General features: G+C 41.2%; 41 protein-coding genes. 9 read left to right on the top strand and 32 right to left on the bottom strand.

The genetic code is table 11. The features are described 5' to 3' along the window. Positions 1-256 precede the first annotated feature (256 nt). Complete coding sequence (locus tag V7D18_RS27705; RefSeq protein ID WP_426159347.1) at positions 257-427, bottom strand: DUF5680 domain-containing protein; 171 nt, start codon at positions 425-427, stop codon at positions 257-259. 283 nt (positions 428-710) lie between these two features. Beyond that, complete coding sequence (locus V7D18_RS27700; RefSeq protein WP_426159343.1) at positions 711-833, bottom strand: helix-turn-helix transcriptional regulator; 123 nt, start codon at positions 831-833, stop codon at positions 711-713. 260 nt (positions 834-1,093) lie between these two features. Between V7D18_RS27700 and V7D18_RS27695 the strand changes: the two genes are divergently transcribed. Beyond that, positions 1,094-1,426 carry a hypothetical protein gene (locus tag V7D18_RS27695; protein ID WP_426159342.1) on the top strand — a complete coding sequence of 111 codons (333 nt, stop codon included), beginning with the start codon at positions 1,094-1,096 and terminating at the stop codon, positions 1,424-1,426. Positions 1,427-2,039: 613 nt separating this feature from the next. Here V7D18_RS27695 and V7D18_RS27690 read toward each other — a convergent pair. The 11 genes from V7D18_RS27690 to V7D18_RS27640 form a co-directional block, all read right to left on the bottom strand. Then, positions 2,040-3,080: a hypothetical protein gene (locus tag V7D18_RS27690; protein WP_426159340.1), complete on the bottom strand. Its 1,041-nt coding sequence runs from the start codon at positions 3,078-3,080 to the stop codon at positions 2,040-2,042. Between the two features lie 55 nt (positions 3,081-3,135). Continuing rightward, the gene (locus V7D18_RS27685) at positions 3,136-3,429 is read right to left on the bottom strand and encodes a hypothetical protein (protein WP_426159338.1); all 294 of its coding nucleotides are present in this window, start codon (positions 3,427-3,429) and stop codon (positions 3,136-3,138) included. A gap of 13 nt (positions 3,430-3,442) precedes the next feature. Further along, the gene (locus tag V7D18_RS27680) at positions 3,443-3,559 is read right to left on the bottom strand and encodes an RNA-binding domain-containing protein (RefSeq protein WP_426159345.1); all 117 of its coding nucleotides are present in this window, start codon (positions 3,557-3,559) and stop codon (positions 3,443-3,445) included. Between the two features lie 142 nt (positions 3,560-3,701). After that, on the bottom strand, positions 3,702-4,739 hold the full coding sequence (gene mcrC, locus V7D18_RS27675; RefSeq protein WP_426159337.1) for a 5-methylcytosine-specific restriction endonuclease system specificity protein McrC: 1,038 nt from the start codon (positions 4,737-4,739) through the stop codon (positions 3,702-3,704). Further along, entirely contained in the window at positions 4,732-7,200 is a 2,469-nt protein-coding gene (locus tag V7D18_RS27670; RefSeq protein WP_426159335.1) for an AAA family ATPase, read from the bottom strand. The genes mcrC and V7D18_RS27670 overlap by 8 nt, the downstream gene beginning before the upstream one ends. Positions 7,201-7,206: 6 nt before the next feature. Then, positions 7,207-10,374 (bottom strand): type I restriction endonuclease subunit R, encoded by a 3,168-nt coding sequence (locus V7D18_RS27665; protein ID WP_426159333.1) that lies wholly within the window; start codon positions 10,372-10,374, stop codon positions 7,207-7,209. A gap of 81 nt (positions 10,375-10,455) precedes the next feature. After that, positions 10,456-11,052 (bottom strand): hypothetical protein, encoded by a 597-nt coding sequence (locus V7D18_RS27660; RefSeq protein ID WP_426159330.1) that lies wholly within the window; start codon positions 11,050-11,052, stop codon positions 10,456-10,458. Between the two features lie 221 nt (positions 11,053-11,273). After that, a complete protein-coding gene (locus V7D18_RS27655) occupies positions 11,274-11,882 on the bottom strand; it encodes a hypothetical protein (protein WP_426159328.1) in 609 nt (202 codons plus the stop codon). 4 nt (positions 11,883-11,886) lie between these two features. Further along, positions 11,887-13,020 (bottom strand): restriction endonuclease subunit S, encoded by a 1,134-nt coding sequence (locus V7D18_RS27650; protein WP_426159326.1) that lies wholly within the window; start codon positions 13,018-13,020, stop codon positions 11,887-11,889. 47 nt (positions 13,021-13,067) lie between these two features. Further along, the gene (locus V7D18_RS27645; protein WP_426159324.1) at positions 13,068-14,573 is read right to left on the bottom strand and encodes an N-6 DNA methylase; all 1,506 of its coding nucleotides are present in this window, start codon (positions 14,571-14,573) and stop codon (positions 13,068-13,070) included. A 67-nt stretch (positions 14,574-14,640) separates the two neighbouring features. Next, positions 14,641-14,856 carry a helix-turn-helix domain-containing protein gene (locus V7D18_RS27640; protein WP_426159322.1) on the bottom strand — a complete coding sequence of 72 codons (216 nt, stop codon included), beginning with the start codon at positions 14,854-14,856 and terminating at the stop codon, positions 14,641-14,643. Between the two features lie 323 nt (positions 14,857-15,179). On the opposite strand from V7D18_RS27640, the gene V7D18_RS27635 reads away from it, so the two are divergent. Beyond that, positions 15,180-15,449 (top strand): hypothetical protein, encoded by a 270-nt coding sequence (locus tag V7D18_RS27635; protein ID WP_426159321.1) that lies wholly within the window; start codon positions 15,180-15,182, stop codon positions 15,447-15,449. A gap of 840 nt (positions 15,450-16,289) precedes the next feature. On the opposite strand, the gene guaA is transcribed toward V7D18_RS27635, so the two are convergent. The 3 genes from guaA to uvrA all read right to left on the bottom strand — a co-directional run bounded on the left by guaA (position 16,290) and on the right by uvrA (position 20,922). Continuing rightward, on the bottom strand, positions 16,290-17,831 hold the full coding sequence (gene guaA / locus V7D18_RS27630) for a glutamine-hydrolyzing GMP synthase (RefSeq protein ID WP_426159319.1): 1,542 nt from the start codon (positions 17,829-17,831) through the stop codon (positions 16,290-16,292). Positions 17,832-17,914: 83 nt separating this feature from the next. Next, positions 17,915-18,145, bottom strand: coding sequence for a hypothetical protein (locus V7D18_RS27625; RefSeq protein WP_426159317.1), 231 nt, complete (start codon positions 18,143-18,145; stop codon positions 17,915-17,917). Beyond that, entirely contained in the window at positions 18,094-20,922 is a 2,829-nt protein-coding gene (gene uvrA, locus V7D18_RS27620) for an excinuclease ABC subunit UvrA (RefSeq protein WP_426159314.1), read from the bottom strand. Before uvrA ends, V7D18_RS27625 begins: the two co-directional genes overlap by 52 nt. Positions 20,923-21,202: 280 nt before the next feature. Here uvrA and V7D18_RS27615 point away from each other — a divergent pair, with 280 nt between their 5' ends. Then, positions 21,203-23,176, top strand: a complete 1,974-nt coding sequence (locus V7D18_RS27615; RefSeq protein ID WP_426159312.1) for a YARHG domain-containing protein — start codon at positions 21,203-21,205, stop codon at positions 23,174-23,176. A 71-nt stretch (positions 23,177-23,247) separates the two neighbouring features. On the opposite strand, the gene V7D18_RS27610 is transcribed toward V7D18_RS27615, so the two are convergent. The 8 genes from V7D18_RS27610 to V7D18_RS27575 form a co-directional block, all read right to left on the bottom strand. Continuing rightward, positions 23,248-26,637: an ATP-binding protein gene (locus V7D18_RS27610; protein ID WP_426159309.1), complete on the bottom strand. Its 3,390-nt coding sequence runs from the start codon at positions 26,635-26,637 to the stop codon at positions 23,248-23,250. After that, entirely contained in the window at positions 26,618-27,268 is a 651-nt protein-coding gene (locus tag V7D18_RS27605) for a DUF4194 domain-containing protein (protein WP_426159307.1), read from the bottom strand. Before V7D18_RS27605 ends, V7D18_RS27610 begins: the two co-directional genes overlap by 20 nt. Continuing rightward, the gene (locus V7D18_RS27600) at positions 27,265-28,626 is read right to left on the bottom strand and encodes a Wadjet anti-phage system protein JetA family protein (RefSeq protein WP_426159305.1); all 1,362 of its coding nucleotides are present in this window, start codon (positions 28,624-28,626) and stop codon (positions 27,265-27,267) included. The genes V7D18_RS27605 and V7D18_RS27600 overlap by 4 nt, the downstream gene beginning before the upstream one ends. Before the next feature lie 185 nt (positions 28,627-28,811). Further along, the gene (gene ftsH, locus V7D18_RS27595; RefSeq protein ID WP_426159303.1) at positions 28,812-30,797 is read right to left on the bottom strand and encodes an ATP-dependent zinc metalloprotease FtsH; all 1,986 of its coding nucleotides are present in this window, start codon (positions 30,795-30,797) and stop codon (positions 28,812-28,814) included. Between the two features lie 132 nt (positions 30,798-30,929). Beyond that, a complete protein-coding gene (locus V7D18_RS27590; RefSeq protein WP_426159302.1) occupies positions 30,930-31,910 on the bottom strand; it encodes an ABC transporter permease in 981 nt (326 codons plus the stop codon). 15 nt (positions 31,911-31,925) lie between these two features. After that, positions 31,926-33,029 carry an ABC transporter permease gene (locus V7D18_RS27585; protein ID WP_426159301.1) on the bottom strand — a complete coding sequence of 368 codons (1,104 nt, stop codon included), beginning with the start codon at positions 33,027-33,029 and terminating at the stop codon, positions 31,926-31,928. Further along, on the bottom strand, positions 33,026-34,555 hold the full coding sequence (locus V7D18_RS27580) for an ABC transporter ATP-binding protein (RefSeq protein ID WP_426159299.1): 1,530 nt from the start codon (positions 34,553-34,555) through the stop codon (positions 33,026-33,028). Before V7D18_RS27580 ends, V7D18_RS27585 begins: the two co-directional genes overlap by 4 nt. Positions 34,556-34,663: 108 nt before the next feature. Then, on the bottom strand, positions 34,664-35,938 hold the full coding sequence (locus tag V7D18_RS27575) for a BMP family ABC transporter substrate-binding protein (protein WP_426159297.1): 1,275 nt from the start codon (positions 35,936-35,938) through the stop codon (positions 34,664-34,666). Between the two features lie 342 nt (positions 35,939-36,280). Between V7D18_RS27575 and V7D18_RS27570 the strand changes: the two genes are divergently transcribed. Then, a complete protein-coding gene (locus tag V7D18_RS27570) occupies positions 36,281-37,879 on the top strand; it encodes a CTP synthase (protein WP_426159296.1) in 1,599 nt (532 codons plus the stop codon). Between the two features lie 100 nt (positions 37,880-37,979). On the opposite strand, the gene V7D18_RS27565 is transcribed toward V7D18_RS27570, so the two are convergent. Together V7D18_RS27565 and V7D18_RS27560 are read right to left on the bottom strand one after the other, a co-directional pair. Then, positions 37,980-38,855: a TraX family protein gene (locus V7D18_RS27565; RefSeq protein ID WP_426159294.1), complete on the bottom strand. Its 876-nt coding sequence runs from the start codon at positions 38,853-38,855 to the stop codon at positions 37,980-37,982. 96 nt (positions 38,856-38,951) lie between these two features. Next, positions 38,952-39,422 (bottom strand): hypothetical protein, encoded by a 471-nt coding sequence (locus tag V7D18_RS27560; protein ID WP_426159291.1) that lies wholly within the window; start codon positions 39,420-39,422, stop codon positions 38,952-38,954. A 526-nt stretch (positions 39,423-39,948) separates the two neighbouring features. On the opposite strand from V7D18_RS27560, the gene V7D18_RS27555 reads away from it, so the two are divergent. From V7D18_RS27555 to V7D18_RS27535, 5 genes are all read left to right on the top strand, one after another. Continuing rightward, complete coding sequence (locus tag V7D18_RS27555; RefSeq protein ID WP_426159289.1) at positions 39,949-41,127, top strand: ABC transporter substrate-binding protein; 1,179 nt, start codon at positions 39,949-39,951, stop codon at positions 41,125-41,127. Positions 41,128-41,253: 126 nt separating this feature from the next. Continuing rightward, positions 41,254-42,135 (top strand): branched-chain amino acid ABC transporter permease, encoded by an 882-nt coding sequence (locus V7D18_RS27550; protein ID WP_117417363.1) that lies wholly within the window; start codon positions 41,254-41,256, stop codon positions 42,133-42,135. 10 nt (positions 42,136-42,145) lie between these two features. Then, entirely contained in the window at positions 42,146-43,249 is a 1,104-nt protein-coding gene (locus V7D18_RS27545; protein WP_426159288.1) for a branched-chain amino acid ABC transporter permease, read from the top strand. Further along, complete coding sequence (locus V7D18_RS27540; protein ID WP_117417361.1) at positions 43,249-44,115, top strand: ABC transporter ATP-binding protein; 867 nt, start codon at positions 43,249-43,251, stop codon at positions 44,113-44,115. The genes V7D18_RS27545 and V7D18_RS27540 overlap by 1 nt, the downstream gene beginning before the upstream one ends. After that, a complete protein-coding gene (locus V7D18_RS27535) occupies positions 44,102-44,812 on the top strand; it encodes an ABC transporter ATP-binding protein (RefSeq protein WP_117417360.1) in 711 nt (236 codons plus the stop codon). The genes V7D18_RS27540 and V7D18_RS27535 overlap by 14 nt, the downstream gene beginning before the upstream one ends. A gap of 55 nt (positions 44,813-44,867) precedes the next feature. Here the strand turns inward: V7D18_RS27535 and V7D18_RS27530 are convergent, their stop codons facing one another. From V7D18_RS27530 to infB, 6 genes are all read right to left on the bottom strand, one after another. Further along, the gene (locus V7D18_RS27530; RefSeq protein ID WP_426159285.1) at positions 44,868-45,911 is read right to left on the bottom strand and encodes an NlpC/P60 family protein; all 1,044 of its coding nucleotides are present in this window, start codon (positions 45,909-45,911) and stop codon (positions 44,868-44,870) included. A gap of 57 nt (positions 45,912-45,968) precedes the next feature. Further along, positions 45,969-46,925, bottom strand: coding sequence for a bifunctional riboflavin kinase/FAD synthetase (locus V7D18_RS27525; RefSeq protein WP_426159284.1), 957 nt, complete (start codon positions 46,923-46,925; stop codon positions 45,969-45,971). After that, a complete protein-coding gene (truB, locus tag V7D18_RS27520; RefSeq protein ID WP_426159282.1) occupies positions 46,925-47,830 on the bottom strand; it encodes a tRNA pseudouridine(55) synthase TruB in 906 nt (301 codons plus the stop codon). The genes V7D18_RS27525 and truB overlap by 1 nt, the downstream gene beginning before the upstream one ends. Before the next feature lie 12 nt (positions 47,831-47,842). Then, entirely contained in the window at positions 47,843-48,793 is a 951-nt protein-coding gene (locus V7D18_RS27515; protein WP_426159281.1) for a DHH family phosphoesterase, read from the bottom strand. 12 nt (positions 48,794-48,805) lie between these two features. Beyond that, positions 48,806-49,168 carry a 30S ribosome-binding factor RbfA gene (rbfA, locus tag V7D18_RS27510; RefSeq protein WP_097003092.1) on the bottom strand — a complete coding sequence of 121 codons (363 nt, stop codon included), beginning with the start codon at positions 49,166-49,168 and terminating at the stop codon, positions 48,806-48,808. Positions 49,169-49,255: 87 nt separating this feature from the next. Beyond that, positions 49,256-51,302 (bottom strand): translation initiation factor IF-2 (gene infB / locus V7D18_RS27505; protein ID WP_426159278.1); only part of this gene is annotated, 2,047 nt, incomplete at its 5' end.

Genomic DNA, 51,302 nt, shown 5'->3' with positions numbered 1-51,302 from the left:
GATTTTAACGTATTTGATGATTATTTTTGCCTTATTACTACTTAAAAAACACAAAAAAGAGAAGCTCAAATTGAACCTCTCTAATTGAATCATTAATCTAATCTAACACTATTGCAGGGGCCTTTACCTTATCTTTTTATCAATGGAATATCTGCTATTTCACTATACCAACACACCTCCATGATAAAAACATTCATAAACTTTAATATTCTGGCAGTAAATACTTCGTAGCCCTGGAACCAGTCCATATCTCCTATTACCTTATTTTGTACGTGTACTCTCCAGATTGATAGAATTCCGGACCTCTATAAGGTAATTCTCTCGGTGCTGATCCCAATACCTCTTTTAAAAAATCACTGCTAAATCTCTCGTCTAAGTTTCTTCCGAAATAGTTCATCGAGTAACTTGCTTTTCCCTTTTTCCAGATAGCTTCCTCCCCGGAAAACTTTTCTCCACCTAACCACGTATCATAATATTGGTAATCGCCTTTTGTTTAGGTATAATCATTTGAACCAGGCCTTGATGCGCCACAGGGTTCAGCATAACTTGCGTAAGTGTTTTTGATTGCCTCTAATTTGAAATCTATTAGTTCGTCCATGTCATTATCATAGGTAATCTCTATAAATTTACTGCATTGATTATCTTTAACAAGGTAATCAACCGTAATATGAACTAATTCACTTAATTGAATTAAATTCATTATGTCCGGGTTATACCATGCCGCTCTCCCATTTTGTGACCGCCTGACGGGATACATTTAATTTTTCGGCTAATTCTTCCTGGGTGATGCCTTTAGATTTTCGGATAATCTGTAATTTGTCTGAAAATGTCATTTTATTGCCCCTCCATATTTAAATTACTATCTTCTACAGAATACCATGGGTAGTGGGATTTAGAAAGCAATAAGTAGTTGCACGAAAGATACAATACGTTACTATTGTATTTTACAAAAGCAGATCTAATTAAATAAATATTTATTTCTTAGTTCTAATTTATATGTTACAATACTTTTATATCGTTTAGATACAAGAGTATATGAATTAGCTACAAATAAAACATGTTATGAAAAATAATACTTACAGAGGAGGAAATTATGTACATTTTAGTATTTATAGTATTAACATTTGTATTTAATTTATCATCTATTATAATGTTAATGCAAATACTGGATGAACTCAAAAAAATTTCTATTAGAAAAATTAAAAAATCAACAAAATGTAGCCAAAATGATATAAACAATATGATAAACAAATGTAAAGAGGAAATTTCTAATATGTGTCCTAACAGTAAAATACATTTTCTTTTTAATCGAAGTGTTGATTATAATGGTGGATATTTTCCTTTCACAAATTGTCTTACTACGACAACACTTTGGCTTAGGGATTTACTTATCGCACCTCCACATTCAACATGTTTTGATGAATGAAAAATTACTATCGCTCATGAAATTGCTCATTATAATCACAAAGACTTTAACCACTTTTTTTTATATCATCACTCTCCAAACTATTCAATGTTTGCAATACTCAAAGAAGTACGTGCCGATATTGAAGGCCGTAATATTGCTGGATTCGATAAAGAATATGCAAAAACACTATCCCAAAATAAATACAACCGATTCCAAGACATCAATTTCAAAATCTCTGAAGGTGAAGTTAGATTTTTTTCCCAGCCATACTGGTCAGATCGAATTGAATATATTGGAGATTATGATAACTTTACTAATAATGTTGTTGATAGAGTCATTACTGACTATAAACATAAGATTAAACACTGGGATAAAATAAATAAGCAAAAATTACTTAAATTGCTAAATATATCCTCCTAGCACCAAACGACATAAAGAGAGCCCACAAATCCTTATTTTACAAGATTTTATGGGCTCAAAATTTTTATTCAAACTCTTTTTCATAGTCTTTGCTTGAGCTAATTTATATTTGTTCCAGTTAATATTTCGTTTCATTTTGATATAGTTTTATATATCATTTAAATGGTGATATTTCTTATACCCAAAATATACCCAAAATTTCTTATAAAACTCATTTTATATTATAGACTACTATTCTCTCATATTTAACGATCTCATTCCTAATCTTATCTGAAATGAACTTTCTTTTTTCTTTATCAATTTCATGCGTATGAATTTCTGAAAATCTTGATTGAAGAATTGGATAATAAATTTCATCATAAAATTTATCCCATTCTTGTATATATTTTGAATCGATTGCAATTTCAAAATGATTGATAGGCGTTATCATATTGGATGTCATTACTGTTTGATAGGACATATTATGTTCTATATATTTCTGTAAATCTATATCCATAGTTGCAAACACTGCCTTCATAGGCATTTTCATTCTAACAGAATAATCAGCAATAAAACATGCCATTCTATATTGAAATATATCAATAACTGTGTTTAAAATATGATCCAATGGGGGATTAGCCATTGGTTTGAAAATACCTTGTGATATTTCACGTTCTTTCTGACTTCCAACAAATAACATAACCCCTAAATAAAATTCATATCCCATAAAAACATCAATATCTTCCGTCATAAACTTAAACAAGCTTCTAATCTTTGTCAGTGGTTCCTCATTCGATATTTTCAAGTCATAAATTTTCAAAAAATATAAATACGTTTGATAAAAAATACCAATCATACCAATGTTATTTGCTAAGAAAAACTTAGGAAGATTACATTCAAAAATGCTCTTATATGAATATTCTCTTTTGGAATTCCATTTTGCTTTTGGTTCTAAATATCCTTTATGATTCCGTATCTCATCGTCCGTTAAATTCATAAGCAAATTGTCATACGCTATCATGATTTTATTCATTTGCTCATTGTTCATCTGATTGCTTTTATAATCAAAGCAAACTTCTGTTATAGAAAATTGATTTTGTACACCATATTTTCTTGACTCAAGAATAAATATTTTAATTTCCTCTGTGATTTCCTCATCCTTACATTTTCCTTTGTAATAAAGTTGAGTCATCGCCAACAAGATATTTGTATCAATAAAATATATTTTATTTGCACTATCAATACCTATCTTATATTCTTTAATTTTTCCCATTAGCATATTCCACTTTCAAAGGTTTAATTTTTATATTTTCGACAAAAATCTATATCTATTTCTGATGAAATTTATTTAACCCTTCTGAAATATCAATAAAATCATTTGGTTTAATTCCATTAATTTTGTCTTTAGAAAGAAAAATTGTTTGTATTCCTATTTTTTCGGCCATCTCAATAATAACTGTATATACTTTTTCAAAACTATCAGTTCCCATTGGTTGATTTGCCGAATCAATTACAAGCAACGGCATACAAATAAAATCCGGAAAATTTTCCTTTAAATACTCAAACATCGTCAAATACACCAGCATTTGGATATGGGTCTGCCTTGCCATACTTCCAGGCATAAATCTTTCAACCCTATCCCAAGTCTACTCCTTCAACTCTACGAGTCTTATCTGATATTCCAATAGCAATCGTGTCCCCATCGGCATTAGCAAATGCCACAATGTGGATAGCTAATGTTTTCGATTCAATATTTATACTTTTACGATCAAAAATTTACTTTTCTTCAAATTGTAAGACCTCATTTATATTCAACGGGCAACACTTCCTTTCCACATCAAAAATTCTAAAACCATTCTGCTAATCATTTTTTCTACTACTAAAACCATTATTACTAACTCACCTTAAGATTTTCTGCTATCCCATCCAACGTCATAGCAATCTCTTCAAAATCAGACCCTAAATCCAACGATTTAACGCTAATTTTATTTCCACTCATTAAATAATTCTGATTTAGCAACTCTTCTTCGTCTGTTTTTGCATATAATAGAACTCCACTAACGCTTCCATCATGCTTTACATCCTTATTCTTTACATAGGTAAATATTTGATACATATTATTAGAATGTAATGTCTTAGAATTAAACAACTGATTATACTGAAGCATTCTGGAATAGTATTTTGCATCAATAATTGTTGTTCGCCCTTGATATTCTAATGTAATATCTGTTTTCATAGTAGGAAGCAATCCTAAGAACCCATCATCTACATTCCAGTCAACTTGCGATGGTTTCGCTTTAAATTCCGGATAATGTTTCCGATAATATTCCAAAATAAACTTCTCATAAAGGTTATGCATTTGCCTGTCATCAAGATATTTTGACATTTTCAAATCACCCTTTTCATCTGTTAAAAGAAGGCCTTTTGCTACCAAAAAGCAAATATTGATTAACATCTTGTATGTGGCATTATTTTTTGTGTATTGAAAACCTCTCCATTTTATGGTTCGAAGATCAATAATATCTACGTTATTGAAATAGAGCATTAATTTCTTAAGTGCCTTCTTACGTTCCATTTTCACATCATCAGTCTGAATTAGTCTTTGCGCAGTACTCTTCAATACCTGATTCATATAAGTATTTTCTTCAAAAGAGTCATAGACACATACCAATTTTCTTGAAAATATAGCCTGTTCCTTTACAGAGAGGGAAATATCTATTTTTCCTCGAGGTGTAGAAAGCATATCTGTCTTTTGAATATAATCTCTGCCGAGTCCTTTTTTTATCTGACTTGACAATCCTTTTTGAAGAATTGCTGCCATTAAATCTGCTGTATATTGAAACTCTTCCGCATTAATATCATGATATTTTTCCTCGGCTAAAATGCGAAAAGCATAGCTAAGCATGTAATAAACATTTTTAATTCTAATCATTCATAACACCACGCAATTTAGCAGACCAATCTGAAATTTTTGTCTGTTCATCAAACCAATATTCGTTAATAAGTGGAATCAGCTCGAATTCTATAATCGCTGATACATCATCATCTGCGATTTTTTCTGAAACGCAGAAATAACTATGACCAATTACAAATCCGCTTCCCAATGACTCATCTTCTTGAATTACCTTGTTTAAAGAAATAACTTTTTCAATTAACTTATTATATTTTTCATTTTTTGCGATAGCTTTCATATCTTTAAACTGTTGACTTTCAAGTGCTGGCTTTAATTCATAAAATGCAAAGCGTCTTCTGAGTGCATAATCAATCATTGCCAAACTCCTGTCTGCGGTGTTCATCATACCAATGATATGAACATTTTTAGGAACAGAGAATAATTCATTCTTATATAAAAGTCTCAGACTTTCACCCCTTTTATCCGTTTCAACTAACATCAGCAGCTCTCCAAATATTTTACTCAAGTTACCTCTGTTAATTTCATCAATGATAAAGAAATATTCTCTGTCTTCATCGTCCTGAGCTTTTCTGCAAAAATCATAAAATGGTCCAGGAACTAATTCAAACCCCTCTTTTGTTGGTCTATATCCCATAATAAAATCTTCGTAGCTATAACTTTGGTGAAACTGAATAACTGTAACTCGACTAGAATCTTTCACCTGCATAATGGAGTATGCTAATCTTTTTGCAGCAAATGTCTTTCCTACCCCAGGTGCACCTTGAAGAATTAGGTTTTTCTTCTTCAAAAGAAGTCTTGCCAAACGCTCATACTCTTCTTTATCCATAAATACTTCGTTAAGAAAATCTTCTTCTGTATACTTTGAATATACCACCGGTTTCTGCGTCTCTAGTTCTTGTCCTGCATCTTCTGTAAAAATAGCCTCTAGTTTTAGTACGTAATCTGTATATTGGGTAACGTCAGTAAGTGTCTTAAGAACAGCTTGTCCCGGATGTTCCCATTCCCCTTTATTAGTCCACTCAATTTTACGTGTATTTTTGTATTCTTTTCTGCTTAAATCATAGATATAATCTGATTTTACAACACCTCTTCCAACAACTTTGCTCATGCCCCTCTTCACATATACAATGTCACCGATGTTCATTGTATTTACAAATTGCCATGTAGCTAGGGAATCATTTTTATATGACTTTTCATCTGCGATTTTCTCTTGCATTGCTGTTATCATTTCATCACGATCAGCGTAATCTGACAGATTCCCTATTTCATCCCATCCAATCGCCATAATTCCTTTTTGGTAAAAGTCTTCCCATAGTCTTGAATTTTCACCTGCTGCATATATCCAAAAATGAACTTGTGAATCTGTTTCTTCATCTGGGTTCTGTTCCTCTCGTCGGTTCTTTAGAATTTCAACCCATTTTTGAAAAATATCACTTGCATATTGTTCAGACATCTCACAGTCTATGCCTTTATCAGTCAAAGCCCATATTCCGCGTTCTGATTTATCTATAATTCCTTCATAAGCTAAATAATTTCTTGCAAATGCTACCTCATTTGCAAACTTATTTGTTTTAGACTTCCCACGTGTTTCGTGTATTTCTTCTTGAGATAATTTTAAGTTGATGGCAATTCTGTCACGTACATCTTTGGGATTAGCTCTGCCACCAAGATCTTTTAAAGCTGTTACAATTGGTTCAAACCACTTTAAAAATTCTGCATTAGACTTTTTTCCCGAGCTCTCTTGTGCAGATTTCCATGCTATGTATGATAATTCCGGAAGATTTTCATATCCGAAGTTTCCATTTTTAATGGCATTCGTACACTGTTCGCACATAAAAAGATACTTATTTCCATCTGGCAACTTCTTATCAATCCCTGCAAACACTGTTGAAAAATATGATGGTAAATTCCCATTTTGCAATATAAATTTACGATTTCTTTCATCTAAATTTATATATGTATAAGGCCGGCACCAGTATAGTCCCATCGTAATATTCCATCTAACATTAATCTGTTTTACAACCGTATCAAAACATGAAATAAATTTGCCTCTTTTATCATTTGTAGGCTCATCTGCATAAGAAAGTGCAATTTCAAACATATCCCATAAATTTTGAATATCTTTATCACCTTGATCTTTCTTTAATGCAAAAAACCAGGTCTTCATGTTGTTTAATAAAGGGATTCCAATAAAAGATTTTGGAACTTCTGATTTCATTCCCAAATGAGCTTTTAATGAACTTAATATAGCAATTCTATTTTCATCCTTTATTCCCCTATTGATTGCGCCCATAACAGTAAAAGGACAAATATCTTCCATTACTTTATCATCTTCCATGTATGAGAACTTCATATCTGCCTCTTCAAACACGATTTGAAGTAACGTTAGCAACGATTTGCGATCTGTTTTAAAACTCAAAATTTTATCTGCTAACTCCATATAACAATCTGTCCATAGAAAGTTATTATCTGCACCCATAGCTTATCACTCCCCTTTATTAACCTTATATATACCTAAATCTTCCGCAACCATCATTACCTTCTGATGTTCCTTCTCATAATCTAAGCTTCCATAAAAAGGAACAATTTTTTCATCATTCATCTCTTTATCTGTCCATAATTCACACTGTGTCATAACTATCTGGACTGCATCTTCCATCCCTTCAGGCGGATACCTATGCTTTTTTAAAAGTTTTTTGACGAGCATTCTCATTCTGGCACGAGCCGATTCTTTCTTCTGCCAATCAACGGTTTTATTTTTGCGAAGAGTATCTGTTAATTCTTTTGTTATTGCAATTAGTTCTGCATTCTCATAAAAATCCTTAATTGCTTGTGGCTTAGTAAGTGCATCATAAAACGCAAGTTCATCTTCCGATAATCCAAGCGAGTCTCCCTCTTCTTTTGCAGTTGCAATCTGCTTTGCAAGATTCATTAATTCTTCGATAACTTCTTCATTACTGAGCATACCATTCAAATAGGCATTCATAGCTCGTTGAATTATCTCAGAAAATTTCTCTGATTTTACAACATTTGTTCTACGATATATTTGAATTTGTTCTGCAATCAGCTTCTTCAATAATTCTACTGCCAGATTTCTTTCTTTCATGTTTGCAACTTCTGCAAGAAATTTCGGATCAAACAAAGAAAATTCCTGCTTCACATCAGAAAACAGATTAATTACTCCATCACTTTTTATACTCTGTTTTAGAAGTTCATTTACGCGTATATTCATTTCAGGAAGAGAAATTTTATTACCATTTCCCTGATTCGAAAGGCGCATTAAGAACACTCTTACAGACTCAAAAAATGCAGCTTCTAATCTTAAAGATTCTTCAACAAGTGATGCACAAAGTGACAGTGCCTGGTGTAACATAAGTGCTTCCTTGACAAATGAATCTTTTTCATTATCTTTTTCTCTGGCAATAATAAAGTTTACTGCACCACTAATTGTTTTCGCTCTTTCCAAATCTGTTCCATTTGTAAACTTTGAATAGTCATATCCATGAAACAGATCTCGACAAATTGATAACTTTTCAAGGAATTTTGGATAAGCGACCTCACTTACATCCGTATTTCCATAATTTTTTCTATCACGTGCTGTAAAATCATTCATGGCCTGTTTTAATGCAGAAGCTATGCCAACATAATCAACAACTAATCCCCCTTCTTTTTCCTTAAATACACGATTAACTCTGGCAATTGCCTGCATAAGGTTGTACCCGCTCATCGGTTTATATACATACATTGTAGCTAGGGAAGGAACATCAAATCCTGTAAGCCACATATCCACAACAATTGCAATTTTCATTGGACTATTATTATCTTTAAACTTCTTGGCAAGCTCATCTTTATGCGATTTGTTTCCGATAATCTGACGCCATTCTTCTGGATCTTTATTACTGGAAGTCATTACAACCCCAATTTTTTCTGTCCAGCTTGGCCGCAGTTCTAATATCTTGTGATATATTTTCATTGCAATTGGTCTGGAATAAGCAACGATCATTGCCTTTCCAGTTAATTCATATTCGCGGAAATTCTCATAGTGATTTAAAATATCATTTACAAGTGACTCGATTGTCGTATCCGCACCAAGAATTGCTTCCATCTGCCCCAAATCACGCTTACTCTTTTCTATCACTTCTTTATCTGCATTATTAGCTATTATCTCGTATTCATTATCGATTAACTGCAATGTATCGGCATCTAATTTCAGTTTTACAACGCGGCTCTCGTAATAGACAGGACGTGTCGCCCCATCTTCAACAGCCTGTGTCATATCATAAATGTCAATATAATCTCCAAATACTTCTCGTGTACTTCGATCTTTGGATGAAATTGGTGTTCCTGTAAACCCAATATATGTAGCATTCGGCAGGCTATTACGAATAATTCGTGCTGTACCAATAACAACTTTCGCTTCTTGTTCACCAGAATCATTCGTGACCATTTTTACTTTTTCTTCCAAACCATATTGCCCTCGATGTGCCTCATCTGCCATAACGATTATATTGTTACGTTCAGACAATGGTTCCTCAGATTCTTCAAACTTTTGCATTGTAGTAAATATAATTCCATTGGCTTGTCTTCCTGCAAGTAAAGACTTTAAATGCTCGCGACTTTCTGCTTGCATCGGTTCTTGTCGTAAGAAGTTTTTACACTTTGCAAATTGACCATATAATTGGTCATCTAAATCATTTCTATCTGTAAGTACAACAATAGTCGGGCAATTCAGAGCATACTGCAACAAGTGAGCATAAAACACCATTGATAATGATTTACCACTACCCTGTGTATGCCAGAATACTCCACCCTTTCCATCTGTGACTGTAGCCTTCTTTGTTGATTCAATTGCTTTTCTTACTGCAAAGTATTGATGATAGCCAGCCAGGATTTTAATCATAGTTGATCCATCGTTTGAAAAGCAACTAAAGTTCTTAATAATATCTATTAATCGTTCTTTTGTAAACATACCTTCAAAAAATGTATCAAATTGAGCGTACTGTGTATTCTCATAGCTTCCATCCTTTGTCTTCCATTCCATAAAACGATCTTCACCAGATGTAATTGTTCCAGCTTTTGATGTCAGCTGATCACTCATAACACAAATAGCATTATAAACAAACATAGAAGGAATTTCATGCATATAGTTTCTTAGCTGCAAATAAGCTTCAGAAGCATCCGTTTCTTCACGTGAAGGAGATTTTAGTTCAATTAATACAACTGGCAATCCATTTAAAAACAAAATAACATCAGGACGCTTTTCACTATTTTCAATAAATGTCCACTGATTGGCAACGATAAAAGAATTATTCGCTGGTATTTGATAATCTACAAGATAAATTATCATGGAACGTTCTTCACCTCTGCATAAATAGCGCACTGAAATCCCATTCTGCAAATAGTCCATAAAAATTTCGTTTTTCTGAACAAGTTCCCCATTTTCAAAATTACGCAGTTTGAATAATGCTTCTTCAATTGCATCATATGGAGCTCCCTTGTTAATTTTGCGCAGACTTTCCTCTAATACTTCATCATAGAGTGGGCTATTATAATTTCTTTCTATTTCAGGGCCATAAGCATATTCATAGTCCATATTTCGAAAAAGCTCTATGACTGAGTTTTCGTAATCTGCTTCTGTGTAAAATGCTGCCATATGTCTAATTCATCTCCTCCCAATTGTATTAATAATATAGCTTTACTAATGCCGTTAAATATAAATTGTAAATTTATTGTACTAACAATTCTTAATAGAAAATTGCTCTACCATGATATGTTCTTTCCCAAAAGCATTCCATAATAATGGCTCTGTCTCACATGCATACTTTACTTCTGCATATTTATTTTTACTTCCTAAATCCCCAATTTCCCTATCTGTTAATAAGCAATTACTATTGATGATGACAATCATTAAATTATCGAATTTATCTTTTATTAATTGATATTTTTGATGTACTATATCCGAACCTATATACTCATAATTTACTTTAAACACATTTGCATGAAACTTACTTCGCCAAGATCTTTCCTTTTTTGAATTATGCCTATGCATACACTCAATATCATATATTATTTCACTCACGACATCTTCTGCATCTTTACTTGCAACCTGTAAACAAATCCAATTATCCTGATTGCCCGAACCATATAACCCCCACACATGCTTCTCTAAACAGCCCTTTTGTATTACTTCACATATGTTTCGTCTCTTTTCTTCTTCATCGATATTAGAACAAGCAAATTCACATATCACTGTATGATTGGGATTATTTCTTAATTCTTTACCACTATATACTTTACAGTTATATGGAAAACCACTCTCCATTATATACATACTTTTTTCCTTATTTCGTTTTTTATTTTATAGTATTATAGCCGATCCAGTGCTAACTTATTTTCAGCGTAATATAATATACTGGAAAATCATATCCATCTCGTGTGAGAATTAAAACATAGCAATTTTCCTGTAAAAGAAAGGCTATGTGCAATACATTCATCCAAGAAATTTTATTTTCCTTATGAAGTATATTATTTTATTGATTAAAGTTTATCGCACTAACGTTTCTGTCCCCTACAGCTACTTGGGCGCTCGCATTCATACTTATAATTAACAAATCCCTTGTGACCACACATACCATCTTCCCTGTAAGCACAATTATTAATATCTATTTCTTTTTTCTTAGGTTGTGTTGTCTTTTTTTTAATCACTGGCATGGGTCTAGTTTTTCCACACTCCGCAAAGAAAAAAGAAGACATAGATCTATTGAGCGTATCCAAAACTCTATTACCACTACTTACAATCCTCAATTTATCTAGTTCATTACCATCAAGTGGTTCTATCGACGTAAGCTTATAATAACTTTTAGGAAATACTAATTCATCAAATAATTCAGTTTGATAATATGCTGGATATCCTTCTTGTGGTTTTTCATAACTAATTTCCGTCACATCAGCCACAAATCCTTTACCTTGAGAATATAAAACAATTTTTGGTGCATCCTCATCTTGTATTGCTTTTATGGCCTTAGCGGAAGGAATAATACCAATTTTCCCAAACCAACAATAACCATTTTCTTTGATTACCTCTATGTGCTTATCAATACAGTCTTTCTTTTTCCCATAACGAAGTATCAAGACTTTCTGCCCTTCTTCTATTAAGGCCATTTAATCACCACCTAAAATCTATTTCTGATACATCCAATTCTCCAGACATTAGTTTCGGTAACAATGTATCTCGCAGCTCAGCAAGCTTTATATTCTCAACACGATTCTTTTCATATTCTTCCATCAATCCACCTGTAAGTACCTCAAATTTATCTAAAACGTCTACTGTTGGAATAATTATCTCTGTCTTCTTTAAATCACCTTGTGTAATCAAAGGCTGCGTTGATCCTCTATTCATACTAGCGTAATCAATTTCTTGAAGAGTTTGATATACAAATTCATATCTCGCCGTAGTAATTACAAGTGTATTATCTGAAGGCCAACATTTTTCATTAAATCTTTGAATAACTCCATGTGTACCAACTCTTCCTGTAACCAGAATCTTTGAATCATAAAGAACATCATTTGTATAACCCATTATCGATGCTGCTCCAACCAAAGGAATCGCGACATCATCCGTTTTATCAGTCTGTTTCATTGGAGGTCTTTTCCCACTTGATACTTCCGCTAAATCACCCAATGTAGCTGTTTTCCAGGTATCTGGGCAAACACCATCATAAAGTTCAAAATCAACAAACCAAGATTTATAAATAGCGCTTACTTGATCCGCTAAATTCCTATTTATCTTATTATTAACTGTAATTTTATCATCTATTTTTTTTAAAAAATCTCCAATAATTCTCTGTTTTTTTAAACATGGAACTAACAACTCCATATTTTCAATAACATCCGTTTGAACACGTTGCCTTCCTGAAGAACCTACCATAGATTTAATAGCTAGTTCTCTAACTGTAGAGCTACAAACAAGATAATAAAGAAAATGTGGATTTGTTATTCCTTTCTTAGCTCTTAGCACTATATATTCAGTTGAACCAAATCCCACTTCATCATCATTCAATACGTTAACCATAGCTGTCTTACCATTTTCCAAACACGGAGTAATACGAGCCATAATAGTATCACCATTTCTAAATTTTGTTCCACCCGAAAACACCTTATGTTCAATTTCAGGAATATCTCTGCAAAACGGTTGGAGCTTATCCATACCTATCTTTATAGCGATTTCCCCTTTCTTTATTGATTCACGAGGATTAAATTCAGCTATATTTTTTAAAATCACATTTGACCATTCTGACATTATTTTATTTCACCTCAATCTCTTAGTACGATAAATCACAATTTATCTTATTTACTATATCCAATAGCAGCAAGCTTCTTACAAATTTCGTCTTCCAGTTTATGTGATTCTTCAAATAAACCATATAGTTCCGTAGTAAGTCTAGTCATCTTTTCTTCAAATGGTTCTCCGTCATCTTCCTGCTCTTCAATTCCAACATAGCGACCTGGTGTAAGTATATAATCGTGTTTAGCAATTTCTTCTGTAGTCGCTACTGAACAAAAGCCCTTGACATCTTCGAGCGTACCTTCTTGAAATGCTGTAAAGGTATCTGCAATCATGTTTATATCTTCATCTGTAAAATCACGATGTTTTCGATTAAGCATAAATCCCATTTTTCGGGCATCAATAAAAATCGTTTTTCCTCTTTGTTTCTTATTTTTACTAATAAACCACAAAGTTACAGGAATTGTGACACTATAAAACAACTGCGTAGGAAGGGCTACAATCCCTTCTACTAAATCATCTTCGACAATTCTTTTACGAATCTCGCCCTCTCCACTCGTCTGTGTAGAAAGTGCTCCATTTGCTAAAACCAGACCAATTTTTCCATTCGGAGCAAGATGATGAATCATATGTTGAATCCACGCATAGTTAGCATTGCCTGATGGTGGTGTTCCATATTTCCAACGAACATCATTCTGTAATTTATCTTGTCCCCAATTAGAGAGATTAAACGGCGGATTTGCCATGATAAAATCTGCTTTTAATGACTTATGTAAGTCATTAAAGAAAGTATCTGCTTGATATGGTCCAAAGTCTGCTTCTATACCACGAATAGCCATATTCATCTTTGCCATTTTCCATGTATCTGCGTTAGACTCTTGACCATAAACAGATATACGATTCCTATTACCTCTATGCGCTTGTATAAACTCAACCGATTGAACAAACATACCTCCAGATCCACAACATGGATCGTAAACACGACAATTTTCAAAAGGTTTAAGAATCGCAACAATAGTTTTTACTATACTTTCTGGCGTGTAGAATTCACCACCTTTGACACCTTCATATGCTGCAAATTGTTGGATACAATATTGATATGTTTTTCCTAATATATCTTTATTCTCTTCTGTCTCAGTCATATTCATATTTGTAAATAAGTCAACTACATCTCCCAATACACGTTTGTCCAAATCTGGACTGGCATAATTTTTAGGCAAAACATTTTTAAGTGTCTTATTTTCTGCTTCTATCGCTCTCATTGCATCATCTATAATAGCTCCTATCTCAGGCGAATGAGCCGCTGAAGCAATTTTGTCCCACCTTGCTTCAATCGGTACAAAGAAAATATTATCTGATGTATAAGCATCCTTGTCATCTTCAAATCCATCCTCATCAGCAACCAACTCCTCATATCTCTTTTTAAAGGCATTAGAGATATAACGTAAAAATATAAGTCCTACAATTACTTTCCTATATTCTGCTGCAGGAATATGTCCCCACAAAACACAAGCAGCATCCCATATTTGTTTTTCAAACCCTGTGCTGGCAGTATTTTTCTCAGTCATTTTTTGTATCCTCCAATGATTTTTTCTATGCTTAAACTTCATTAAACATTATATATGTGTCCCATTTTCAGAACTCAATCTTTACAATATCGTCAAATCCGCACTTCAATTCAATACATATTCTTGCAAGAACATCTAATGATACTTGTTGGTCATTATTCATTTTTGTAAATGTACTGGGAGCAATCTTTGTATTTTTACGCAATTCGGTCTTTGTTATGTCTCTGTCTATAAGCAATTTCCATAAAGGTTTATACGTTATTTTTATTTGCTTATCTGCCATATTCTTTATCCTCCACTTGCGATAAACGATTTTTAATATACACAATCTATTATACTAAAGTGATTTTTTTTTACAATAGTTTTTTTTGAGTTATCGAAATGTCAGTCAATTTGTTTTCTGTATGTCAATCCTTCAATTCAACACCTTTTACTACAGTTTTAATCTATTTAATATTTAATCAAATTCTTCATACGCTTCACTAAATCCCGTACTGTTTCCAATTTCCGTCAAATAATCCATTAAATAATTAAATGCGTGTGTAAGTCTTTTAAATAAAAATCTTTCTATTTTTACTCGCAATGATAGTCTTTGACATTCAACTAATGTCTTATAAAGTTCCAACCTCTGTTTTTGCAAGCAAAAAAGCTCATGAGCAAAATTATCGTAAATATTATTGGAATTATGTTTATCTAGATATTATTGAAGAAAATAATCTAACTACGGATGAATGTCCAACTATAGAGTGGCAGGGTGGAGAATTATCATTAGATGAAGAGCTTGTTACTTTTACTGCATATGACCTAGATATTATTCTAAATACAATTAAACTCCCTGAAGTGCAAGAACTAAACCAAAGTCTGTTCTTGCAATAATTATTAATGAACCATTTTTAAAAGATACTACATGGAGTTTTAATTCATACTCAGCATTAGCAGATATTATATGTGATAAAATCACACATGGGTTAGACTATATTATTTTATCATCACTTGATATTAGCCAACGTAATCAGCTTCCCTCCCTTGCAGGCATACATGAGTCCATTCGATTCGTATTTATGCTTGATGATATGGAAAATATAATCCACCCTATTCCTGGAAAAGTTTTTTCTCAGTACTGTTATGGAGCCCCCTTCAGAATTAGTCAAGATTTTTATATAAATGATTATTCACTATTTAACACAATATTTAATCAAAAAACAGATGAAATAGCGCTATTATGTAAAAATGCACTTAGACGAATCGTTGACTGCTACTATATGAGCGATTATACAGTTCAAATAACATTATGTTTGACATACTTGATATGCTTGATCCAAATGATACAGAGGGAAAATATTTAAAAACTCATGTATTGCCATTTGTAGCAACAAGCAAAGCTGACCAGAATTTAGGTCAATGAGAGAAAAATATCGTAACCCATTAATTCATTATGGTAAAAGCATATATGATCTTACATCTGATCAATCTGAGATAAATAACTTGTTCAACAATATTAAACAGATTATTGCTTCATACTGCATTGCTATAACAAAGTTAAACGTTACGTCTTTTGAACTCTTAAATTCAGAGTTAGAAACTACAAAATTACAGCTAGACATAAAATAAAATTATTTACTCATTTTTTCCAAAAAGTATTGTCATTTGATTGTCACGAAACATAAAGAGAGCCTGCAAACGCACATAAATACTGGGTTTGTAGACTCTTATTAATTATTCAAACTCAATCGTAGCCGGCGGTTTCCCCGTACAGTCATACAACACTCGGTTCACGCCCTTCACTTCATTTACAATCCTTCTAGTCACAACCCCCAGAACCTCCCAGGGAAGCTCTGCAGATTCCGCAGTCATAAAGTCCGAAGTCAGCACTGCTCTCAAAGCAATTGCATAATCATAAGTTCTCTCATCACCCATGCATCCAACCGAACGCATATTAGTAAGTGCAGCAAAGTACTGTCCCAGTCCTTTATCTACTCCTGCCTTAGCAATCTCTTCTCTATAAATCGCATCTGCTTCCTGTACAATCCTTACCTTTTCCGGTGTAACTGCACCAATAATTCTTACTCCAAGACCCGGACCCGGGAATGGCTGACGGTAAACCAGATATTCCGGAATTCCAAGCTCCAGACCAGCTTTACGAACCTCATCCTTAAACAGAAGACGAAGTGGCTCAATAATCTCCTTAAAATCTACATGCTCAGGAAGTCCGCCCACATTATGATGGGACTTGATCACTGCAGATTTTCCAAGACCCGACTCAATAACATCCGGATAAATCGTTCCCTGAACAAAATAATCCACTGTTCCAATCTTCTTAGCCTCATCCTCAAATACACGAATAAACTCTTCACCGATGATCTTCCGCTTTGTCTCCGGATCTTCCACCCCATTCAGTTTCTCATAGAAACGTTCCTGAGCATTTACCCGGATAAAGTTTAAGTCATATGGGCCAGCAGGTCCAAACACAGCCTCAACCTCATCACCTTCATTCTTACGAAGCAGACCGTGATCAACAAATACGCAGGTAAGCTGCTTACCAACCGCCTTCGCCAGCATAACCGCTGCCACAGAAGAATCTACTCCACCAGACAGCGCACAAAGTACCTTTCCGTCTCCAACCTTCTCTTTAATGGCCTGAATAGAAGTCTCCACAAAAGAATCCATCTTCCAGTCACCAGTACATTTACACACATTGTAAACGAAGTTAGACAGCATCTTAATTCCTTCCTGTGTGTGCATAACCTCCGGATGGAACTGAACGGCATAAAGCCCCCTCTCCTCACATTCCATTCCTGCAACCGGGCATACCGGGGTATGAGCGGTAACAGTGAAGCCTTCCGGTGCTGTCTCTATATAATCCGTATGACTCATCCAGCAGATGGTCTTAGGACTTACACTCTCTAATATTTTGCTGCCGGCTACTGTGTTAACCTCTGTCTTACCATACTCGCTGACAGGAGCTGTAGCAACCTTGCCGCCCAGCATATGCGCCATTAACTGGGAGCCATAGCAGATTCCCAGAATCGGGATTCCCATTTCAAAGATTTCTTTTTCACAGCGAGGGGATTCTTCCTTGTAAGCACTGTTTGGACCGCCTGTGAAAATGATTCCTTTGGGATTCATCTCTTTAATCTTGTCCAGGGGCAGTGTGTGGGGATGGACCTCACAGTAAACGTTGCATTCTCTGACTCTTCTGGCAATCAGCTGATTGTACTGTCCGCCGAAATCCAGAACGATAATCATTTCTCTCTTCACGGGTATTCCTCCTAATTTAAGCTTCAACAAATAGCACTTTGGATAACATTATATTCTACTTCCTATGGCTTGACAAGCATTTTCTACATTTCAAAAAAAAGATGTCGAATCTTACAACCAAAGGTTCCTGTCAGCTTCTTTTTCTCACCAATCAGACAGAAAAAACGGAAAATACCGGAAATCCCCTTTTCCCCGGCTGCCGGCGGCAACAAGAGAATCATGGCAGGAAAATCTCCGGGATCTTCCGTTTCTAAATCTTCAACTACTGCTCTAAATACTTCTTCACATAATAACCGGTATAAGACTCCGGACACTTCACAACCTCTTCCGGCGTTCCCTGAGCAATGATTGTTCCGCCCTTGTCTCCGCCTTCCGGACCGATATCAATGAGATAATCGGCTGTCTTTATAACATCTAAGTTATGCTCGATAACAACTACCGTATTACCGCCCTCAGACAGCTTTCTCAAAATCTCAATCAGCTTATGCACATCTGCAAAATGAAGTCCCGTGGTCGGCTCGTCCAGAATATAAATAGTCTTGCCGGTTCCGCGCTTACTCAGCTCCGTAGCCAGCTTGATTCTCTGGGCCTCACCACCTGACAACTCCGTCGATGGCTGTCCAAGCCGGATATAGGATAATCCCACATCATTGAGCGTGGAGATCTTCCTTGCAATCGTAGGAACATTCTCAAAAAACTTCAGCGCTTCCTCTACCGTCATATTAAGAACATCATAGATGCTCTTTCCCTTATACTTCACATCTAACGTCTCGCGGTTATACCGCTTGCCTCCGCAGACCTCACAGGGAACATACACATCAGGAAGGAAATGCATCTCGATCTTGATAATACCATCACCGCTGCAGGCTTCGCATCGTCCGCCCTTCACGTTAAAGCTGAATCTTCCCTTGGAATACCCCTTTGCCTTGGAATCTGCCGTGGAAGCAAACAAATCACGGATCAGATCAAACACACCGGTATAAGTAGCTGGATTGGACCGCGGGGTTCTTCCGATGGGCGACTGGTCAATCGCAATAATCTTGTCCAGCTGTTCTGTTCCTATAATCTCCTTATGTTTTCCTGGAATCGTTCTGGCACGGTTTAACTTCTTTGCCAGCGCTTTATAAAGAATCTCATTGACCAGAGAACTCTTTCCGGAACCGGAAACACCGGTGACGCAGGTCATCACTCCCAGAGGGAATGTCACATCAATATTCTTTAAATTGTTCTCTCTGGCTCCCTTTACCGTGAGATAGCCGGTAGGCTGTCTTCTCTCCTTAGGAACCGGAATTTTAATTCTTCCGCTCAAATAAGCGCCGGTAATGGAATCCTTGTTCTTCATGATCTGCTTTGCATTGCCCACTGCAACTACATTTCCGCCATGCTCACCTGCTCCGGGACCGATATCCACGATACAGTCAGCTGCCATCATGGTATCCTCATCGTGTTCTACCACAATTACACTGTTGCCCAGATCGCGCAGATGGAGAAGCGTCTTTAACAGCTTGTCATTGTCCCTTTGATGAAGTCCGATACTGGGCTCATCTAAAATATACGCCACACCCACCAGACCGGAACCAATCTGGGTTGCCAGACGGATTCTCTGAGCCTCACCGCCGGAGAGAGTTCCTGTGGCACGGGTTAGTGTCAGATAATCCAGACCTACATCGATAAGGAAGGAGATTCTCGCCCTGATCTCCTTTAAGATCTGGTCTCCAATTGCATGCTGCATATCAGTCAGCTGCAGCTCGTCCATAAAATTACGGAAACGGACGATGGACATGTTGGTTGCGTCATATATATTCTGATCCCCTACTGTGACAGCCAGGGATTCCTTCTTTAATCTCTTGCCGCCGCAAGAAGGACAGGGCGTTATTCTCATAAATGTCTCATATTCTGCCTTGGAGGATTCGGAATAGGTCTCACGGTATCTCCTGGCAACATTCTGGACCAATCCTTCAAATGCTACATCGTAGACTCCTTCTCCACGCTGTCCCTTGTAGTAAACCTTGACCTCTTTTCCATTGGTTCCATGAATAATAATGTCATGTACCTTCTGGGGGTAGTCCTCAAAGGGAGTATCAAGACTGAAATCATATTCTCTCGCAAGAGCATCTAAGACTGCACGGGTATAGCTTCCCTTATCGGTACAGGACTGCCAGCCCATTACCGTGATGGCTCCCTGATCAATACTTAAGCTCTTATCAGGAATCATCAGGTCCTCGTCAAACTCCATCTTGTATCCCAGACCAAAACAATCCGGACAGGCGCCAAATGGATTATTAAAGGAAAAGCTTCTTGGCTCCACTTCCTCAATGCTGATTCCGCAGTCCGGACAGGAAAAGCTCTGACTGAAATGAATGGGCTCTCCGTCAATGACATCAACGGTCATCAGCCCGCCTGCCAGCTCCATCACTGTCTCAATGGAATCTGTTAGGCGCTTTGCGATTCCATCACGGATCGCCAGACGGTCCACAACCACATCGATGCTGTGCTTGATGTTCTTGTCCAGCTTGATCTCTTCGGATAGCTCGTAGAGACTGCCGTCAACCCGGACTCTTACGTATCCACTCTTACGGGCGCTCTCCAGAACCTTGGCGTGTTCTCCCTTTCGTCCGCGGACAACCGGAGCCAGCAGCTGGATTTTGGTCCGCTCCGGAAGCTCCATAATCTGATCCACCATCTGGTCAATGGTCTGCTTGCGGATCTCTCTTCCGCACTTGGGACAGTGGGGGATACCGATTCTGGCATAAAGAAGCCTCATATAATCATAAATTTCCGTAACGGTACCGACTGTGGAACGGGGGTTGCGGTTGGTCGACTTCTGGTCAATGGAAATGGCCGGTGACAGACCTTCAATGCTCTCCACGTCCGGCTTCTCCATCTGGCCAAGGAACTGCCGTGCATAGGAGGAAAGAGACTCCATATACCGCCTTTGACCCTCAGCATAAATGGTATCAAAGGCCAGGGAAGACTTCCCGGAACCGCTGAGACCGGTTAATACAACCAGCTCATTCCTGGGGATGTCCAGACTCACGTTCTTTAGGTTGTGCTCATTGGCACCTCTTATCTTAATATACTGTTTCGCCATACTGTACTCCTGTTATATCCTAAAATTCTGAATCTCACAACAATCGAATGCGGACTTATAATATGAAGTCCGCACCCGTAGTTACTCAGCAACCGGTTTTTCCCATTATAGCACAAGATTAGCCGCATTGCAAACATTTGTTCGATAAATATTTTAATAATGACTGCTTTTCTTAAAATCAATCATGCGTTCCTCTTCCGGAAGAAATTTATTTAAAACTGTCTTTCGAAAAAAAAGCATGGTATAATCATTATAAACCAAGAAAGAGGAATGAGAAAATATGAAACCACATCCATTGCTGCCAGTTGTACTGCTTGCTCTATCCTTAACCGCGTCCGGATGTAAGATGATTTCCCGGGTGGAGGAGACCCCTTCTTCGCCGGCAGAATCCCTTACGGAACAGGAACCCGCAAAACAGGAGCAAAACAGTACTGAAGCAGGAAAATCAAACACAGAAACGAACAGCAGTCGGGTAACAGTAAGAATCTGGTCTGCAGATAATAATGAGAAATATAGTGACCGGGGTACCCTGATCTACCGGTGGAACAACCGGGTTCCGGAAGTGATCATTCCTGATAAGCCCGATTCCCAGTATCTCATTAACCGGAGTTTAAGAGAGAACGACCAGAACACCAGGCGGTACGAGTTCATCAGTGACACGATGGAAATTCCACCTGCATCAGCAGCCGGAGATCCACAGAAAAATTATCTTTATACCTTTGATTATCAGGTGCTGCGAAACGACGGAACGCTTTTAAGTCTGAGGCAGAACGGCACCGATATCAGGGGAAATGAACGGAATGAAACATTTACCTTTTTAAGTTCCTATGATGTGGAAAAAGGAAAGAAGATTACGCTTTCTGCTCTTTCCAATGATCCGGATGGTCTGAAACTGGCCCTTGCACAGGCGGCGGCAGGCCAGGCATCTGCCGACGGCTCCAACGCTTCCCTTCTTAAGGAGATTATGTCTTCCGGCCTGAACCAATTTGCACTTTTAAAGGATGGAATTCTGCTGTCTCCAGGGTGGAATGCAGACAAATCCGGCTCTTCTGCCGGACAGGAAGCTCTGATCCCCTATGAACAGATTGAAAAAAACCTGAATGATTATGGAAAACAACTCATGGCAGCTGCACAAAAATCCGGAGATGAAGCTGTAAATCCAAAAGAACAGCCGGAATATATATTTCCGGAGAGCAGCACAAGCTTTCTCACCGGAGGAGACTTGCTGGAAGCAGATCCAACTGTGCTGAGACTGGCAAGAAACGAAATCTATGCCCGTCATGGAAGGAAATTCGATGCGGCGGATTTGCAGGAATATTTCAACAGTAAATCATGGTATCATGCTGAGACAGCCCCCGCTGATTTCAAAGAGGACTCATTAAATGATATCGAAAAGAAAAATCTGGATCTGATTAAGACAGCGGAAAATCAGCTGCCAGACAAAGAAATTACTGACAGCGGTGTTGCCCTGAATGCAGACAAAGATTATCTTCTGGACCTGGACGGTGACGGAGTGTGCGAATCCATTCGCTGGAGCAGCACCAATGTTACAGATGACGAGTATGAAAAAAATATCAAACTCTTTATTAACGGTCAGTACCAGACCTCCATTCCGGAAAAAGTAAGAGGCAACATAAGACTGACAGCATTGGACCTTAATAAAAAGGATAGGGAAATTGAACTTCATCTGGATATTTCCCAGGAATCCGATTCCATTTTCGCATTCAGCTTTTATCGTTACCAAAACGGCAGTCTGGAGCTGATTGGGGATCTGGCAGGCCCTGTCTGCGGCGGTAATGGTTCTCTGTTTCGCCAAAACAGCTTAAGAGCAGAAGGTGACGGCAATCTGGCAGTATCTGCAGATACTCCATTTTCGGGCTCTTCCCTCCTGTTTGGGTGTTACTTTGTAGATCTTGTTTTTACCTACGAAGACGGTAAATTTAAGGAAGTCCCTCAGGAGATTTATTTCAATAAGAATTATGATCTGATCACCAATGCGTTCCTTCATCAGAATCCAAATAACTATTATGTGTTATCACGCCCATTTCCTGTAACAGCCTCTATGGAAGGGGATACCCCCGCTTTCACTGTCAGTCCTGGAGAAACAGTCTGCCCCATTGGCTGGGCATTAAAGGATGGACTCTCTTATGTACTGGTCATGAACGAGGCCGGAGCCTGCGGCTGGGTAATGGAAACAGTCTGGGAAACAGATCCTGATACAGCATATTATCAGGCAGTTCCTGCCTGGGGATAACAAAATCACCTTGCTGCGGCTGAAATAAGCCGGGCAAGGTGATTTTTTACGTTATGAATACGGACAATTGTCTATTTTCCTGTGACGCCCCCCGCCTCCACGTCTTCCTCATCAAGCTCCCTCATCAGCTGGGGAAAGCTCTCCCGCTCAAATTCCTGTATGGAGATGGACTTCTTGTTAGGGTTAGCGAAAACAAAGGTCTTGTCTACATTTTCCACATAGTTCTGAATCTTATCATTGGTGGCGCTGATGATGGCCTGGAAACCAAGGCCTCGGATCAGCTCGATACAGCTTGCCACCTTTTCCCCATCCATTTTAGAGAACGCCTCGTCAAGAACCACAAGTCGGATGGTCGGGTTTCTCTGTATTTTCTGAGGCACATTGATCCGGTAAGCCTGGGCAAAGCTGGCAAGAAGCGCCACGTAAAGGGGATTCTGCCCCTCTCCGCCGGAATTCTTCTTGATCATCTTGCTTAAGCGGATCTTAATGACCTCATCCTCATTCTGGATCAGCTGCTGCATGTCAAAGGTCAGATAGGTGCGGTAATCCGCATACTTATCCATGTTCCGCTTCGCTTCCTCCATCTGCTCCGGAGTTGCATTATCCGGCGGAATGAAGATCTGGATCAGATCATTCATTAAGTCGCCGTACTGGTTTTCATGCTCCATGGTGAAAAGATTCATCTGATTATCCAGTGTATCCGTCAGCTGGGAAGGATTGATTTCCAGAGAATCATCCATGAACATGTCATAGTACCTGCCGTCCGGTCCCTTATTTTTCCCGATCACAAACTGATACTTGTCCTTTCCAAAGTCCAGCCTGCTGATAATCCGGTTCAGCTCATCCTTTCTCTGCAGCGCATCCCGAATGGCACTCCGGATCTTAAACATAAAGTCGTCTTTAAAATGAAGAACTGCTGACTTTGCCTGTTCTGCGGCCATGTTTTTATATTCTTCCAGATTTGCGCATTCCATGATCTCCAGAAGACGGTCATATTCCTGGTTATCTTCTGCAGTCAGGGAGAAATTCCGGTTGGGATACTTGCGGACATACTCGCCTCTTGCTGAGACAAGAAGGCGGTACGCCTCTTCCCGGGCCTCCTCTGCTCTCTTTAAAAGCGCAAAGTATCTGTCCTTCAAGCGGTCATAGCGGGGAGTCTCATTGCCTTCCAGAGATGCCTTTAATACTTCCTCCAGCTTTTCATCAGCTTCCAGCACGCGTTCCTTTGCCACCAGCTCCTCTTCCAGCTGTACAGCTTCACGCTGGAATTCTTCCGCCTTTCTTTGAAGATCTCCCATGAGACGGTCTAACGCCCTCAACTCCGCCCGTTTTCCCTCGCAAAGTCCTAAAACGGCTTCACGCTCCTTTTCCCATTCCTCCACATTCTGGGCCTTCAGCTTTTCCAGCTTCTGCTCCAGCTTCCTGATTTCTTTCTCTTTTTCCTTAAAAGCAGCCATTTCCTGCTGCCACTCCACATAAACCTCTGTCCCCTCTGTTAAAGCTTCCAGGGAAAGAATCCGGCTGCATTCCCCTATGATTAATTCCTGTGGCTTCTTCTCCGCCTCCATGGCTTCCAGATTTTTTTCAAGAAGACGGATTCTGCGGCGTACACTGTCCTTGCCGATATAAGCAGATCTGGTGTAATGATCGGGATTTATGTGCTGCAGACGGAAGGTGTGGTACAGCATACATTCCGGTGTCACACCGATGCGGCAGCTGCGAAGCTCTTCAAGGCTTTCGCATTTGATCACCTTTCCAAGAAGTAAATCCATGTAGGGCTGTAAATAAGACTCTCTCACAATCACTTCTTCTACAAGGGAATTCTTAAGAACCTCGTGTGTGCTCTCTCCCGCCCTCTCTGTGTCCAGAACTGCCACATGGAAAGCTTCACTCTGGTCCAGTTCCTCATAGACCTCCATGGCTGCCTTTGCATAGGCAGGTGCTACGACCAGCGACAGCTTATGGTTTCCCAAATACCCCTCTGCCGCATTTCTCCATTTCTCATCCCGGATATCCAGCAGATCCGCAAGAACGTGAACCTCTACTGCCTTGCCGATTTTCTGAAGAAGGCGCTGCTGGAGAAACGTTTTCGCCCGCTCCAGATGCTTTGGATAAGCTTTGCTTCCTGCTTTTAGCTGGGCAAGCTCCTCACTGGTCTGACGCTCCCGTTTCTTAATATCCCTCAAAAGGCTTTCCGCCTCTTTTTTCGTGTCTTCTGTCTCCGCCTGCATCTGGACAATGGATTTCTTTAATCTGGTAAGTTTTTCCTCATCAATGGTATTTTTCTCAAATTCCTCAATATCCCAGATGGTCTGGTTGGAGGTGGATTCTTCATCAATCCACGCATTCAGGCGGTCTGCCGTCTGCTGCCATTTCATCACACTTTTATTTAAATGATTCACCAGCTCCCTGGCTGAATCCAGCTGATTCTTCAGATCTTCATATCCGGTAGATGAAATCTGACGGAGAAGCTCTTCTCCCTGCTTTGTCAGATCATTAATCTGAACATCCAGTCCCGCTTTCCGCTCTTCCTGACGGGTATACTCCTCCCCCGAAAGGCGGATCTTATCCTTTAACGCCTGGATTCGGGTCTGATAGTCCAGAATCTCCATTTTGCGGAAATAATAGGTGTTTGACCGGATTTCTTCATCCTTTTCCATAACAGAATCGTAAAGTGATCTCATTTCCTTTAAATAACCAATCTCTACAAAGGTATCTTCGATCTTCTTTCTCATACGTCCGTACTGCATGACGCTTTCCTGCATGTCTTCGATGTGGATATCCTGTTCCATGCAGATATATTCCTTTACGAAATCCTCCAGCCGGATGTTCATCCGGAAAGGGATCGCCCGTTTAAAGAGCAGAGGAAACTTCTCCGAATCCAGTCCCCCCAGATAGACATCATACAGCTGTCTGCGGAACCGTTCATTATGGGAAGTGGTAAAATACTCATCTTTCTCAAAATGTACCTGCAGATAAGAAGTCACCTCTTCGATTGTCATGGTTCTTGTCCCGGTGCGGTACTCATTTTCCCATAACGGTCCTTTGTGCCAGAAAAACTTCCTTGATATTTCATTGGTAGCCGTCTCCACATCAAAGATAATTCCAACACACTGGCATTCCCCGTTATCGGTGCGTTTTAATTCCAGGGCAATGGTGGTGGAGAAATTCTGATTCCTTAAATAGGCAAATTCATTATTCTCTCCGATGTTTACCATTCCCCGCAGATATTCGATTAAGTTCCGGTCCGAATCATCGGCAGCAGCCTTGTTAAAAAATCCTCTTCCGTCGGTATTGGCATAAAGCAGGATCTGCATGGCATCAATGACCGTGGATTTTCCGCTGCCGGAATGGCCGGTAAAGAAATTGATCTCTTCATGTAAGGACAAGGTCTTACGGCTGATGTAATGCCAGTTATTCAAAAGTATTCTGGACAGAGCCTCAAAATTCTGATTCGTCATCGCTGTCTTCTCCTTCTTCAAATGATTCCAGCAGGGACCTTACGTCATCGCCGAATAAAACCACATTGATACTGGGATAGATGATCATGCGGTTGTCCCCGTCTAAATCTTCCAGAACATCAAGGGGCTCCAGAATCTGATATTTTTTCAGCAGAGCGATGGCACGGCGGATCTCCGTGACAGACGGCTGCTTTTTGAAAAGCCGGTAATTGCCAAGCTTGTCGTGAATCTCACTGATAGTGGTATAAACATTGACGCTGGTGGAAACTGCCGCCATCTGCTCATCGTAAATCAGCTTCAGCACCAGTAAGTAAAGGGTTGCAAGCTTGGGAAGCTTCTCTCCCATGGTGTCCTCTCCCTGTATGTAGATCAGCCCCAGCTGGCTGTTTTCCAGCACATTGATACCGCTGACTGCTAAATACGCCCGGATAAACTCCAGATGCTTGTTGCAGACTTTAAATTCCTGATTATAAAGGAAACGGTTGGAACGCTTATCAAATTTATGCTCCAGAATAAAGGTCTGTTTTAACAGCTGCCGTATGGCATCTCTTAACTCCGCCTTTTCTCCCTGCAAAAGCCCGTCATAATATGGAATCTGGCTGATTGGGCCAGTATATTCTTCATTTGTCATACTTCATTCCTCCTTACAAATACCAGCCGGGGATAACGGTACCTTCCGTTATCGATCAGCTCCGGTTCCATATCCTCCACCTGATAAAGGCTTTTTCTTCTTATGGAATAATCATAGGCCAGAATCAGTTTTTCAAATTCTTCCGGTGTACGGACCGTATCTTCCCTGACCTCCATGCGCCCCTGTACCATGCGGGACTCAATATAGCTTTCGATCTCCTTCCGGCTGTAACGGTTCTTCACCCGGTTTAAATTCAAAATCTCTTCGGCTGTCAGCTGGGTTGGTTCCTCATCCGGCACCAGCGTTTCCTTAAACTCCGTTCTGCTCTTTCTCTTTTTGTAAATGGATTTTTCAGAAAGAATTGCCATCTGGGATAAGTTCATGCAGTTTCCCGCCTTCTCAATTGCATCCTCCGGATCTTCCACAAGAGAAAGATGGTTTAATAACCGGATCACAAGACCTTTCATGTTATCCTCCTGATTGAGGAGATAGTTAAGCCTTGTTACGGTGGCGCGGATGTAGCGGGAGTGCTCCTTGTCCATATTGGAAATCCGGTGTTCGATGTCATCAAAGCCCCTCTCAATCTGGTCCAGTTTTTCTGCCACATCGGCTGCCGTCACCCGGTTGGCGCTTCGCCGGCTCATTTCCTCCATCCACGCCACATCCTCACGCAGACCGCCGATCCACCGTTTGATATCATTTTTATAAAGATAAAAATTATCCGACGTCTTTAAAATGTGGTACTTCTTTTTTACAATCTCCTCCACATATCCTTCCAGGTGCTCTTTTAACAGTTCTCCGTACGCCTTCTGCTCCAAAAGGCTTGCAAAGAACTTATCCATGTTGTGAAGCATGTCCTGCAGGGACTTGTTGAGCCGTTTCGTATTGATATAAGCCGTATTTAAAAGGCTGATTCCCGCCCTGGGATCATTTTTCAAAGAGAAGAGAATAGCGTAAATGTTCTGAACATAGATCTGCGTCTCATCCTCTTCGTCGCTGGAAAGCTTAAAAAATGCCTCAATCATGACAGCGGCATAATCAGGAATTACGATATTCACCGTCATGGAGGCATAATCGTCCACCTTGCGAAGCCAGCCTGCCCTCAAAAGCCAGTTTAATACTCTGGAAGCAGGGGGCAGCAGCTCATCCGCCTCATCTTCCAGCTCATCCTGCCAGATTACCAGCCGTTTCTGGACAAAATACTCCTCTAAAACCTGAAGGCACACCTCACGGCTTAAAAAATAATTGCTGTATTCATATTCTTCATTAATTCTTAAAAGCGCTTCTATGTAGGTGGACCGGTTTATGGAACGGAACAGTCCCCAGAACCGGTCCGGTATCTCATTCATCAGTATCATGGTTGTTTTGATTCCTCTCCCATCGCTTCGTTATCCCTATAAAAACAGACAGAAAGAAACGGCTATCATCCTACATGACAGCCGTTTGATTCTTCGTTCCTTATTGTATCTGATCCAAGGCCATTGCCTTTTATTATACCAAAAATCTCCATGTGTTACAATCAGTTTGTGAAGCGGTTAAACTATCATAACTCCGTTCTATCCTCTGAATCAGTATGGAATTCTTCTTTTTTTGCCTGTACTTCCTCTTTCACCCAGTCAGTCAGTCCGTCTTTCGGCTCCTCAGATGCTTCGTCTTTTCCAGACTCATCATCAGAATTAACCGGTTCCGGAATTCCTTTTGCTTCCCGGAAGATCTTCATAAATTCCTTGCCGGTAATGGTTTCTCTCTCGATTAAGAATTCTGCAATCTTATCCATAATCTCCCGGTTTTCCATCAGAAGATTCTTGGCTTCTTCATAAGCCTCTTTTAACATCTTCATGACTTCTTCATCGATCTGGGAGGAGGTTGCTTCTGCACAGTTCATAACCATTCTTCCGCTTAAATACTGATCTTCCTTGCTGGCAAGACCGATCAGTCCGAATTTTTCCGACATTCCGTACTGGGTGATCATGGCACGGGCAACCTTGGTGGCCTGCTCAATATCATTGGATGCGCCAGTGGTAATGGAATCAAAAACGATCTCCTCAGCCGCACGTCCGGCTAAGTAGCCAACCAGCATGGCGTGGAGTTCTTTCTTGGAGTTTAAGAACTTCTCTTCCTCCGGTACATGCATCACATATCCCAGGGCTCCCATGGTTCTTGGAACAATGGTGATCTTCTGCACCGGCTCTGCATCCTTTTGCAGCGCGCTGACCAGGGCATGGCCAACTTCATGATAGGATACAATTCTTCTCTCTTCCTTATTAAGAACTCTGTCTTTCTTTTCCTTACCAACCAGAACAACTTCAACAGCCTCAAACAAATCCTTCTGGGATACCGCATGGCGTCCGTTCTTAACCGCCAGAATGGCTCCTTCATTAATCATATTGGCAAGATCGGATCCAACAGCACCGGAAGTTGCAAGAGCAATGGCATCCAAATCTACTGTATCATCCAAAAGCACGTCTTTTGCATGAACCTTTAAGATGTCCACACGGCCTTTTAAATCCGGCTTATCCACGATAATCCGCCGGTCAAAACGGCCGGGACGAAGAAGCGCGGGATCCAGAATCTCAGGGCGGTTGGTAGCTGCCAGAACCAGAAGACCCTTGGAAGAATCAAATCCGTCCATCTCGGAAAGGAGCTGGTTTAATGTCTGCTCTCTCTCATCGTTGCCGCCGCCGAATCTGGAATCACGGCTCTTGCCGATGGCATCTACCTCATCAATAAATATGATACAGGGAGCGGATTCCTGTGCCTGCTTAAATAAGTCACGGACACGGGAGGCACCGACACCCACAAACATCTCTACAAAATCAGAACCGGAAAGGGAATAGAAAGGAACGTGGGCCTCGCCTGCAACTGCCTTGGCAAGAAGCGTCTTTCCTGTTCCGGGAGGTCCCACTAAAAGGGCTCCTTTGGGAAGCTTGGCACCAATCTTTGTATATTTTCCGGGGTTATGAAGGAAATCCACGATTTCTGTTAAGGATTCCTTGGCTTCATCTTCACCGGCCACATCTTTAAAGGTAATTCCTGTTTCTTTCTGAACATAGACCTTGGCATTGCTCTTTCCAACGCCCATCAGTCCGCCGCCGCCTACACGGCGCATCATGAAGTTCAGTAAGAAGCCCATTGCTGCAAATAAAAGAAGATAGCTGACAATGGTCTGGATGAAAAAGTTTCCATCCCGGCGTGTCCTTACGGTTTCCACACCAGCAGTACGAAGACGCTCAGCCAGGTTTAAATCGTTGTCCATTCTTACCGTATAATAGCTGACACCCGGCTTATATTCCCCCCATGTCTTCTTAGGAGTAATGGTGATCCTGGTATCCTCAACAATAACCGATTCCACCTGCTTCTCATCTACCATATTCATAAAGGTATCATAGCTTAATTCTTTATTCGTCCTCGTCGTTATGGCATTATGCAGATATGAAATACCTGCTACCGCAATCAGAAACGCTGTTACCCAGATAACGATGACCTGGGCATTCTTAGGCATTTTATTATTCTGATTCTTGTTATCCATCTGTGTAAATTCTCCAATCCGGATAGTTTCTACCCATTCTATACCTCTATCATTATAGTGTCAGTCTCCCCATAAATCAAGAAAAGAATTATAAAATACTTATAAACACGGGGACTGGATGCAATTCACAAATTAACGCTCTTCCCGGAAATAAGCCCGCCCCAGACTGGCCGGCGGCTGATGCTCTCTTTCCTTTCTTAAGCTGGTTATAATTAACACCACAATGGTCACGATATAAGGCAGTGCCTTAAAGATTTCCTGTGTGCTGCGGCTGAGTCCCGGAATGTATAAATATAGGATGTAAAGTCCTCCGAAAAGCAGGGAACCCCAGATGGCGTTTACCGGTTTCCAGAGAGCGAAGATAACCAGGGCGATGGCAAGCCAGCCTCTGTCTCCGAAACCGTTGTTGGTCCAGGTTCCGCCGGAATACTCCATGACAAAGTAAAGTCCGCCAAGTCCGCTTAAACCGCCTCCGATACAGGTAGCCAGATACCGGTAAGCAGTCACATGAATTCCTGCCGCATCTGCAGTGGATGGGCTTTCTCCTACTGCTCTTAAATTTAGTCCCTTTCTGGTTCTGTTTAAGAAAAAGGAAAGTAAAATTGCTAAAATAATGGCAAGATAGGTTAAAAAGCCATAAGAGAAAAAGGCCTGGCCGATGACTCCCAGCTTTGAAAGTCCCGGCACCGGTGTCTTAAAAGCTGCACCAGTCACTGCAACGGAAATCTGCCCTACTCCGCCTGCAAGCTTTGATAAGGAACCGCCGAAAAAGTTGCCGAAGCCCACGCCGAAGGTGGTGAGCGCCAGACCGGTTACGTTCTGGTTTGCACGAAGGGTGATGGTTAAAATACTGTAAACCAGACCGCCCAGTGCCGCACATAAAAATGCGCATAAAAATGAAATAATAACGCCAACCAGACCGTTTGGCTGTGCAGCGGAGTTCTCATAAAGGAACGCGCCGATCAGTCCGGCAATTCCTCCCATATACATCATACCCGGAATTCCAAGATTTAAATTGCCGGATTTTTCCGTCAGAATTTCTCCCAGAGCTCCATAAAGAATTCCGATTCCCTGACCAATGACTTTTTGAATAAATATTACCAGAAATCCCATGATCATTTCTCCTTCCTATTCTTCTGCCGCAGCCTGTTTTGTTCTTCGTATTCTGATTTTATAATCAATAAAAAATTCACAGCCCAGGATGAAGAACAGAATGATGCCGGTGATTACGTCTGCCGCATTTTCATTTAAATTGAACTGGGATGCAATCTGTCCTGCACCTTTCTGCATGAAAACAAGGAAAAACGATACCAAAATCATGGCGAAGGTATTAAACTTACTCATCCATGATACGATAATCGCTGTAAATCCTCTTCCTCCGGCAGTGCTGGTGGAAATGGTGTGGCTTGCTCCGCTTACAATGATAAAACCTGCAATTCCGCATACTGCACCGGAAATAGCCATGGTTCTTAAAATTACCTTTTTTACATTGATTCCTGCATATCTGGCCGTGTTGCCGCTTTCGCCCACAACCGCAATTTCATACCCCTGCTTGCTGTATCTTAAATAGATAAACATGGCAATGGTCAGAGCCAGTACAATCACCAGATTCCAGCCGTATTCCAGACCAAACAGTTTGGGAAGCCAGCCTCCTTTTGTGGCGGAGTTAATGGTACCGACTGAGTTGGAGCCTTTGGGATTTTCCCAGAATATTATTCCAAAGGTGACAACCTGCATGGCAACGTAATTCATCATCAGTGTGAAAAGTGTTTCGTTGGTATTCCAGTAAGCCTTGAAAAATGCGGGAATAACGCCCCATGCCATAGCTGCCAGAGCACTTCCTGCAAACATTAAGGGGAATAAAATCACAGGAGGAAGCGTGTTTCCCAAATAAATCATCATGGCTGCAGAGGTCACGCCTCCGATGAGCACCTGACCTTCCGCTCCGATATTCCAGAACCTCATCTTAAATGCTGGTGTGATACCGACTGCAATGCAAAGGAGTACCAGCGTATCCCGGATGGTCATCCATGCACGGCGTTTTGTACCCACTGCTCCTTCAAAAATCCCTTTATAAACCTCTACCGGATTTAACCCCGTAAGAGCGATAATGACACCTGCGCAGACAACCAGAGACAGTGCCACAGCAATCAGACGGATCAGCCACGCCTTCCAGGGCTCTATGGCTTCCCGCTTTGTCATCTGAAAAACCGGTTCCTTTCCCTTACTCATCCTTGTGTTCCTCCTGTCTTCATCATCAGTTTTCCGATTTCTTCTTTTGTGGCGGTCCTTCCGTCTACAATGCCGCTGATCTCTCCGCCGCACATAACAAGGATTCTGTCACAAAGCTCCATCAATACGTCAAGATCCTCTCCTACGCAGACAACTGCAGTTCCCTGCTTCTTCTGTTCATTGAGAAGATGGTAAATGGTGTAAGAGGAGTGAATGTCAAGTCCGCGCACCGGATAAGCAACCAGCATAACCGATGGAGCCAGAGAGATCTCTCTTCCTACCAGAACTTTCTGGACGTTACCTCCGGAAAGCTTCCGTACCGGGACAGCCGTTCCCGGAGTGGCGATCTCAAGCTCTTCAATCAGGCGCTCTGCAAGACCCTTTGGCGCTTTCCTGTCAGCGAAAAAGGATCTGCCCTTCCGGTAGCTTCGAAGCATCATGTTATCTGTCATATCCATGGCTCCTACAAGTCCCATTCCCAGACGGTCCTCCGGAACAAAGGATAAACGGACTCCGATTCTTGCAATCTCGGCCGCTGTCATGGAAGTCAGTTCCTTTTCCCCTCCTTCCGGCGGGAAATAGGAAATGGAGCCTTCCGCAGACGGAATGAGGCCTGCGATTGCTTCCAGAAGCTCTCTCTGTCCGCTTCCTGCCACGCCCGCGATTCCAAGGATTTCACCGCTGTTGGCTGTAAAGGATGCATTGTTTAAGGTCTTTACCCCTTCCCTGCTGATACAGGTCAGTCCCTTTACATTAAGACGCTCTTTGGGAGATACCGGGTCCGGACGCTCGATATTTAAGCTCACCTTTTTCCCAACCATCATCTCCGTTAAGGACTCTTCTGTGGCGTCCTTTGTATCAATGGTACCAATGTACTGACCTTTTCTCAAAACAGCCACCCGGTCAGAAAGGGAAAGAACCTCATTGAGTTTATGTGTAATAATGATAATGGAGTGGCCGGCCTTTTTCATATTGCGCAAAACAGCAAACAGACGGTCAGCTTCCTGAGGGGTTAAAACGGCGGTAGGCTCATCAAGAATTAAAATATCAACGCCGCGGTAAAGCATCTTCACAATTTCAACCGTCTGCTTCTGGGATACGGACATCCGGTAGATTTTCTGGTCAGGATCCAAGTCAAATCCATATTTACCGGTCAGTTCATTGATCTTATCATTCACTGCTTTCCGGTCCAGAATCTCTTTTCCTGGTAATCCCAGAATGATGTTCTCTGCTGCAGTGAGAACATCCACCAGCTTAAAATGCTGATGAATCATACCGATTCCCAGATCAAACGAGTCTTTGGGAGACCGTATGGTGACCTCTTTTCCATGAATAAATATCTGTCCCTCGTCCGGATAGTAAATACCCGAAATCATATTCATAAGAGTAGTCTTTCCGCTTCCGTTCTCACCCAGAATGGAGAGAATCTCTCCCTTTTTTAAAGACAGGCAGACTTTGTCATTGGCAACTACCTGGCCAAACCGTTTTGTGATATTTTTAAGTTCAATGGCATTATTTTCGTTCACCCGGCTAACCTCCGTTTCATTTTTTCCTCATTTTTCCATTGTCTCATACAACCGCAAAAAGCGGGCCAGATAATCTGGCGCCGCTTTCTGTTCATATCCGGCGAAATCTTAGTTATCGATGGTGGTAATGCCATCAATTAAAATATCAAATGCCGGTGCGGAACCGTGCTCAGACTCATGGAAATAACCATCTTCAATATACTCCACATCGCTTCCGTCTTTTTTATAGGTCTCCAGTTTTTTGCCGCCTACAGTAAAGGTAGAAGTATCAAATACATGAAGAGTTCCTGCCTTGATGGCATCTTCCACTTCTTTTACCTTCTCCTCGGTTCCGGGAGCTACAGCATCTTTGTTCAGTTCTGTAATGGAGTTTGCTCCATCTTTGTAACCCTGGCACCAGTCAGTATCAATGGCCTTGCCGTCAATGACACTCTGTACTGCATAAGTTACATATGGGCCCCAGTCGATGGATGCAGAAGTAAGTGCTGTCTTCGGAGCGGTTGCGATCATGGAAATGTTATATCCAACGATTGGAACGCCTGCTGCCTCACATGCCGTAGGAGCACCGGTTGTATCAGCATGCTGGCTGATTAATACACAACCGTCGGAAATCAGCGCATCTGCCGCTTCCTTCTCAAGATCAAAGCTTGCCCAGCTGTTTGTATACTTCACTTCCATGGTTGCCTCCGGACATACGGAACGGACACCTAAGAAGAAAGAAGTATAACCGCTGATTACCTCTGCGTAAGGATAAGCGCCTACGTAACCAACTTTTACTGCATCCTTATTTACCTTGCCGTCTTCTACCATCTTGTTTAACTTAAGACCAGCAACAACACCGGATACATAACGTGATTCATAAACGTTTGTAAAGTAGTTATGCATGTTGCTCAGTCCGCTTGTTGCAGCCTGAAAGCCGGTTGCGTGACAGAACTGTACATCCGGATATTCTTTTGCAGCTTCCAGCATATAGGATTCATGTCCGAAACTGTTGGCAAAAATGATGTTGCAGCCCTGATCAGCAAGATCCATTGCTGCATCCTTACAGGTTTCGTCTTCCGGCACATTCCATTTAATAATGATCTGATCGTCAGATAAACCAAGAGCCTCTTTCATTTCCATGGCTCCCTTGTAATGAGCTGCCGTATAGCCCTCGTTTTCATCACCAACATAGATAAATCCAACTTTTAAATCTTCTTTGGCAATGCCGCCTTTGGCAGCTTCTGTGGTTTCAGCTTTTGACTCTGTCTTGGCAGAATCCGAAGCCTGTGTCTCTGTTTTTTCTGCTGCGGTAGTCGCTTTTGGAGCAGAACCTCCGCATGCTGACAGGGACAGTGCCATCACACCTGCAAGTGCAAGGCCGACCATTTTCCTCAATTTCATAGACTTTTCCTCCTTATACATCGGCTGGGACCATGAAAAAACGTCAGGAAGGGCCTATGGCTCACCTGACGTAATTGTCATACCCTTATTTAATGTAAAAATACATTTATTAGTATATCATTCTTTTTCTGCTTGTCAATAAGGAAGGTTAATATCTGGACAAATTTTTATAATTCTCTTTTATGATTTCTTTCTCCTTTTCAGGACATAATATTTATAGTAAATGTTTCCACTTAATTATCTTAGTTTTTTTAATTTACCACTAGATTTTTTATTAAAAAAGACGTATAATATTTTTTTTGAAAATATCCCCATACCATCACAGAAGGAGGTTACACTGTTATGTCAGTGAAATACGTATTTGTCACCGGAGGCGTTGTATCCGGACTTGGCAAAGGTATTACCGCAGCATCGCTTGGACGATTGTTGAAAGCCAGAGGCTACAAAGTAACAATGCAAAAATTCGATCCTTATATCAACATTGATCCAGGTACTATGAATCCGGTTCAGCATGGAGAAGTCTTCGTCACAGAGGACGGCGCAGAAACAGACCTTGACCTTGGTCACTATGAGCGGTTTATCGACGAAAGCTTAACAAAGAATTCCAATGTTACCACTGGTAAAGTCTATTGGAACGTACTGACCCGTGAACGGCGCGGGGATTTCGGGGGAGGCACCGTACAGGTTATCCCTCACATTACCGACGAAATAAAGAGCCGTTTTCACCGCAACCACAATTCCTCCGATACTGAGATAGCTATTATAGAAGTAGGCGGAACGGTAGGTGACATTGAAAGCCAGCCTTTCCTAGAGGCGATCCGACAATTCCAACACGAAGTAGGCCACGAAAATGCGATTTTAATCCACGTGACCCTGGTTCCATATCTGAAAGTTTCCGGCGAACTGAAAACAAAACCAACCCAGGCCAGTGTAAAAGATTTACAGGGAATGGGTATCCAGCCCGACATCATCGTATGCCGTTCCGAACTGCCCCTTGATGACGGAATCCGCAGCAAAATCGCACAATTCTGTAATGTTCCCAAGACACACGTGATACAAAACCTGGACGTGGAAGTATTATATGAACTGCCTCTTGTAATGGAAGAGGAACATTTGGCTCAGGTTGCATGCGAGAGCTTACATTTACCCTGCCCGGAACCTGATTTAAAGGATTGGGCCGCAATGATCGATAACTGGAAACATCCGGAGCGCGAAGTAACCGTCGCTCTTGTAGGAAAATACATCCAGCTTCACGACGCTTATATTTCCGTAGTAGAAGCTTTAAAGCACGGCGGAGTTGTTAGCCGCGCAGACGTTCATATCAAGTGGGTGGATTCAGAGCTTGTTACCGACGAGAACGCTTCCGAATTCTTCAGTGACGTAGACGGAATTCTGGTTCCCGGTGGTTTTGGAAGCCGCGGAATCGAAGGCAAGATATCCACAATCCGTTATGCAAGAGAAAATAGAATTCCTTTCCTCGGTCTTTGTCTCGGTATGCAGATGGCAATCGTGGAGTTCGCCCGCCACGTAGTCGGTTTCAGTGACGCTCATTCCGTAGAGCTTGATGAAACCACCACCCATCCGGTGATCCATTTAATGCCTGACCAGAACGGCATCGAGGATATCGGCGGAACCCTTCGTCTCGGTTCTTATCCCTGTGTTCTGGACAAGTCCTCTAAGTCCTTTGAAGTTTACGGAGAGGAACTGATTCATGAACGTCACAGACACAGATATGAGGTAAACAACGATTACCGCGATGATTTAATCAAAGCTGGTATGAAGTTATCCGGTATCTCCCCGGATGGACGTATCGTGGAAATGATAGAAATTCCGGAACACCCATGGTTTATCGCGACTCAGGGACACCCGGAACTGAAATCCAGACCAAACAGACCTCATCCTCTGTTTAGAGAATTTATTCGCGCTGCTGTAAAGCATTAATAGAATGTTTTAGCATTCATCAGAATTATGGAGTCCGCACTCTTTTACCATGAGGCGGACTCTTTTTTCATTTTCTGACAAGACAGTTTTCAATTAATTTTTAATACACTCTGCTTAGAATAAAGAATATTAAGATATGGGCCGGATAAAAAATATAAAAAAAGTACTTCATGCTTTTTCCTTTTTCTCCGTTGTATAATAAAATAAATGGCAGAGCCCCTATCATCATCCATTGGATTGAATAGCGATCTATACCGATGACATGAAATCCTAAAAGAGGAAAAATAAATCTTAATATATAAAAAAGAATATCATAATCATAATAGTCTAATCTTGAAATGATTCTGGGAACTATTCCAGCCATAGTAATGAAAGAGTATAAGAAACAAAAAAGAGAATAATAGATTGCTATATATTTTTTGTTATCTTTAATAAAATAAAAAATCACCCCAAGGGATACAAAAATGAAGCCCCCTTCGTTAAAGAACATATTTCCCATAAAACCTGTGAATAGAAAAATCATATTATCGAAGTATATGTCAACATAAAAACAAACAAATAGACCGACCACCTGCCAAACACAATAACACAATAAATAAGTCTTGAATTTAGGATGATTTTCACGTTTATATTCAATCAACCTTATTATTACCCCAATACAAAATAAAGTCACAAATATATTATTGTTTATTATATCACCATTTGCGAAGCAGTTTAATATGTAGTCCAGGATTCCCATTCCTAATCCAAACAGATACATACGTAACAGATAGACTTTTTTATTCCTTGTATAGGAAAACCCTGTTACCATGCAAAAAATAAATATAGGGGCAGACAATCTACCAATATATCGAAACCAGACTGGCGCTAATGGAAAAAAGAGACCAATGTGGTCTATGATCATAAAGACTAAAGCTAATATCTTCAAACTAAATGTAGTCAAATACTCACCTCTTAAATATATATTTAATATCATCTTCCAGATAAATGGAGATGGATACTTATTATAACAAAAAGTACCCTAATAATTTAACATTAGGGTACTTTTATTACTTAAAAACTTATTATTATTTTACTGATTTCCACATACAGTCCCTTTAAAATCTGATGGAGCAGCAAATTCAATAAAATAATATTTACTGCTACTTAATTCTGAGAAACTAGATGATGTCTTTCCATTTGCAGGTATTGTAACTTTTTTTACTCCATAATTAACATTTCCCCATTTAGTATAACTACATAAATTTACTTTTAAGTCTTTTGAACTATTATTAGTAATACTATAAGATATTGATGTTACTCCTTTAAAACATTTATCAGTATATAAATCACTACGTGATGCCGAACCTGATACTGTATAGTTATCACCAATATCATAAACTGATTTTTTACTTGGTGTTGAAGTGCTATCAGGTTTAATTATGCCAGTATCATTAATTATAGGTGGTATTTTTGAAACACCCACGTTAGCTGCTGCAAAAGCAGTTAATGGAAAACACATAATCAATGTTAAACATAAAATCATAATTCTTTTTTTACTCATTTTAGTCCCTCCATAAATTAAACATCGTTGATTAACAATGAAATGATCAATTGTATTTATTTCACAAATAGTTATCAAATCAAAACCATTTCACTGTCAATATTTATCAAGTTTCATTTAACTCATAGTCGACTATAAATAAATAATATACCCATATAGCATTAATGTCAACCAAAGTGCTGTTAATATATTACATTTTGTTAATAAAGTATAATACTTTTAATTTTCTAGCAAACTAAGTAACACTATTATAAATAAGCATAAAATATTTTTTTGGAATGGAAATTGGCAATCCGATATGTCAAATTAACATAATACTTTTCCTTAGTCATTGCACATAAGCATTATATAATATTATATGCCTCCAGCATATTAGCATTCTGAAAATAAAAATTTACTTTATATTATTATTTTCTTTCATTTTTTTCTTGCACTTTTCTCATCTTCTGCTATAATATAATGCAACGTGTGTCTACACGGAGGACACTTGTTCTTGCATGAGATACACAAAAAGGAGGATAAAATTATGAAATTAAAAAAAGTATTTGCACTGACTATGGTAGCATGCTTAAGCGCCAGTGTAATCGCCGGATGCAGTTCCAGTCCCCAGACTGCAAAGGATAACGGTGAGAAGGTAATTAAGATCGGAGTTTTTGAACCAACCACCGGAGAGAACGGCGGCGGCGGAATGCAGGAAGTTTTAGGTATCCGTTATGCAAACCAGACTCACCCCACTGTGAAGATCGGCGGAGAAGAATATCAGGTTAAATTAGTGGAAGTTGATAATAAATCAGATAAGACAGAAGCCGTAAACGCAGCACAGAAGCTTGTCAGCGAAAAAGTTTCCGTTGTTCTTGGCAGCTATGGTTCCGGTGTATCCATTGCAGCCGGACAGATCTTCGCAGATGCAAAGATCCCTGCAATCGGAGCTTCCTGTACCAATCCTCAGGTTACCCAGGGCAACGATTTCTATTTCCGTGTATGCTTCTTAGATCCGTTCCAGGGTACTGTTATGGCAAACTACGCCAATGACAACGGAGCAAAGAAAGCCGCCATCATCACCCAGCTTGGCGACGACTATTCCTCCGGACTTGGTTCTTTCTTTAAGACAGCATTTACAGGACTTGGCGGAACGATCGTAAGCGAAGAGCAGTTCCAGACCAACCAGACAGATTTCAAGGCAATCTTAACCAACATCAAGGCACAGAACCCTGACATCATCTTCGCACCTTCTTCCATTACAACGGCTCCGCTTATTATCAAGCAGGCCCGCGAGCTTGGACTTACGGCTACCATTGCTGCAGGTGATACATGGGAGAACTCAACCATCATTGAAAATGCAGGTGACTCTGCCAACGGCATCGTGCTTTCCACGTTCTTTGATGAGGCAGAACCGGCTAACGATGAAGCAGCTTCCTTCATCTCCGGATTCAAGACATACTTAAAGGAACAGAAACAGGACGAAATCATTCCTGCCGTAGCAGCTCTTGGATATGACGCATACTTAAGCGCTCTTAAGGCAATTGAAACTGCAGGCTCCACAGATGGCACCGCAATCCGCGATGCATTAAAGGGAGTTACCATTGACGGCGTTACAGGAAGCATCTCCTTTGACGAGAACGGCGATGCAAAGAAAGATATGGCATTTATCAAGACCGTTGAAGACGGCAAATTCAAATTCTTAACAACAACTACAGTAAAATAAACGCACATACCGCGACAAAGCAGTCACGAACGGATGAGTGGGGACGTAATTCTTTCCCCACTCGTTCCATTTGCAGGCTGATTTTATGCATATTCCATACTAAACAGATAGGAGGCATTTTGCCACATGAGTCTTTCAACCTTTTTACAGCAGTGCCTGACCGGTATTTCCTTAGGCGGTGCTTACGCACTCATTGCCATTGGTTACACACTGGTTTACGGCATCCTGCGGCTCATCAATTTCGCACACGGTGACATCTTTATGATGGCAGGCTATTTTATGATTTTTGCAATGGCAACGTTTCCATGGTATATCGCCATTCCCATCGTCTTACTCATCACCGTCTTTTTAGGTGTTTCCATTGAGCGGGTGGCATACCGTCCTTTACGTACCGCACCAAGAATGTCTGTTATGATTTCTGCAATCGGTGTTTCCTACCTGCTGCAGAACCTGGCTACTTACTTATTTACGGCACTGCCAAAAGGATATCCGGAAATTCCATTTTTAAAGAAGATTTTTAAAATCGGCGGTCTTTCCGCATCATTTGTTACATTTCTGACACCAGTACTTACTTTAATCATTGTATACGCCCTGATTGTTCTCATTAACAAGACTAAAATCGGCATGGCTATGCGTGCTGTTTCCAAAGACTACGATACTGCTTCCTTAATGGGTATCAAAATCAACCGCGTTATCACCTTTACATTTGCCATCGGCTCTCTTCTGGCTGCAGTCGGCTCGATTCTGTATTTTACAGACCGTATGACCGTTTTTCCATTCTCCGGCTCCTTACCTGGCCTGAAATGTTTCGTAGCAGCAGTATTCGGAGGTATCGGAAGCATTCCCGGCGCTGTAATCGGCGGATTTATCCTGGGACTTGGGGAAACAGCTCTGGTCGCCATGGGTTATTCCACATTCAGCGACGCATTTACCTTTGTTCTGTTAATCATCATTCTCCTGATCAAGCCAACCGGCCTGTTTGGTGAGAAGACAACCGATAAAGTGTGAGGTGTCATCTATGAAAAAGAAAGTATTTTCCAAAAACAAACTTTATACCCTGATTACCTTATTGTTCACCATCGGCATTCTTGGTTTTCTGCAGGCTAACAGTGCCCAGTACAGCTATCAGATCTCCATACTGGAACGAAGCGCCATTTATGCGGTGGTTGCCGTTTCCATGAACTTACTGACTGGCTTTACCGGTCTGTTCTCCCTGGGTCAGGCTGGTTTTATGGCAATTGGAGCCTATACCGTGGCCATTCTTACCATCCCTGTGGAAACCAGAGCCAGTGTCTACTATGTAGACGGTATCGCTCCGTTCCTGGCTAATCTTCAGTGCCCTTACTGGCTTGCTCTGATTATAGCAGGATTGTTTGCTGCAGGAGTTGCCGCTTTGATCGGTATTCCGGTTCTCCGCTTAAAAAGTGATTACCTGGCAATTGCTACTCTGGGATTTTCCGAAATTATCCGTGCTGTGATTGCTGCACCTCAGTTAAACAAGGTGACAAACGGTTCTTATGGATTAAAGAGCATTCCAGGCTTTCCAAATCTTTATGTTGCATTCGGACTTTGTGCCCTCTGTATCCTTTTAATGGTTCTTTTGATCAACTCCTCTTACGGCCGTGCATTTAAGGCTCTCCGTGAAGATGAAGTGGCTGCTCAGGCCATGGGACTGAATCTGTTCCGTTACAAGGAGCTGGCATTTATTATTTCCTCCTTTTTCACCGGTGTGGGCGGAGGTCTTCTGGCGATCTTCATGCGCTCCATTGAGTCCAAGACCTTTTCCATCAACCTTACCTATGATATCCTGCTGATTGTGGTTTTAGGCGGTATCGGAAGCATCACCGGCAGCGTCATCGGTTCCTTCCTGGTAACTGCAGGCAGAGAATGGCTGAGATTCTTTGACAATCCGCTTTACATTGCAGGCGTTCAGATTCCTCTGTTCCGCTCGGGCTTTCGTATGGTAATCTTCTCAATCCTCCTTATGGCAGTGGTTCTCTTCTACCGCAGAGGTATCATGGGAAGCAACGAATTCTCCTGGGCTGGGCTGTTCCGGCTGATAAAAGGGATTCCAAACAAACTGAAAAAGAAAAATAAAGCACAGAAGGGAGAAAACGCATAATGTCAGCTACAGCAAAAACCAGTGCAAATGTACTTCATATGCAGGACGTTACCATGCAGTTCGGCGGTGTTGTGGCGGTAAACGGTTTAACTCTCGACGTAAATGAAGGTGAAATCGTTGCCTTAATCGGTCCCAATGGTGCTGGAAAAACTACTGCATTTAACTGCGTAACCGGTATCTATGAACCCACCTTTGGACAGGTGGACTTTATGGGCGAGACCATACTTTCCAACACACCAAAGGGAAAGATGCAGAAAATGTATCTGGGAGAAGTAAAACCCAGACCTCTCTCCATTGTACGTAATACTCCGGATATCATAACAAAAAAGGGAATTGCACGTACCTTTCAGAATATCAGGCTGTTCGGACAGCTGACTGTTTTTGACAACGTACTGATCGCAAAACATATGCGGGCAAAACAGAATGTATTTTCTGCCACCCTGCGCTTAAACAGCAAAGAAGAAGCCAGAATGCGGGAAGAGACCTCCGCTCTTTTAAAAGAGCAGAACTTACTGCATTTAAAAGATGAAATTGCCTCTTCTCTCCCCTACGGCCTTCAGAGACGGCTGGAAATTGCCAGAGCCCTTGCTACAGAGCCGAAATTCTTACTTCTCGATGAACCGGCTGCAGGAATGAATCCTCAGGAGACCCAGGAGCTTACTGATTTTATCAAACAGATCCGGGATTCCTACCACCTGACTGTATTAATGATTGAACACCATATGGATCTGGTTATGCAGATCTCCGACCGCATCTACGTTCTGGATTTCGGCAAACTGATTGCACAGGGTACGCCGGAAGAGATTCAGAACAACGAACGGGTAATTGAAGCATATCTGGGGGTGAGCGACGATGCTGAAGATTGATAACTTAAGAGTAAACTACGGCGGAATTGAAGCTGTAAAGGGGATCTCCTTTGAAGTACCGGATAAAAGCATTGTGACCTTAATCGGTGCAAACGGTGCCGGAAAAAGCACAACGCTCCGCTCCATCGTGGGTCTTGCAAAGCCCTCTGCCGGAAGCAGCATCACTCTGGACGGTCAGGAATTAATCGGAATGGATACTCCTGACATTGTTTCAAAGGGAATCGCACTGGTTCCGGAAGGACGCCGGGTATTTCCTGACATGACAGTCATTGAAAATATTAAAATCGGAGCTTATTTAAGAAATGATAATCTGGATGAGGATATCAACTGGGTCTATGACTTATTCCCACGGCTTAAGGAACGAAGCTGGCAGCTTTCCGGAACACTCTCCGGAGGCGAACAGCAGATGCTGGCGGTTGCCAGAGCACTCATGAGCCACCCCAGAATCCTCATGATGGATGAACCGTCTCTTGGGCTTGCTCCCTTAATTGTAAAGGATATCTTCTCAATTATAAAAGAGATTAACAAAAAGGGCGTGACAGTCCTTTTAATCGAGCAGAACGCCAATATGGCTCTCCATACGGCTGATGTGGGATACGTGCTGGAAACCGGGCGGATCACCATGTCAGGACCTGGAAAAGAACTTCTCGCAGATGAATCAGTAAAAGCTGCTTATCTTGGAAAAAAGAAAGATTAATAAAAAACGCAGACAGATGTTCGCCCACCGGGCATGCATCTGTCTGCGTTTTTATTTACTCGATCACCCGTCGTATGGTAACCGGTCTTCTGTAGTTCCAGGAGGAAATTTTAATCCCGCTTCTGCGATTGGCTGCATGAACGATCTTTCCCTGCCCGATATACATGGCAACGTGATCGATTTCCCTGCCGCTGGAATAAAATAAGAGATCGCCTGGCTCCATGACGGAAGATGGAATTGCCTCTCCCTCAGCAGCCTGCTCTCTGGAGGTGCGGTCCAGCTGGACACCTGCCGCATGCTCCATCACGTATTGAATGAAGCCTGAGCAGTCAGCACCTGTATTGGGGTTTGTTCCGCCCCAGCGGTATGGATTTCCAACGAATTTCACCGCATAGCTAACGACACGGTACCTCAGATCACCATTTTTCTCTGCCTCCGGAATGGTATAGGCAATGGTGGCATTCTCCGGTGCATAGGCATACGCAGTCTGTCCGTTGTATTCAATTTTGGCCCAGCCTCCGTTACGGGAAATGTAACGGTACGTTTCGCCCTCATGAATTCTTCCCACTATTTCTGAATTCGTATCAGGCTGTCTGCGGACACGAAGGGTCTCGATGTCTACCCGGAGCATCAGCTTCATATCATAATAAGCGATTGCTCTGGCCTCCTGCCCAGTGGCTAAGTATTTCCCGTATACATAACCGGTTACCTGCCCTGATTTTATTTTATACCAGCCATTCTCTTCGGACAGCACACTGCTGCCTGCGTGGCTTCTTAATTTCCCTACGACTTCCGCATCGTTCTTTGGTTCTTTCCTGATGTTTAAGGAATCCTCCACAACTGCTACCCCAAGGTTGTCAAAAATAGTATTGAAGGTTCCATACCTCACTTTTTCCTGCGTAAGACCGGCCGTGTTCTCCGTCGACTCCCGTTTTCTGGATTGCTGATACTGATCCATGTAGACCTCCATGCCTGCTACAGGCGTTCCGGTCTTAACGGCAGTCTCTGTTCTTGCGGCCTGTACATCTGCTGTTCCCATCCATACGGTACAACCGCAGGCGATGGCAAAGCCAAGTACTTTCCATGCTTTGTCAGTCATATGCACTTTCCTTCGCAAGTTTTTAATTGTGAAACGGGCAGTAAAAACGCCCCTTTCCTACTGCAACTGAGTGATTTCTTTTCCAGGCAGGTTCTTCAAATATTCTAATCCCAGTTCCCTGTCTCTTCCTATCTGTTCTTTTAACTGCTCAAGCCCCTCGAATTTCCGCTCCGGACGGATGAAGTGCAAAAGCTGTACCTCTATAGTCTTTCCATAAATATCCTGATCTATACCAAAAATGTAAGTTTCTGCACCTACCGGGGAAACACCCTCTACTGTGGGCTTTCTTCCAATATTGGTAATTCCGCCGTAATAGTTGCCGTCTACATAAACACGGGACACATAAACACCGAATACAGGCAGATGCTTTTCCGGGGGTGGAAGGATATTGGCGGTTGGAAATCCAAGTATGGCTCCGCCGATATGATTGCCGTGTACCACCTTGCCATGGATGGCATAAGGTTCACCCAGGAGTTCGTTGGCTTTTTCCATATTTCCAAGATCCAGCTGCTCTCTGATGTAGGTGCTGCTGATATCCCGGTGTTCGTCCTGCTCCTTGGGGATGACAATCAGTTCATAGCCATACCGGCTTTTAAGCTGCTCCAGAAGATCCGCATTCCCGGCTCCCTTATATCCGAAGGAACAGTCTGTACCCACCACAATGGTTCTGGCATTCATCTGTCCGGCCAGAATACGTCTTACAAACTCCTCAGGCTCCATTCTGGCAGTTTCCTCTGTAAAGGGATACTCCACCAGATAGTCGATTCCTGCCCTCTCCAGATTATTCTTCCGCTCCAGATTAGTGGTGATCACCGTCTGGGGAGTTCCGCTTACAAGCGTGCCCGGAGACATGTCAAATGTAAATACTGCTGTCTTATATCCCGTTTCTTTCCTGATTTCCAGCATTCGCTGCAGCAGCTTTTTGTGGCCTCTGTGCCGGCCGTCGAATTTTCCAAGGGTCACCACAGCAGGCTCTTCTATGTGAAATACTCTGGTTCCGGTGATGTATTCCATTATCTGCTACCTCCCAGAAAAACCTTCTGAGGCTTTAAAAGACTCCTGTCCCCGCCTGGCTCATAGATTCCGATAAACTCCATGGTGCTGTCGTAAACACGGACAGGACCATCCGACATATCGTATTCTCCCACAGCCTGGTTTCTCTGAAATGGGTTGCCGTTATGAACCAGCTTGTCAAACTCCTCTTTCATCACCAATTGGGGACAGGAAGAAAACACCTTGTCCACTGGAAGGATATGTTCTCCTAAAGTTCCATCATCCCGCAGCTCTTCAATCCTTGAGAGTGTAAGGCTGTCCTTTAAATAAAAATCCGACACCCGCGTTCTTAAGAGGGATTCCATACACCCGCCGCATCCCAGCTTTCTGCCGATATCATAGCAGAGTGTACGGATATAGGTGCCTTTGGAACAGCTGACCGTGATAGTGACTCTGGGAAGTTCCATCTTCTCTATATGGATTTCATAAATTTCCACAGGTCTGGCCTTGCGTTCTACCTCTTTGCCCGCTCTTGCCAGCTCATAAAGCTTCTTTCCATCCACTTTCAATGCCGAATACATGGGCGGTACCTGGTCATAATGCCCCAGAAAGCTCATGACAGCAGTCCTTACGTCTTCCTCTCCTGCCTCTACCGGAGAGCTGTTTAAAACGGTTCCTGTGGTGTCCTGGGTATCAGTCTCCATTCCAAGCAGCAGTACCGCCTCATAAGTTTTTGTTTTATCTGTCAACATGTCACACAGTTTGGTTGCCTTACCCAGACAGACAGGAAGCACTCCTTCCGCGTCCGGATCCAGCGTGCCTGTATGACCTATTTTTTTCTGTTTTAAAATACCTCTCATTTTCGCCACGACGTCATGAGAGGTAAAGCCTTTTTCTTTATACACATTAATAATACCGTCTGCCATTGCATGTATCTCCTAATTAAGCTGCCTGGTTATCTGATCCGACAGATTGTTGATCACGTCGTGAACACTTCCTGTCATGGTACAGCCGGCCGCTTTTTTATGTCCGCCCCCGCCGAAATATACGGCAATTTTACTTACATCAAGATCTGTGGTGGAACGCAGGCTTACCTTGTATTCCCTGCAGGAAGTTTCATATATGAAAATCGCACACTCCACGCCTTCTGTAATTCTTAACTGGTCAATGATTCCATCCATATCGGCGCTGCCGACACCGTAAAAATCCATTTCTTTTTTGCTGATGGCACTGAAAATACATTTGCCGTCATGAAAGGTGATGCTTTCTAATAAAGCTCTCCCTAAAATCTGGTTCTGTATATAGGTTTTCCGGTAAAAGCTGTCATCTATGATGCTGGAATAATTGATTCCCTTTTCCATCATCTTTCCCGCAATTTCCATGGTTTTTGCAGATGTACAGTCATATTTGAATACACCGGTATCATGGATAATTCCAGTATAGATGCATTCTGCCACCGCTTTGCTGATCTTGCTTTCATCAAGCAGACCATATAAAACCTCGCAGGTGGAGCTTGCATCTCCTCTGACTACATTTTCCGTTCCGTATCCCATATTTGTTATATGGTGATCCACACACAGACTTTTTTTCGCCGTGTTTAAGTACCTGACCGCTTCGCCGAAACGAAGCGTATCACTGCTGTCCAAGCAGATACAAAGATCATAACTCTGATCCCTGCTAAAATCGCTGACAATGCGGTCAATATTTTTTAAATATGCAAATTTTACAGATGGTTCTTCCAAATAAACCACTGCATGAATATCCGGATAATTTTCTTCCAGATAATTATAAACTGCCAGACAGGAACCGATACAGTCCCCATCCGGCCTCACGTGGCCAAGTATTGCCACGTCTTTCACATCTTTGAGAATTGCTTCAAGGAAACTCACAATGGCACCTCCTTACTCTTTGATGTCTTTCGTAACCTCGTCAATGAGTCTGGACATATTCACTCCATATTCAATGGACTGGTCCAGTATAAACTTAATTTCGGGTGTATTACGCAGATTCACTCTCCGGGCAAGTTCCCGGCGAATGTAGCCTTCTGCACTTTTCAGTCCTTCGATTGTTGCTTTTCCTGCTTCTTCGTCGCCCAGAATGCTGATATATGCCTTACAGAATTTCAGATCCGGAGTCACCTCAACAGCAACCACGGTTGTCATTGGATGAATTCTGGGGTCCTTGATTTCCAGACGGATAATCTGGCTTAATTCCTTCTGTACTTCCATATTAATTCTGGTATTCTTTATACTGTTTTTACGCATCTTATTCCTTTCGCTGTCTGCCCGCATATTCAAAAAGACCAGCCCGGTAAAACGGGCCCATCTTTTGAACGTTCAAGGGGAGAGTTCCTAGCGTGGAACCTCCACCATGGCATATGCTTCAATCATGTCATCTTCCATAATATCATTAAATTTCTCAAATACAAGGCCGCACTCGTAACCAGTTGCAACTTCTTTTACATCATCCTTAAATCTCTTTAAAGATGCAAGAGGTCCATCATAGATCTTCTCTCCCTGACGGGTGATGCGGACGCTGCAGCCTCTCTGGAATTTACCGTCCATTACATAGGAACCTGCGATGGTACCGACGCCGGATGCCTTGAAGGTCTGACGTACAACGGCATGACCGATGATCTTCTCTTCAAAGATCGGATCTAACATACCCTTCATGGCGGATTCCACATCTTCAATGGCCTGATAAATTACCTTGTAAAGTCTTAAATCTACTTTTTCCCTGTCTGCAATGGATTTTGCGGTCACATCAGGTCTGACATTGAAACCGATGATAATGGCATTGGATGCAGAAGCCAGAGAAACGTCTGATTCATTGATGGCACCAACACCGCCATGAATCACCTTAACCATAACTTCATCATTGGACAGCTTCACAAGACTCTGTTTTACTGCTTCCACAGAACCCTGAACATCTGCTTTTACAATAATAGGAAGTTCTTTTATATTACCAGCCTTAATCTGGGTGAACAAATCATCCAGTGACAGCTTCGCTTTTGTATCTTCCAGCAGCCGGTTCTTTCCTTCGGAGATAAATGTTTCCGCAAAGTTTCTTGCTTCTTTCTCATTCTCTGTACTGATCAGGACATCACCTGCACCAGGAACATCATTTAATCCCAGAATTTCTACTGGGGTAGAAGGACCTGCTTCTTTTACTCTCCGTCCCTTGTCATCCATCATGGCGCGGACTTTTCCGTAGCAGGAGCCTGCAGTAACAGTATCGCCTACACGTAAAGTTCCCTTTTGTACCAGAACTGTAGCAACTGGTCCCTTGCCCTTATCAAGCTCAGCCTCAATGATGAGACCTCTCGCATGGCGGTTTGCATTGGCTTTTAATTCTTTTACTTCTGCAGTAAGAAGAATCATTTCCAGAAGTTCCTTGATTCCTTCTTTAGTATGCGCAGATACAGGAACAAATATTGTACTTCCGCCCCAGTCTTCCGGAATTAATTCGTACTCAGACAGCTCCTGTTTCACTTTGTCAATGTTTGCACTTGGCTTATCAATCTTATTGATAGCAACAATGATCTCAACTTCGGCTGCTTTTGCATGGTTGATCGCTTCAATTGTCTGAGGCATTACACCATCGTCAGCTGCTACGACCAAGATAGCGATATCGGTAGACTGAGCTCCTCTCATACGCATGGCTGTAAATGCTTCATGGCCGGGTGTATCGAGGAAGGTGATTTTCTGACCGCTGATTTCTACGGTATAAGCACCGATGTGCTGGGTAATACCGCCTGCCTCTCTGGAGGTGACATTGGTCTGACGGATTGCATCAAGAAGAGAAGTTTTACCGTGGTCTACATGACCCATTACGCAGACAACCGGCGGTCTGGAAGCCATATCTTCCACATTTTCTTCTTCTTCTTTGAGGAGTTCTTCAATGACATCGATCTTAACTTCTTTCTCACAGAGAACTTCGTATTCCATCGCAATTTCTTCTGCCTGTTCAAAGTCGATTTCTGTGTTGAGGGTAACGATCTTGCCCTTTAAAAACAGCTTCTTTACGATGGCAGAAGGCTGAAGTTTCATCTTCTCTGCCAGCTCTTTTATGGTTAAAATCTCAGGTACGATAATGGTCTTGATTTCCTCAACTTTAGGTTCTACATGAACCGGCGGCAGAATGGGGGCTTTTCCACCCTTTGCTGTTGTTCTTCCCTTGCTGACGTCATCCTTGTCTCTCTTATCAAACCTGCCATTTTTATAGTTATTCTTTGTAGCTCTGTTACTGGTGGGTTTTGCCTGAATCGGAGTATCAAAACTTTTAGGTGCTCCGTCTCTGCCGGTACGTGCTCCCTGTGATCTTGGACCGCGGTTGTTATCGCCATCCTTGTCATTCTGATAGCCGCCGCCCTGCGGTCTTCCGTATCCCTGATAACCA

Origin of the sequence: Lacrimispora sp. 38-1 (assembly GCF_049890855.1) — a bacterium.
Classification (GTDB): Bacteria; Bacillota; Clostridia; order Lachnospirales; family Lachnospiraceae; genus Lacrimispora.
Note: the sequence above shows the minus strand (reverse complement) of the source record. Positions and strands in the feature narration are given on the sequence as shown.

What these genes read in the sequence shown, in the direction of transcription:
- V7D18_RS27650 (WP_426159326.1), bottom strand. Translation starts at nt 13,020, where the DNA reads ATGTCAGAATGGTCAAATGTGATTTTAAAAAATATAGCTGAATTTAAT.
- V7D18_RS27660 (WP_426159330.1), bottom strand. Translation starts at nt 11,052, where the DNA reads ATGTATATAATGGAGAGTGGTTTTCCATATAACTGTAAAGTATATAGT.
- V7D18_RS27540 (WP_117417361.1), top strand. Translation starts at nt 43,249, where the DNA reads ATGTCAGCTACAGCAAAAACCAGTGCAAATGTACTTCATATGCAGGAC.
- V7D18_RS27610 (WP_426159309.1), bottom strand. Translation starts at nt 26,637, where the DNA reads ATGACGAATCAGAATTTTGAGGCTCTGTCCAGAATACTTTTGAATAAC.
- V7D18_RS27690 (WP_426159340.1), bottom strand. Translation starts at nt 3,080, where the DNA reads ATGGGAAAAATTAAAGAATATAAGATAGGTATTGATAGTGCAAATAAA.
- V7D18_RS27545 (WP_426159288.1), top strand. Translation starts at nt 42,146, where the DNA reads ATGAAAAAGAAAGTATTTTCCAAAAACAAACTTTATACCCTGATTACC.
- V7D18_RS27590 (WP_426159302.1), bottom strand. Translation starts at nt 31,910, where the DNA reads ATGGGATTTCTGGTAATATTTATTCAAAAAGTCATTGGTCAGGGAATC.
- V7D18_RS27615 (WP_426159312.1), top strand. Translation starts at nt 21,203, where the DNA reads ATGAAACCACATCCATTGCTGCCAGTTGTACTGCTTGCTCTATCCTTA.
- V7D18_RS27585 (WP_426159301.1), bottom strand. Translation starts at nt 33,029, where the DNA reads ATGAGTAAGGGAAAGGAACCGGTTTTTCAGATGACAAAGCGGGAAGCC.
- V7D18_RS27600 (WP_426159305.1), bottom strand. Translation starts at nt 28,626, where the DNA reads ATGATACTGATGAATGAGATACCGGACCGGTTCTGGGGACTGTTCCGT.
- ftsH (WP_426159303.1), bottom strand. Translation starts at nt 30,797, where the DNA reads ATGGATAACAAGAATCAGAATAATAAAATGCCTAAGAATGCCCAGGTC.
- V7D18_RS27550 (WP_117417363.1), top strand. Translation starts at nt 41,254, where the DNA reads ATGAGTCTTTCAACCTTTTTACAGCAGTGCCTGACCGGTATTTCCTTA.
- V7D18_RS27560 (WP_426159291.1), bottom strand. Translation starts at nt 39,422, where the DNA reads ATGAGTAAAAAAAGAATTATGATTTTATGTTTAACATTGATTATGTGT.
- V7D18_RS27635 (WP_426159321.1), top strand. Translation starts at nt 15,180, where the DNA reads ATGTCTTATAAAGTTCCAACCTCTGTTTTTGCAAGCAAAAAAGCTCAT.
- truB (WP_426159282.1), bottom strand. Translation starts at nt 47,830, where the DNA reads ATGGCAGACGGTATTATTAATGTGTATAAAGAAAAAGGCTTTACCTCT.
- V7D18_RS27645 (WP_426159324.1), bottom strand. Translation starts at nt 14,573, where the DNA reads ATGACTGAGAAAAATACTGCCAGCACAGGGTTTGAAAAACAAATATGG.
- rbfA (WP_097003092.1), bottom strand. Translation starts at nt 49,168, where the DNA reads ATGCGTAAAAACAGTATAAAGAATACCAGAATTAATATGGAAGTACAG.
- V7D18_RS27685 (WP_426159338.1), bottom strand. Translation starts at nt 3,429, where the DNA reads ATGCCTGGAAGTATGGCAAGGCAGACCCATATCCAAATGCTGGTGTAT.
- mcrC (WP_426159337.1), bottom strand. Translation starts at nt 4,739, where the DNA reads ATGATTAGAATTAAAAATGTTTATTACATGCTTAGCTATGCTTTTCGC.
- V7D18_RS27695 (WP_426159342.1), top strand. Translation starts at nt 1,094, where the DNA reads ATGTACATTTTAGTATTTATAGTATTAACATTTGTATTTAATTTATCA.
- uvrA (WP_426159314.1), bottom strand. Translation starts at nt 20,922, where the DNA reads ATGGCGAAACAGTATATTAAGATAAGAGGTGCCAATGAGCACAACCTA.
- V7D18_RS27555 (WP_426159289.1), top strand. Translation starts at nt 39,949, where the DNA reads ATGAAATTAAAAAAAGTATTTGCACTGACTATGGTAGCATGCTTAAGC.
- V7D18_RS27535 (WP_117417360.1), top strand. Translation starts at nt 44,102, where the DNA reads ATGCTGAAGATTGATAACTTAAGAGTAAACTACGGCGGAATTGAAGCT.
- V7D18_RS27570 (WP_426159296.1), top strand. Translation starts at nt 36,281, where the DNA reads ATGTCAGTGAAATACGTATTTGTCACCGGAGGCGTTGTATCCGGACTT.
- V7D18_RS27665 (WP_426159333.1), bottom strand. Translation starts at nt 10,374, where the DNA reads ATGGCAGCATTTTACACAGAAGCAGATTACGAAAACTCAGTCATAGAG.
- V7D18_RS27605 (WP_426159307.1), bottom strand. Translation starts at nt 27,268, where the DNA reads ATGACAAATGAAGAATATACTGGCCCAATCAGCCAGATTCCATATTAT.
- V7D18_RS27655 (WP_426159328.1), bottom strand. Translation starts at nt 11,882, where the DNA reads ATGGCCTTAATAGAAGAAGGGCAGAAAGTCTTGATACTTCGTTATGGG.
- V7D18_RS27640 (WP_426159322.1), bottom strand. Translation starts at nt 14,856, where the DNA reads ATGGCAGATAAGCAAATAAAAATAACGTATAAACCTTTATGGAAATTG.
- V7D18_RS27575 (WP_426159297.1), bottom strand. Translation starts at nt 35,938, where the DNA reads ATGAAATTGAGGAAAATGGTCGGCCTTGCACTTGCAGGTGTGATGGCA.
- V7D18_RS27700 (WP_426159343.1), bottom strand. Translation starts at nt 833, where the DNA reads ATGACATTTTCAGACAAATTACAGATTATCCGAAAATCTAAAGGCATC.
- V7D18_RS27565 (WP_426159294.1), bottom strand. Translation starts at nt 38,855, where the DNA reads ATGATATTAAATATATATTTAAGAGGTGAGTATTTGACTACATTTAGT.
- V7D18_RS27670 (WP_426159335.1), bottom strand. Translation starts at nt 7,200, where the DNA reads ATGGGTGCAGATAATAACTTTCTATGGACAGATTGTTATATGGAGTTA.
- V7D18_RS27525 (WP_426159284.1), bottom strand. Translation starts at nt 46,925, where the DNA reads ATGGAATACATCACCGGAACCAGAGTATTTCACATAGAAGAGCCTGCT.
- V7D18_RS27530 (WP_426159285.1), bottom strand. Translation starts at nt 45,911, where the DNA reads ATGACTGACAAAGCATGGAAAGTACTTGGCTTTGCCATCGCCTGCGGT.